This is a genomic window from Mycolicibacterium vinylchloridicum (assembly GCF_013404075.1).
Taxonomy (GTDB): Bacteria; Actinomycetota; Actinomycetes; order Mycobacteriales; family Mycobacteriaceae; genus Mycobacterium; species Mycobacterium vinylchloridicum.
On record NZ_JACBJQ010000045.1, the window covers coordinates 1 to 43,847 of the forward strand.

The window sequence follows — 43,847 nt, forward strand, 5'->3', positions numbered from 1 at the left end:
TTTTTTTTAGTGATCACCGCACCCCCCAGGTTCTCCTCAGGGGTATCGTCGCCCGGCTCCGATTTGGTTAAGGGCCAGGGCGCCAGCTGCGGGGCGGTGGTGAACGGCTGCGAGATGTCGTTGTTGAACTTCGCGCAGCCCGCCGACGCTCCGGCAACCCCTGTCACGACCGTCGTCGCACAGAACGCGGCCAGCACCCGACGGACCGACCGGCGTACCTGCATGCCCGCCAGGTTACGGATATCGCGCCGATGTTCGCCACGACGGTCCGTGCGCGGCGCAAAGTCCAGGCAATATTGCCCGCTAGAAGCGCCGCTCAAATCCCCGATTTGCGGCGAACTGCACTTACTCTGACGTTCGTGACGAGTCAAGGCCACGATCCGCACTGGCAGCGCCCGGACGACTCCTCGGTTCGACCGGCGTCGGCCCAGCTAGTCGACCCGGAAGACGATCTGCCCTCGGCCACCTACGGTGGCGATTTCGAGACCACGACAATTCCCCATTACGGCTCGGGACTGCCCGGTTCCACGCCGTCGTCGGGATATGACCTGCTGCACGATCCCGAGCCGTTGCCGTACGTGCAGCCACACATCGATCCGACCCCGTCGCAGGCCTCTCCGATGGAGATCGAGCCCATCGACGCCGAGGAACGCGCCAAGGCTGCCGGCAAGCGGGGCACCCAGGACCTCGGCCTGCTGCTATTGCGGGTGGTCGTCGGCGCGGTGTTCATCGGCCACGGACTGCAGAAGGCCTTCGGCTGGTGGGGTGGGCAGGGCCTGGACGGTTTCAAGACCGCGCTGGCCGACGCCGGCTATCAGCACGCCGGCGTGCTCACCTACGTCGGTGCGGGCGCCCAGATCCTGGTGGGTGTCCTGCTGGTGATCGGGCTGTTCACGCCGCTGGCCGCAGCCGGCGGCGTGGCCTATCTGGTCAACAGCCTGCTGACGATCCTCGCCGCGCAGCGCCAGGACGGCTACCTCGCCGTCTTCGGCCCCGACGGCATCGAATACCTGCTGGTGCTGATCGCTGCGGCCTCGGCGGTCATCCTCGTCGGACCGGGCCGCTACGGATTCGACGGCGGACGCGGCTGGGCCCGTCGTCCGTTCATCGGCTCGTTCGTCGTGCTGCTCCTCGGTATCGGCGGCGGCGTCGCGGCGTGGTTCTTCCTGCACGGCAACAACCCGCTGTCGTAGAGCCAGCTATTCGTAGGGGTTCGGCACCCGTCCGCCGCTGGCCTCGGCCAGCAGCGGCAGCACTGCGAACGTGACTGCCGGGAGCGGCATCTCGGACCCGTCGCGCAGCCGCGCCCGAGCCCACGAGCTGCGGTCGAACCGCAGACCGTCGACCTCATCCCAGCTCACTGTGCGGCTACTCAGCAGCGTGCGCGCGGTCAGCGTGTCCCGGTCGGCGATCGTGCGCAATCGCACGATCGCGTACGACGCGATGATCGGCAGGACCATGAAGATCGCGCCCCAGGTGGGAAACATCGTGATCATCACCAACAGGCAGAGTGCGAGGAAGCCCGAGGCGAAGTGCGCCATCGGCGACATCCGGATCACGAGGGGTTTCGCGGTGGCCGAGGGATCGGGTGCGCGACGGGAGGGCATGGCGCCATCTTCCCACCATCGCCGCGGCCGCTGCCGCGGCCAGGGCGGGATTTGACGCTTGACCTGTGCGGAGGCTACCGTCGCAGGTTATGAAGTCCGGCGGAATGCTCGTAGTAATTGGCCAGCGCGTTGGTGTCGCGCTTGCCCCGACACGGGCATAGCCACACGCACCAGCGCGCAACCCTCGTACAGCCGCCGAGCTGACGGGGGTTTTTTCTTGCCCGAGAGAATGATCAGCAACGAAGACGATGGAAAAGGACCAGACCGTGAGCGCACCCACGACGCGACCACCCGAGCCGACGGCATCCGCGGACAGCGCAGCTGCGGCGCACACCGCCGGTAAGAACGGCGCGACCCCCGCCAAGCGCGTCGCCCCGCAGCAGCTCACGGGCGCCCAGGCGGTAGTCCGCTCGCTGGAGGAACTCGGCGTCGACACCATCTTCGGGATCCCCGGCGGTGCGGTGCTGCCGGTCTACGACCCGTTGTTCGACTCGCAGAAGCTGCGCCACGTTCTGGTCCGCCACGAGCAGGGCGCCGGCCATGCCGCCAGCGGCTATGCGCACGCCACCGGCAAGGTGGGCGTGATGATGGCCACGTCGGGTCCCGGTGCCACCAACCTGGTGACTCCGCTGGCCGATGCGCAGATGGATTCGATCCCGGTGGTCGCCATCACCGGGCAGGTCGGTCGCACCCTGATCGGTACCGACGCCTTCCAGGAAGCGGACATCTCCGGCATCACCATGCCGATCACCAAGCACAATTTCCTGGTGCGTAACGGCGACGACATCGCGCGGGTGATCGCCGAGGCGTTCCACATCGCCTCCACCGGCCGTCCCGGCGCGGTGCTCGTCGACATCCCCAAGGACATCCTGCAGGGCCAGTGCACCTTTGCCTGGCCGCCGCAGATCGATCTGCCCGGCTACAAGCCCAACACCAAGCCGCACAGCCGCCAGATCCGGGCGGCGGCCAAGCTGATCGCCGAGGCGCGCAAGCCGGTGCTCTATGTCGGCGGCGGTGTGATCCGCGGTGAGGCCACCGAGGAGCTGCTGGATCTGGCCGAGCTGACGGGCATCCCGGTGGTCACCACGTTGATGGCGCGCGGCGCCTTCCCGGACAGCCACCCTCAGAACATGGGCATGCCGGGTATGCACGGGACCGTCGCCGCGGTGGCGGCCCTGCAGAAGAGTGATCTGCTGATCGCTCTGGGTGCCCGGTTCGACGACCGGGTGACCGGCAAGCTGGATTCCTTTGCCCCCGAGGCCAAAGTGATCCACGTCGACATCGACCCGGCGGAGATCGGCAAGAACCGCAATGCCGACGTGCCGATCGTCGGCGACGTCAAGCTGGCGATCACTGAGCTCACCGAGTCGTTGCGGAAGACGGGCGGGACGCCGAAGGCCAACCAGGACAACTGGTGGGAGTACCTGTCGGGCATCCGGGCCACCTACCCGTTGAGCTACGACCCGCAGCATGACGGCAGCCTCAGCCCGGAATACGTCATCTCCCAGCTGGGCAAGATCGCCGGGCCGGATGCCATCTACGTGGCCGGCGTCGGTCAGCACCAGATGTGGGCCGCGCAGTTCATCTCCTACGAGAAGCCGCGCACCTGGCTGAATTCCGGCGGTCTTGGCACCATGGGCTTCGCCGTCCCGGCCGCCATGGGCGCCAAGATGGCCCGGCCCGAGGCCGAGGTGTGGGCGATCGATGGTGACGGCTGCTTCCAGATGACCAATCAGGAGTTGGCCACGTGCGCGGTCGAAGGGGTACCCATCAAGGTCGCGCTGATCAACAACGGCAACCTGGGCATGGTGCGCCAATGGCAGACGCTGTTCTACGAAGAGCGATACAGCCAAACCGATCTGGCGACCCACAGCCACCGCATCCCGGACTTCGTCAAGCTGGCCGAGGCTTACGGATGCGTCGGATTGCGTTGCGAGCGTGAGGAAGACGTGATCGACGTGATCAACCAGGCCCGGGCGATCAACGACCGCCCGGTGGTCATCGACTTCATCGTCGGGGCCGACGCCCAGGTGTGGCCGATGGTGGCCGCGGGTTGCGGTAACGACGAGATCATGGCGGCGCGCAACATCCGCCCGCTGTTCGACGACAACGAGGAAGGCCGGGCCTGATGGGAAACACTGTCACCCATACCCTTTCGGTGCTTGTCGAGGACAAGCCCGGTGTGCTGGCGCGTGTCGCCGCGCTGTTTTCCCGGCGCGGCTTCAACATCGAGTCGCTGGCCGTCGGCGCCACCGAGCAGAAGGACATGTCGCGGATGACGATCGTGGTCACCGCCGAGGAGACGCCGCTCGAGCAGATCACCAAGCAGCTCAACAAGCTGATCAACGTGATCAAGATCGTCGAGCAGGACGGCGACAACTTTGTCGCGCGCGAGCTCGCGCTGATCAAGGTTCGCGCCGACGCAGGCACCCGCAGCCAGGTCATCGAGGCGGTGAACCTGTTCCGGGCCAAGGTCATCGACGTCTCGACCGAGTCGCTGACCGTCGAGGCCACCGGCACCCCGGAGAAGCTCGAGGCGCTGCTCCGGGTGCTCGAGCCCTATGGCGTCCGTGAGATCGTGCAGTCCGGCGTGGTGGCGCTGTCGCGCGGTCCCCGCGGGATGACGAACACCAAGTAAAGACCCCACCGAAGTAACCAAAGAAAGGTAAAGGCCACCGTGGCTTCAAATCCCATTGAGATGTTCTATGACGATGATGCCGACCTGTCGATCATTCAAGGTCGCAAGGTCGGGGTGATCGGTTACGGCAGCCAGGGCCACGCCCATTCGCTGAGCCTGCGTGACTCCGGTGTGCAGGTGAAGGTCGGCCTCAAAGAGGGCTCCAAGTCGCGCGAGAAGGTCACCGAGCAGGGCCTCGAGGTCGACACCCCGGCCGAGGTCGCCAAGTGGGCCGACGTCATCATGCTGCTGGCGCCCGACACCGCGCAGGCCGAGATCTTCCGCAACGACATCGAGCCCAACCTCGAAGCCGGCAACGCGCTGTTCTTCGGCCACGGTCTGAACATCCACTTCGGTCTGATCAAGCCGCCCGCCAATGTCACGATCGGCATGGTCGCCCCGAAGGGCCCCGGCCACCTGGTGCGCCGCCAGTTCGTCGACGGCAAGGGTGTGCCCTGCCTGATCGCCGTCGAGCAGGATCCGACCGGCGAGGGTCAGGCGCTCGCGCTGTCCTACGCCAAGGGCATCGGCGGCGCCCGGGCCGGCGTCATCAAGACCACCTTCAAGGACGAGACAGAGACCGACCTCTTCGGTGAGCAGGCCGTGTTGTGCGGTGGCACAGAGGAACTCGTCAAGACCGGCTTCGACGTCATGGTCGAGGCGGGCTACGCCCCCGAGCTGGCCTACTTCGAGGTGCTGCACGAGCTCAAGCTGATCGTCGACCTGATGTACGAGGGCGGCATCGCGCGGATGAACTACTCGGTGTCCGACACCGCCGAGTTCGGTGGCTACCTGTCCGGCCCGCGGGTCATCGATGCCGACACCAAGAAGCGGATGAAGGACATCCTCTCCGACATCCAGGACGGCACCTTCGTCAAGCGCCTGGTCGCCAACGTCGAGGGCGGCAACAAGGAGCTCGAGGGCCTGCGCAAGAAGAACGCCGAGCACCCGATCGAGGTCACCGGCAAGAAGCTGCGCGACCTGATGAGCTGGGTCGATCGGCCGATCACCGAAACCGCTTAGCCCACACGGATTTCGGCGCGGTTTCGAGCGCTGCTCGCTCGAAACCGCGCCGAAGTCGGTGGTTCAAGCGGGTCCGCCCGTTCCGCCGGTTCCGCCGGCCCCGCCTGAGGTTCCATTGGCAGGTCCGCCGGTTCCACCGGGGCCCCCTGCACCGCCAGAGCTCGCACCGCCGTCGCCACCGAGTCCGCCCGTTCCTCCAGCGGTTCCACCGTCGCCGCCGGTTCCGCCGGTTCCGCCGATCCCGCCGGTCCCATTCGTTCCGTTGTTCCCGCCGGTACCCCCGTAGCCGCCTTCGCCACCGCGGCCACCGACACCCCCGGTGGTGAGGCCGGTGGCGCCGTGCCCACCAGCGCCACCAGTTCCACCGGTTCCACCGTCGCCGTTCTCACCGCCGGTGCCCCCGGTGCCGCCGGTGCCGCCAATGCCGCCGCGACCGCCGACAGGCGTGTCAGGAAAGCCTTGGCCCCCTTGACCGCCGTCGCCCCCACGACCGCCGTCACCGTTTGTGCCGCCGGTTCCGCCGGTGCCGCCCGCTCCGCCGCGACCGCCGGTGGCGCCGATGGTGACCGTGGCGTCCAGCGTGAGACCGGTGCCGCCGGTGCCGCCCTGGCCCCCTTCACCACCGTTGCCGGTGACACTTCCGCCGTCGCCGCCTCTGCCGCCGGCTCCGCCCGTCCCGCTTGAAACACCGGTCGGGCTCGGTATTCCATCGCCGCCGCGGCCCCCGGTGCCCCCGTTGCCGCCGGTGCCGCCGCCGGCGCCGCCGTCTCCTCCGGTACCGCTACCGAAGCCGCCCTCGCCGCCGGTGCCGCCGTCACCATCGGTCCCGTCGGCGCCGGGGCTGCCGACGAGTCCGCTGTGTCCGCCGGTGCCGCGGGTTCCCCCGGTGCCTCCGGTTCCGCCTCTGGCGCCGAGATCACCTCCGTAGCCGCCGGTTCCGCCGCTGCCGCCGACCCCGCCGCGCCCGCCGGTTCCGACCAACGCGCCGCCGTCGCCGCCGTCGCCCCCATCGCCGCCTTGGCCGCCGGTGCCTCCGTTGCCGTTTACGGGGGCAACACCACCGGTGAGACCGGCGCCGCCCGCTCCGCCGGCGCCGCCGTTGCCGATGACCCGACCACCGTTGCCGCCGTCACCGCCATCTTGGCCGGCCGCCCCGTCAGCCCCGTTGCCGCCATTGCCGATAAGCCATCCGCCATTCCGGCCGTCGGCTCCCGGTACGGCGCCGTCAGCCCCGTTGCCGACCGCGCCCAATGTGACGATCAGTAGCAGGCTGTTGAGCGGGTCGCTTCCGGTGGCGGCGGCCAGCGCCAGGGGCGTCGGCGTGCCTAGGGTGAAGGTCGACGTGTCCGCCGCGGGGAGATCCGCGGGAGCGGTGCACGGCAGCAACGGTCCGCACAGATCGGACTCGCCGGAGGTCAGTCGTATTTGGAAATGTGCGGATTGAATGCGCGTATCGTCCACCGCCGGAACCGTCTGCGTCACCAGCGCCAAGGCGGTTCCGGCTGCGGTTAATGCGCATGTCGCGATGCGTATCGTCATGAAATTGGCCCCCCGGCTCGGTGTCACAGGGTCTGCCTGCGACGTACGCTGAGCCTTGCATCGGGCTGAACGCGGAGGTTCAGTAGTCGGCTACGCAAAAACCCCGCGGGAGCACTCAATTGGTGTTGGACGGCGGTCGTCGCGTCCGATGCGGTCGTCCTCTCGCGACCATCGCAATACTCGGTGGCTTCAGTTTCGAGGTGTCACGACACGCGTGAACGGGTGGGCTCGCCACATCCGGGCGGTCAGCAGGATCGGCACGATGATGTAGGGCAGGTTGTACGCAAGCGCCTTGGGCACGTTGGTGAACGTGTAGTCGTAGGCCGCGTTGCAGACCGCCTGGAAAAGCGGTGCGTCCCCGGCGAATCCGACCATCACCACGATGAAGGTCGTCTGCACGACCATGCCCGTGTAGATGAAGGACGGCTTGCGGATCCACTCCCGTCCCCGGATGAAGCAGTAGACGAGCAGCACGTAGAACGTTCCGAAGACGAGGGCGGACACGCTGGCGCCGACCTGGAGGAAGCGCGGGTTGGCGATCAGCAGCGGGTCGGTGCCGCCGGCGTAGACGTGATACACGACGCGAGCGAGGAAGAAGTCGGAGTCCGGGTCGGGCCGGGCCACCATGTTGACGATGTCGCCGGTGAACGAGGACCCGATGAACATGGTGAACACGACGATGAAGAACCAGTCGTAGCGACGCTCGCGCAGCGGGATCGGACGGCGCGGAACGCCCGACTCGGTGGTGGTTGCGGCCGGGGAGATAGTCATGGCCGCTGATGCTAGGAGCCTTCCGACACCCGGGAACGCACATTCCCGAAATTACAACAGTAAGGGCCTCTGTATTGGTGGGGATGAGTTCACCCGCCGACGGGGTACTCCGCCGTGTGACACGCTTCTCGGTGATTCACATCGACGGCAGAAGGAGATCAGCGATGACGTTCAGAGGTACCGCGCTTGGCGCACTGTTCACCTGCGCACTCGGCACCGCGGCCGCCGTCGCGATGCCGACCGCGACCGCCGCGCCCTGCAGCGCCAGCGGCCTGGCCACCACCTCCAGCGGGGTCTTGGCTGCCGCCGGCGGCTACCTCGCCGACCATCCCGGAGCCGACGACGTGCTGACCGCCGCGGCCAATCAGTCGCCCGAGGATGCGAAGGCTTCGGTGCGGTCGTACTTCATCGGGCACCCGGGGGAGCTGATTGATCTACAGAACATCGCCGGACCGCTGCGCGACCTGCGTAACCAGTGTGGAGTGTCGGTCTCCCCGAGCCAGTTGGCACTGCTGTTCGAGCAGGTGTCGTAGCGGCTTACGGCGCCAGCGACGGTAGCGGCAGACCGAATTCCCGCTTGAGAACCGTCCGCGCGGCGTAGTAGCCGGCCATCCCGTGCACGCCGGTGCCCGGCGGGGTGGCCGAGGAGCACAAGTAGGCCTTGGGGATCGGCGTGGTCCACGGATTCCAGCGCAGGGTGGGGCCCACCATCGCGGCGAACAGCGTGGCGCCGCCGACGATGATGTCCCCGCCGACGTAGTTGGCGTTATAGGCCGACATCTGCGCCGCGGTCACGCACCGCGATGCCAACACCAGGTCGCGGAACCCGGGGGCGGCCTTCTCGAACAGACCGATAATGGTGTCGGTCAGGTCTTCGGTCGAGTGGGCCGGGACATGGGCGTAGGTCCACAAGGGCCGCCGCCCCGCGGCGTCGATGCGTGACGGATCGGACACGTGTGGAAGCGCCGCCAGCGTCATCGGCCAATCGGCGTGCCTGCCCGAGGCGATCTCTTTCTCCGAGTACGCCATCTGGGCTCGGGTGCCACCCATGTGGACGGTGGGCGAGGCGGCGACTCTTGGGTCGCGCCACGGAATCTCGCCGGAGAGGACAAAATCCACCTTGCAGACGCCCGGGCCAAACCTATAGCGCCGCAATGACTTTGCGTACCGATCCGGTACTGCGGCGCCGTAGATGTCGAGCAGGGCGGTCGGCGCGGTGTCGTAGATCGCCACACCCGGGGGAGGGGAGGTCACCGGCTCGCCGACCACCAGCTCGCCGCCGTGGGCCACCAGATCGGCGAGCAGGGCGTCGACGATCACCTGGCTGCCGCCGACCGGCACCGGCCAGCCCGCGGTGTGCGCCACGGTGCCCAGCATGATGCCCGCTCCGCTGTTGACCGGCGAGGGCATCGGTGAAATGGCATGTGTGCCAACACCGGTGAACAACGCACGGGCGTCGTCGCCGCGCAGCACGCCCCACACCGGGCTGCCCTGGGCCAGCACCCGGATCCCGGACCGCACCGTGGTGATCAGGTCGGGTGGCAATGATCGCTTGTCGCCCAGAAAGAAGCCGAGGACGCCGTCGGGATGATCCGCCAACGGGCCGAACAAGCTGCGCCACGAACTGCCGTGCTCGAGTTCGGCACACGTGCGCTCCAGCGAGTGGTAGGCGATCGCGGCGGGCCGGCCGGGCAAGGGGTTGGCGTAGGAGATCTCCGGCACCGCCAACTGCACCCCGCGCGCGGCGAGATCGAACTCGGCGAAGAACGGCGAGGCGATCGCCAGCGGGTGCACCGCCGAGCAGACGTCGTGGCGGATATCGGGGAACTCCGGGTCCGCTGCCGTACGGGCGCCGCCGCCGAATGTCGGCTGGCCCTCCACGACGCGCACCTTCAACCCAGCTCGGGCGCAGATGACAGCAGCCGCCAACCCGTTGGGACCACTGCCGACGACGGTCACGTCCACTCAACAAGTAGACCGCACCCCGGCCGCTGGTCGTGCACCGGCCGACAACCACTAGGCTGACCGGCGTGAATCTGCCCGTTGTACTGATCGCAGACAAGCTTGCCGAATCGACCGTCGCCGCGCTGGGCGACCAGGTCGAAGTCCGCTGGGTCGACGGCCCCGACCGGCCGAAACTGCTGGCCGCCGTCGCCGACGCCGACGCCCTGCTGGTGCGCTCGGCCACCACGGTAGACGCCGAAGTGATCGCCGCCGCGCCCAAGCTGAAGATCGTCGCCCGCGCGGGGGTCGGCCTGGACAACGTCGACGTCGATGCTGCTACCGCGGCGGGGGTGCTCGTCGTCAATGCGCCCACGTCGAATATCCACAGCGCCGCCGAGCATGCGCTGGCCCTGATGCTGTCGGCCGCGCGGCAGATCCCCGCCGCCGATGCGACCCTGCGCGAGCACACCTGGAAGCGTTCGTCGTTCTCGGGTACCGAGATCTTCGGCAAGACCGTCGGCGTGGTGGGCCTTGGCCGGATCGGGCAGCTGGTGGCCGCGCGGCTGGCCGCGTTCGGCACTCACGTCGTCGCCTACGACCCCTATGTGCCGGCCGCGCGTGCCGCTCAGCTGGGCATCGAACTGCTGCCGCTCGACGAGCTGCTGGGCCGTGCCGACTTCATCTCCGTGCACCTGCCCAAGACCCCGGAGACCGCCGGTCTGCTCGGCAAGGAAGCGCTCGCCAAGACCAAGCCCGGCGTGATCATCGTCAACGCCGCCCGCGGTGGGCTGATCGACGAGCAGGCGCTGGCCGACGCGATCACCAGTGGCCATGTCGCCGCCGCGGGACTCGACGTGTTCAGCACCGAACCGTGCACCGACAGCCCGCTGTTCGACCTGCCGCAGGTTGTCGTCACGCCCCACCTCGGTGCCTCTACCGCCGAGGCCCAGGATCGGGCCGGGACCGATGTGGCGGCGAGTGTGAAACTCGCGCTGGCCGGCGAATTCGTGCCGGACGCGGTCAATGTCGGCGGCGGTGCGGTCAGCGAAGAAGTGGCGCCGTGGCTGGACCTGGCGCGCAAGCTGGGGCTGCTCGTCGGTGTGTTGTCCACCGGTGCCGCCTCGAATCTTTCAGTACGGGTGTCCGGCGAGCTGGCATCGGAAGACGTTGAGGTGCTGAAGCTTTCAGCGCTGCGCGGCTTCTTCTCGACGGTGACCGATCAGCAGGTGACGTTCGTCAACGCGCCGAACCTGGCTGCCGAACGCGGTCTGCAGAGCGAGTTGAGCACCGTCAGCGAGAGCCCCAACCACCGCAGCCTCGTCGACGTGCGGGTGGTCGGCCCCGACGGCTCGGCCACCAATGTGTCCGGGACGCTATCCGGGCCGCAGCAGGTGGAGAAGGTCGTCCAGATCAACGGCCGCAACTTCGATCTGCGCGCCGAAGGTGTGAACCTGGTGCTGCATTACTCGGATCAGCCTGGGGCGCTTGGCAAGATCGGCACTCTGCTCGGCAATGCCGACGTGAACATCCTGGCGGCTCAGCTGAGCCAGGACACCAGCGGCAAGGCCGCAACCCTCATGCTGCGGTTGGACCGGGACGTCTCCGAGGACGTTCGGTCGGCAATCCGCGCGGACGTCGGCGCGACGACGCTGGAAGTGGTGGACCTGTCATGAAATTGGCGGTAATCGCGGGCGACGGGATCGGCCCGGAGGTCATCGACCAAGCGCTGCAGGTGCTCGACGCGGTGCTGCCCAATGTGGAGCGCACCGAATATGACCTGGGTGCGCGGCGCTACCACGCGACCGGTGAGCTGCTCACCGCCGAGACCATCGAGGAGCTGAAGGGGTACGACGCCATCCTGCTCGGCGCGATCGGCGATCCGTCGGTGCCCAGCGGTGTGCTCGAGCGCGGGCTGCTGCTCAAGCTCCGCTTTGCCTTGGACCATCACGTCAACCTGCGGCCGGGCCGGCTGTATCCCGGTGTCAGCAGCCCGCTTTCCGGGGTGACGAACATCGATTTCGTCGTCGTCCGCGAGGGCACGGAGGGTCCCTACACCGGCAACGGTGGCGCGTTGCGGGTCGGCACCCCGCATGAGGTGGCCACCGAGGTCAGTGTGAACACCGCGTTCGGTGTGGAGCGGGTGGTGCGTGACGCGTTCGCCCGTGCTCAGGCACGGCGCAAGCACCTGACCCTCGTCCACAAGACCAACGTGCTGACCTTCGCGGGCAGCCTGTGGTCGCGGGTGGTCGCCGAGGTGGGCGCCGAGTACCCGGACGTCGAGGTCGCCTATCAGCACATCGATGCGGCCACCATCCACATGGTCACCGATCCGGGTCGGTTCGACGTCATCGTCACCGACAACCTGTTCGGCGACATCATCACCGACCTGGCCGCGGCGGTGTGCGGCGGGATCGGGCTGGCCGCCAGCGGCAATATCGATGCCACCCGGACCAATCCGTCGATGTTCGAACCCGTCCACGGCAGTGCGCCCGACATCGCCGGGCAGGGCATCGCCGACCCGACGGCCGCGGTGATGTCGGTGGCATTGTTGCTTCGCCACATCGGGGAGGACACGGCGGCCGCCCGCGTCGACGACGCCGTCGGTGCCCATCTGGCCAGCCGTGGCGACGCGACCTACTCGACCCGCGAGGTCGGCGAGCGCATCCGCGCCGCGCTTTAGTCCTTCCGGGGCTGATCGGTCGGCACCAAAGGCAGTGCCACCACCGGGAACAGCGCGCACACGGCGAATGCCGCCGGGTATCCCAGCACGCCGATCAGTGCGCCGAACAACGGCGGGGTGAGACCGGCGGCCAGCAGTTGGCTGGTGTTCTGAGTGCCCAGTGCGCGCCCGCTCCAGAACGGTCCGGCGATCTCGGCGATCGCGGTGAACGCCAACCCGTTGTCGACGACGGTGATCACCGAGGCGACGACCATCACGGCGATGCTCAGCGGCGAGTGCAGCGCGTCGGTCAGCGCCAGCAGCGCCATCGACGCCGCCGCAGCGGCCGCGATCATCCTGATCGGACGCAGCCGCGAGCCCATCCAGTCCGACCAGCGGCCGGCGGCGATGCGGCCCAGCGCTCCGAGTACCTGTGCGGCCATCACCAGCACGCCCGCGGATTCCGCCGACCAGCCTCGGTCGGCGATCAGCCACACCAGGGTGAACGTCCACACCACACACTGCGGCACGACCAGCAGCACCGATACCGCGTGGATGCGCCACAGGACGGCGGATCCCCGATACGGGTTGGCCAGGTGCTCGGCCGGCGCCTCGGCGCGCGGCGGTCGAGGCGGATCGACCACGACGACGGCGCACACCAGCGCTGCCACCCCGCACACGATCGCCGGGAACAACAGCGCCAGCCCGATTCCGTGCGACTGGGCCAGGCGGGGAATGACCAACGCGCCGACGGCCACTCCCAGCGGCTGGGCGGTTTGGCGAATGCCCATCACCAGTCCGCGCTGATGGGGCGGGAACCACCCGACGACCAGCCGCCCGCTGGCCGAATTGCTGCTGGCCGCCGCCATTCCGCCGAGAAACAGGAAGAGGCTCACCAGGAGCAGCGAGTGCGATGCCGCCGCTGCCAGCGCCGCCGCGGCGGTCAACGCCGAGCCGACGCTCAGCACGAAGCGCTCGCCGACGCGGTCCACCACGTAACCCCACAGGATCAGCGTCAGCACCATGCCGAAGCTCGGCATCGCCGACACCAGGCCCGCCTGGGCCAGGTCGAGGCCCATCGTGGCGTGCAGTGTGGGGATGAGGAAGGCGGCGCCGTTGATGAAGACGTTGGCGGACAACGTCGCAAACAAGGCGATCGCGAGCATCATCCAACGCCGCACGGTGCTGATCGTGTCGACGGGCATGGAGCCATGATTCCACGCGTGTCTCACGATGCTGAACACTTATCTCGCATCATGAGAAACCGCTCTGGGTGAGCGTTGGCGCAGAGCACGTGCGAGTGGTGCCGAACGTGGCTGCTCACTCAACGCCCGATCGGGGCCTTTCGTCGCAGCGTGGGCGCCCCACTAGGCTGTGAGGAATGCGCCTCGGTCGAATCGCCAGCCCCGACGGGGTCGCCTTCGTCAGCATCGAAGGGGACTCGGGCAGTGACATCGTTCGTGAGATAGCCGAGCATCCATTCGGCACGCCGACCTTCACCGGCCGCACCTGGCCGTTGGCTGACGTGCGCCTGCTGGCGCCGATCCTGGCCAGCAAGGTGGTGTGCATGGGAAAGAACTATGCCGCCCACATCGAGGAGATGGGCGGGGAGGCGCCGGAGGATCCGGTCATCTTCCTCAAGCCCAACACCGCGATCATCGGCCCGGGCGTGCCAATCCAATTGCCCGCCAATGCTTCACCGGTCCATCACGAGGGTGAGCTTGCTGTCGTGATCGGCCGTCCGTGCAAAGACGTGCCGGCCGCGCGCGCCGCCGAGAACATCCTGGGATACACCATCGCCAACGATGTGTCGGCGCGTGACCAGCAGAAGGCCGACGGGCAGTGGATGCGCGCGAAAGGTCACGACACCTTCTGCCCGACGGGCCCGTGGATCGTTACCGATCTCGACCCGTCCGACCTGGAGATCCGCACCGAGGTCAACGGCGAGGTGCGCCAACTGAGCCGGACCTCGCTGATGATTCACGACATCGGGGCCATCATCGAGTGGATCTCCGCGGTCATGACCCTGCTGCCGGGCGATCTCATCCTCACCGGCACACCGGAAGGTGTCGGGCCGATCGAGAACGGTGACACCGTCAGCGTCAGTATCGAGGGAATCGGTACGTTGACCAATCCCGTGATCCGGAAGGGTGTTTGATGACCGCGGCCACCAACGACGCAGTGCGCGTGCGGTTCTGTCCGTCGCCGACCGGCATCCCGCATGTCGGTATGGTGCGCACCGCATTGTTCAACTGGGCCTACGCCCGCCACACCGGCGGCACGTTCGTGTTTCGTATCGAGGACACCGACGCCGCGCGCGACTCCGAGGAAAGCTATTCCGCACTGCTCGACGCGTTGCGCTGGCTGGGTCTGAACTGGGACGAGGGACCGGAGGTCGGTGGCCCGCATGGGCCGTACCGGCAGTCGCTGCGCACCGAACTCTATCGCGATGTGCTGGACCGACTGCTGGAGTCCGGGGCGGCCTACCTGGCGTACTCGACCCCCGAGGAAGTGGAGGCGCGCCATCTCGCCGCCGGGCGCAATCCCAAACTGGGCTATGACAATTACGACCGGGACCTGACCGACGCGCAGCGCGCCGCTTTTTCGGCCGAGGGCCGCAACGCGGTGGTGCGGCTCCGGATGCCCGACGAGGACATCAGCTGGCACGACCTGGTCCGCGGCACAACGACTTTCGCCGCCGGAACTGTTCCCGACTTCGCGCTGACCCGCGGAACCGGAGAACCCTTGTACACCTTGGTCAATCCCGTCGACGACGCACTGATGAAGATCACCCACGTGCTGCGCGGTGAGGACCTGCTGTCATCCACGCCTCGCCAGATCGCGTTGTACCAGGCGCTCATTCGCATCGGTGTGGCCGACCGGGTACCCGAATTCGCGCACCTGCCACCGGTTCTGGGGGAGGGCACCAAGAAGCTGTCCAAACGTGACCCGGAGTCCAACCTCTTCCTGCACCGCGAGCGGGGCTTCATTCCGGAGGGTCTGCTCAACTATCTGGCGCTGCTCGGCTGGGGCATCGCCGAGGACCACGACATCTTCAGCCTCGACGAGATGGTCGCCGCCTTCGACGTCGTCGACGTCAATTCCAACCCGGCGCGCTTCGACCAGAAGAAGGCCGACGCGATCAACGCCGAGCACATCCGCCGGCTGGACGAGGCCGAGTTCGCCAAGCGATTGCGGGCCTACTTCGAGGCCCACGGCCACGACACCACGCTCGACGAAGCGGGTTTCGCCGTCGCCGCGCAGCTGACTCAGACCCGCATCGTGGTGCTGTCCGACGGCTGGGAGCTGCTGAAGTTCTTCAATGACGATGCCTACGAGCTGGATCCGAAGGCCGCCGCCAAGGAGCTCGGCCCCGATGCGGTGCCGGTGCTCGACGCGGCGATCAGCGCGCTAGCCGGGGTGACCGACTGGACGACGCCGGCCATCGAGGACGCGCTGAAGGTCGCGCTGCTGGAGCGGCTCGAGCTCAAGCCGCGCAAGGCGTTCGGTCCGATCCGGGTGGCCGCGACAGGTGCGACGATCAGCCCGCCGCTTTTCGAGTCGCTGGAACTGCTCGGTCGTGACCGCAGCCTGCAGCGACTGCGGGCGGCGCGCGATCGTGCCGGGGTGGTGGAAAAAGACGGCTGAAATATTTGATAGTCTGCTCGTCGGCCCGCAACCAACGGCACCGGCCTTCACTCCCTCGCGAGGATGGGATAAAGGCGTCTGACCTGCGGTTATAGGCAGCCCATGGGGTATGGTGTAATTGGCAACACTAGGGATTCTGATTCCCTCATTCTAGGTTCGAGTCCTGGTACCCCAGCAATTATGTCGGCAACGGCCTCTGAGCTATGCTGGCTACCCGGTGCGCCGCGAGGTGCGCCACGGATTTGGTTCTGGCCCCGTCGTCTAGCGGCCTAGGACGCCGCCCTCTCACGGCGGTAGCGTGGGTTCGAATCCCATCGGGGCTACCAAATCAAATCGCCCGGTCATCGACCGGGCGATTCGTCGTTTCGGCCCAGGCTATGCGGTGCGGCAGCAAATGTGTGCACCCGCGGCGGCCATGCCGCAACATTGGCACCGATGAAGCGATACCGGGCGGCAGGCGTGATCGCCACGGTGGTGCTCGCGGCGGCCATCGCCTCTGGGCCGGCCTCGGGGACGTCGGCGGTGCGGATCGCACATGTCGCCCCGGTCATCACCGGCCCCTACGCGTCGCTGCTGGCGGCGTCGACGAACCTGGGACCCTCGCGCGTCAGTGCTGTTCAACTCACCGTGACGTTGCGTGACGGTGCGCGTCCGACGGCGCTGATCGCCTGGGCCGGCACGCACCGATTGGCGGTGCGCTGGCGGTACGGCGATGACTTCGCCATCGTCAGCGGATCCGCAGCGGGCATCGCCGACGCGTTCGGGGTGCCCGTCCACGACTACCGGGGGCGGCAGGGGCAGATGTTCTACGCCTCGCCTCGACAGCCGATGCCGCCACGGGAACTGCGCGGCGACGTCACCGAAGTCGGACGGATCCTGAGTTATCTGCCACATCGGATGGCACGCCCGGCAGTTCCGTTGGACGTGCCCCGACCCGGATTGACGCCACAGCATCTGCTGACCGCCTACAGTGCGGCGCCGCTGGCGGCGGCCGGCTACCGGGGTGCCGGCCAAACCCTGGTGTTCTACGTGTTCGACGGCTTCGACCAGCGCGACCTGGACATGTTCGCGGACATGTGGGGGCTGCCCCGGTTCGCGCCCGTCGTGGTCGGTGGCCCGCTCGGGCCGCCCGAGGGCGAGGCGGTGATGGACCTCGAGATCGCGCACGCCATCGCCCCGGACGCCCGACTGGTGGTGGTGAACGCGCGTCCGACGCTCGAGGGCGGTGGCACCTTCGAGAAGATCGGCGCGATGTTCGACGATGCGGCGCAGCACTATCCGGGCTCGGTGTGGAGTCTGTCGATCGGCTGGGGGTGTGAGGCGCTGGTCACTGCGGCGGACGTCGCTCCGGTGCGCGCGGCGCTGGCAGCAGCGCACCGCCGGGGCATCACGGTGTTCGATGCCAGCGGCGACACCGCCGGCTTGGAATGCAAAGGCGGCAAGGACTGGTCGTCGGCACCCGGGCCCGACGACGTCGGCGTCGACACCATCGCGTCGTTGCCCGAGGTCACCTCGGTCGGCGGCACCACGCTGTCCACCGACGCCAACGGCAGGTGGTTGGACGAGTGGGCCTGGGTGGACGTGCCGATGTCGCAGGGCTCCAGCGGCGGTGTGTCCCGATTGTTCGCCCGCCCCGACTATCAACGCGCAGTGGCCGTCGACCGGGATACCGATCACCGGTTGGTTCCCGACGTGTCCGCGGTGGCCGATCCGTTCACCGGTATGCAGGTCGTGTTCGGGCAGAAGATCAGGATCGGCGGGGGCACATCGCAGGCCGCACCGATCTGGGCGGGCATGGCGGCGTTGATGAACGAGTATCTGCTCGACCACGGCGGCCGGCCGCTCGGCGATATCAATCCCCTCCTGTATCGGGTCGCGCAGGGATCGCGGCTGCCGGGATTTCACGACATCACGTTGGGCGGCAACGCCGTCGACAACCCCAAACGCGGGTATGACCTGGTGACCGGATTGGGCAGCCCGATCGCCGACAACCTCGCGCAGAACCTGCTCGACGCGCAGAAGGCCTCATCAGTGGCTGCGGGCTTCGCACCCGGTGGCGGATAGGCGTGGCCATTCTTCGCTGGTCGCTGACGAGTTCGTTGTTCCCGGGGCTGCCCACGCACTCTCGCAGTCGGTTTCGCCTCGCCTTTCTCGTATTCGTCACGGCACTGGTGGCATTCGCCGCGCTGCGCTGGCAGGCGCCGATGATTGCGACCGCGGTGTGCGGGCTCCCGCTGTTGTTCACCATCTATCTGCGTGAGATCGATGTCCGCACGGTCGGGCTGCGCGCTGTGGCCGTATCCGGCGTTCTGGGGCTGGGGTTGGCAGTCGGGTGGGCGCTGATCGCCGGTCCGATCGTTGCCGGCGCCTACGACGTGGCGCTGGGTGCGCCGGCGGATACCAGACAGGTCCTGCTCTTCGGCGTGGCAGTCCCCGTCAGCGAAGCGTGGGCGATGATCGTGCCCGCGGTGGTGGTGCGGCTGACGGACCGCTCGCCGCGCGACGCCCTCGGCGGCTTCGCGATCGGGGCTTTCGGGGCAACGGTATTCACCGGGGTCGCCACTGCGATATTGCTCATGCCGCAACTGGCTATGGGTGTCACCGCACCGGACCGCTCAGTGAGCAGTCTCCTGGTCGAGGCGTTGGTCGAGGGTGTGGCGTGGCCTCTGGTGGGCGTGGCGACCGGCGGCATCATCGGCATTGCCCTGTGGTTTACCAAGCCCGCCAACGCTTCTCGCTGGCATCGGTCGGTCGTTCCCACCGCGCTGATTCTGGTGCTGATCGTGGTGACCGCGATGGGCGTGGTAGATGTCATCCCGCTCTCGTCGGTGTGGTACGGGGTGCTGCACCTACTGATCGCCGCAGTGGCGATGCTGGTTCTGCGGTTCGTCGTCGCGGCCGCGACAGGCCACCGGGCGCCCGAAGCGATCGGTACCGCAGGGCAATCGAGCTACCCCGGTGTGCTGGGGTGGCTGGCGGCGGGCCTGGGTGTGGCGGTCGCCGCCGGGGTCATCGTGTCGGCACGGATCACCCCGGCTCCGGAACTCTTTGTCTGTCCACCGGATTGCGGCCGGCCGCCGCTCGGTATCCCGGTGGAGAACAACCCGCGGTTCAGTGGCGACGACGGCGCGTTCTCGGTGGCCTATCCCGGCGAGGGGTCCGCCTACGACGCCACCTTCGATCCACCAGGGGTGAACGGTGTCGAACTCAGGTACACCGGTGGGGATACCGGCACGCTGACGTTCTCCGGTGAGCCCGCCGGCGATCGCACGGCCAAGCAGGTCGTGCAGCAGCTCATCGAGAGCAGGTACCAGGGAGCGGTCGTCGACTACGAAATCCCCAACGCGTCGGTCGGCTACCAACCCGGCTACGGCGTTGTCGCGGACGTATTTCCGACCAGCTCGTCAGCCACCTACACCCGATTGCGGGTGATCGTCGTGGCCGCAGTCAAGCACGACTACGCCCTGATCGCGGCCGCGGTCGGCCCGTATCACCGATTCGGGCCCGACTACGGGGACGGTCACCCGTCGGGTGCCAACCTCGAATTGGCCATGGACATGGGCAAATACGTCAACAGTTTCAGGTGGCGCGGTGACCGCTACAGCCGCCCGTCCTGATTCGGCTATTCGGTGGGTGCGGTGGACCCGGCCAGCGGCATCGGCGGCATGCCGAGCTTGCCGTGATCCCATGACCTGGTGCGGTTGGCCACGATGCGCACCGCCACACGCTTGTTCATCATCATGTCGACGGCAGGTTTGAGGTCGTCGGTATAGGGGCCGTTGTAGCGCTCCCACACGCTGACGCCGACTTTGAAAATGGTGTCCGGATCTTCCACGATCTCGGCCACACCTTCGAACGCGACGCCGCGCAATGTGTCGTAGGTCATCCCGTCCTCGATGAGGAAGCTGACCCGCGGGTTACGGCGCAGGTTGACCGCCTTCTGGGACTTGGCCTTTGTCTCCACCCAGATCTCGCCGTCCAGGACGCCGTACCACATCGCGACGAGATGGGGCTGGCCGTCGAGTCCGATGGTCGCCATGGTGCCGGTGCGACTACGTGCCACGAAATCGGCGATCTCGGCATCCGACATGACGATCTGGTTGCGCTGATTGGTTCCCATCGCGTCAGTTTGTCAGGCCGTCGTGCGCGCTTGTCGCCGGGATCACAGTCGGCGCGTCAGAGCGTCGGCGGCGGCCACCAGATCGGCCGCCCAGCGCGCCCCGGGCCGACGGCCCATCCGGTCGATCGGCCCGGACACCGACACCGCTGCGATCACCGCGCCGGTGCGGTCGCGCACCGGAGCCGAGATGCTGGCCACCCCGGGTTCGCGCTCGGCGGCGCTTTGCGCCCAGCCGCGGCGGCGGACCTCGGCCAGGGTGCGTTCGGTGAATTTCGCGGTCGGCAGCACGGCCTGCTGGGTGCTGCTGTCGCTATAGGCCAGCAGCACTTTGGCGCCCGATCCGGCCGTCATCGGCAGTCGGGCGCCGACGGGCACGGTATCGCGCAGCCCGGCAGGGGGTTCCAACGCGGCCACGCAGATCCGGCTGGTGCCCTCGCGGCGGTAGAGCTGCACGCTCTCGCCGGTGATCTCGCGCAGCCTCGGCAGGACCGCCGCGCCCGCCGCCAGCAGGGGATCGTTGACCTGGGCGGCCAATTCGCTGATGGCCGGTCCGAGCCGCCAGCGCCCGGCGCTGTCCCGGGCCAACAGACGGTGGGTCTCGAGGCCGGCGGCGAGCCGGTGTGCGGTGGCGCGGGGGAGCCCGGTGCGCTCACAGAGTTCGGCCAGCCCGCAGGGTGAATCAGCGATCGAGTGCAGTACGCCCACGGCTTTGTCGAGCACGCCGATGCCGCTATCCTGTCTCATATCGAGATACTAGCGTCCCGAAATGTGAGATATCCATACTTGCGTTCCGGGAATCACTGAATGAATTGAGAACTCATGGCTCAGTCCGACAAGCCCAGGACCTTGCCCGAGAAGGTGTGGGACGACCACGTCGTCGTCGCCGGTGCCGGCAGCGGTGCAGCGCGTGAACCCGATCTGATCTACATCGATCTCCATCTCATCCACGAGGTGACCAGCCCGCAGGCCTTCGACGGGCTGCGGCTGGCCGGCCGCCCGGTGCACCGTCCCGATCTCACGATCGCCACTGAAGATCACAACGTGCCGACGGTCGACATCGACAAGCCGATCGCCGATCCGATCTCGCGCACGCAGGTCGAGACGTTGCGGCGCAACTGCGCCGAATTCGGCGTGCGGCTTCACCCGATGGGTGATGTCGAGCAGGGGATCGTCCACGTGATGGGCCCTCAGCTCGGTCTGACCCAGCCTGGGATGACGATCGTGTGTGGCGACAGCCACACCTCCACCCATGGCGCGTTCGGCGCGATCGCGATGGGTATCGGTACGTCCGAAGTGGAGCATGTGCTTGCCACCCAGACACTTCCGCTGCGGCCGTTCAAGACGATGGCGGTCAATGTCGAGGGTGCGCTGCCGCCAGGCGTGAGTGCCAAGGACATCATCCTGGCGGTGATCGCCAAGATCGGCACCGGCGGCGGCCAGGGCTACGTCATCGAATACCGTGGCAGCACCATCGAATCGCTGTCGATGGAAAGTCGGATGACCATCTGCAATATGAGCATCGAGGCCGGTGCCCGAGCAGGATTGGTGGCCCCCGACGAGACCACCTATGAATTCCTGCGCGGCCGGCCATACGCGCCGACCGGCGCGGATTGGGATGCGGCAGTGGCGTCGTGGGAGGCGCTGAAGACCGACGAGGGCGCCGAATTCGACACCGAGGTCTACATCGACGCGACAGCACTGAGCCCCTTTGTGACATGGGGCACCAACCCCGGCCAGGGTGTTCCGCTGTCGGCGGCGGTGCCCGACCCGGAATTGATGACCAGCGATGACGAGCGCCAGGCCGCCGAGAAGGCGTTGGCATATATGGACCTTCGGGCGGGCACTCCGATGCGCGACGTCGCGGTCGACGCGGTGTTCGTCGGCTCGTGCACGAACGGGCGCATCGAGGATCTACGGGTGGTCGCCGATGTGCTGCGCGGACACAAAGTCGCCGACGGGGTGCGGATGCTGATCGTGCCGGGCTCGATGCGCGTGCGTGCTCAGGCCGAATCCGAAGGACTGGGCGAGATCTTCACCGCGGCCGGCGCGGACTGGCGTCAGGCAGGCTGCTCGATGTGCCTGGGCATGAACCCCGATCAACTTGCGCCTGGCGAACGCTGCGCGTCCACCTCCAACCGGAATTTCGAAGGCCGACAGGGCAAGGGCGGCCGGACGCATCTGGTTTCGCCGGCCGTCGCCGCGGCGACGGCCGTGCGCGGAACCCTGTCCTCGCCCGCCGATCTCATCAACTAGACCTGCTAAGGAGAACCACGATGGAGGCATTTCACACTCACACCGGCATCGGCGTTCCGCTGCGGCGGTCCAATGTCGACACCGACCAGATCATTCCCGCGGTGTATTTGAAGCGAGTCACCCGAACAGGTTTCGAGGACGGATTGTTCGCCGCTTGGCGCACCGATCCCTCGTTCATTCTCAATCTGAGTCCGTTCGACCGGGGTTCGGTTTTGGTCGCTGGACCGGATTTCGGCACCGGGTCGTCACGCGAGCATGCGGTCTGGGCGCTCATGGACTTCGGATTCCGGGTCGTCATCTCGTCCCGGTTCGCCGACATCTTTCGCGGCAACGCGGGCAAGGCCGGGCTGTTGGCGGCCGAAGTCGCTCAAGATGATGTCGAACTTCTCTGGAAGCTCATCGAGCAGAATCCGGGGCTGGAAATCACTGTCAATCTTCAAGATCGAAATATCACCGCGGGAACAGCCGTGGTGCCGTTCACGATTGACGATTACACGGCTTGGAGACTGCTGGAAGGCCTCGACGATATAGGCCTTACGCTGCGGAAACTCGCTGAAATCGAAGCCTTCGAGGCGAGTCGGCCAAGCTGGAAGCCGCGCATTTCGACACCTTCCTGAACGGGGCGGGACGCCGAATTCCCGCCCCCAAAGGGGGGTTCAGGCCCCCTCGAATCACCGCCCTAGGGCGGCAACCGGATTGCTGAAATCCTCCTAAGTAGTGCCTGAAATTGGGCGTGGCTCTTGGAATTCTGCAGCTCTTGGGTTTACCGTGTTCTGCAGTCGGTCCAAAGTGGACCACTGGCTTCGGAGGAATTGAATGAACAAAGCAGAGCTCATCGACGTACTCACGGAGAAATTGGGCTCAGATCGTCGGCAGGCAACTCTGGCGGTGGAGAACGTCGTTGACACCATTGTGCGCGCGGTGCACAAGGGCGACAGCGTGACCATCACCGGCTTCGGCGTTTTCGAGCAGCGGCGGCGTGCGGCTCGTGTGGCGCGTAATCCGCGCACCGGCGAAACCGTCAAAGTCAAGCCGACTTCCGTTCCCGCTTTCCGTCCCGGCGCTCAATTCAAGGCCGTCGTCTCTGGTGCACAGAAGCTTCCGTCGGAAGGCCCCGCGGTCAAGCGCGGTGCCGTCGCCGGCCCGGTCAAGAAGGCTGCCGCCAAGAAGGCCGTCCGCAAGGCGGTCGTGAAGAAGGTTGCAGCCAAGAAGGCCGCACCGGCCAAGAAGGCTGCACCGGCCAAGAAGGCCGCGCCCGCTAAGAAGGCTCCGGCCAAGAAGGCCGCACCGGCCAAGAAGGCCGCGCCTGCTAAGAAGGCTCCGGCTAAGAAGGCTCCGGCCAAGAAGGCCGCGCCTGCTAAGAAGGCTCCGGCTAAGAAGGCTCCGGCCAAGAAGGCCGCGCCTGCCAAGAAGGCCGCGCCTGCTAAGAAGGCTCCGGCCAAGAAGGCTCCGGCCAAGAAGGGCCGTCGCTAAGTTTCACCAGTCGAATACGCCGCGGGCTCAACGCCCGCGGCGTATTTGCGTGTCAGGGCCTGGTCGCCAGTGGGCTGGCGATGTAGTCGGCAGCAATGATCCGATCGCCGTCGAGCGACAGCACCCACGTGCTGCCCTTGCGGTTGCGCGATTTGTCGGGCTTGTCGGTGCCGCGCCACCACGCCAGTAGATAGGGAATGACCTTGCCCTGTGTGCAGATCACCGGTGTCCCACCGCGGGCGGCGATCTCGGAGATACGTTTGTGCGCGGCGTCGGGGTCGGCAGCGTAAGCCTCTTCGGTGAGGTCGGGCTCCGCGGTGATCGTCACTCCGAGCTCCTGCGCCAGCGGCTCGACCGTTTGAATACAGCGGACCCGATCGGCGGCGTAGATCTCGGTGGCCCCGAACGCCATCAGCTGCCCGACCAGCGACTCCGCTTGTGCACGACCATTCTTGTCCAGGGGGCGGCTGCGGTCGTCGCCTTTGAAGCGGGACTTGATGCCGGCGGTCCCATGCCGGACGATCAGGACTGTCGAGGTATCGGCGGGCTGTTTGGTGAAGGACTTGAGCACGTCCCGGTCGTGAGGATAGGTGAGCTTTTCCACTGCGGCGTCGACCGGAAGCCACTCCAGCAGGTCGACTTCGGCTCCGGGGGTGAACTCGCCACCGAGTGCCCGGGCCGCCCAGTAGTGAACGATCTTGGAGCCCTGCACCACTTGATAGTGGGTCTGGATCAGCCGTCGGCCCAGATGGCAGCGCTGCCCGGTCTCCTCCCAGATTTCGCGTACGGCGGCAACCGGCTCATTCTCACCGGGGTCGACTTTGCCCTTCGGCAACGACCAATCGTCGTAGCGAGGCCGGTGAATCAGCGCGACCCGCAGTTCGCCGGTGGCCGGGTCGTGATGCCACAGTGCCGCGCCGGCGGCGAGGATGACGCGCTGGGGCGGCTTGCCCTTCTTGGCGGCTACCTTCTTTGTCGATTTGGACCTTGAGCTGTCACGTGACGCTCGCTTGGCCACCTCAACTCCCGCAGATCAATTCGGGTCCCTGCGTGGGACCGGACTTGGTGGGTCGCAACGGAGAAAGCACCTAATGCTGCCGGTGACGGTCCATCAGCCACACTTGATGGTCGCGGACTTGTCGGCCGTCTTGCGGCGAGGCTGTCCAGTGGCCGTCAGAGCCGAGTTCCCAGCATCGCGTGGAGGGATCCATCGCCGACTCGAAGATCTCGTCGAGATACCCGGTCAGGCGCGGATCTTTGACTTGAGCCAGCACTTCGACCCGGCGATCGAGATTGCGGTGCATCATGTCGGCGCTGCCGATGAAGACCTCGTTGATCGCATTGAAATGGAAGATCCGCGAATGTTCCAGGAATCGGCCGAGAATCGAGCGCACGACGATGTTCTCGGAAAAGCCAGCAGCGCCCGGCTTGAGTGCGCAGATGCCGCGCACGACGACCTCGACCCGCACCCCCGCTTGCGAGGCCCGGTACAGCGCGTCGATGACCTGTTCGTCGACAAGGGCATTGGCCTTGAGCCGGATCCGGCCGTTGCCGCCGTGGCGGTGTGCCTCGATCTCGCGTTCGACGCGTTCGACGATGCCTTTGCGCACGCCATGCGGAGCCACCAGCAGATTGCGATAGCTGACTTTGCGCGAGTATCCGGTCAGCGAATTGAACAGGTCGGTCAGGTCGGCGCCGATTTCGGGTGACGCGGTGATCAAGCCGACGTCCTCATACAGCCGGGCGGTTTTCGGGTTGTAGTTGCCGGTACCGATATGGCAGTAGCGGCGAATCGTCGAACCTTCGCGGCGCACCACCAGGCACGTCTTGCAGTGCGTCTTGAGTCCGATCAACCCGTAAACCACGTGCACGCCGGCATCTTCCAGTGTGCGTGCCCATTTGATGTTGGCCTGTTCGTCGAAACGCGCTTTCAGTTCGACGAGGGCGACCACCTGCTTGCCGGCCTGCGCGGCGTCGATGAGCGCGTTGACGATCGGGGAGTCACCGGAAGTCCGGTACAGCGTCTGCTTGATGGCCAACACATTCGGATCGGCGGCGGCCTGCTCGATGAAGCGCTGCACGCTCGTCGAGAACGAATCGTAGGGATGGTGTACCAGCACATCACCATCGCGGAGCGTCGAAAAAATGCTCTTGGGCGTCTCGCGCTCGGCGAAGGCCGGGTGGGTGGCGGGCACGAACGGACGATCCTTCAGCGTCGGCCGGTCGACGCCGTACACCTGCCACAGTGACGAAAGATCCAGCAGCCCTGGGACCTGCACCACATCGCCGGGGTGGACGTCGAGCTCGCGCAACAGGAGCCCGAGCATGTGCTCGGTCATGTCGTCGGCGACCTCGAGACGCACCGGAGATCCGAACCGCCGTCGCGCCAGTTCGCGCTCCAGCGCCTGCAGCAGATCTTCGTCGCGGTCCTCTTCGACCTGCATGTCGGCGTTGCGGGTGATCCGGAAGACGTGGTGCTCGACGATCTCCATGCCCGGGAACAACACCGGAAGGAACGCTGCGATGAGTTCTTCGGTCGGCAGGAACCGGACGATGTCGCTCCCGCCGTTGGCGGCCTTGAGTTCCACGAACCGGTCGACGTTGTCGGGAACCTTGATACGCGCGAAGTGTTCGCCGCCGTCGTCGGGGGACTTCACGGTGATCGCCAGGTTCAGGCTCAGGCCGCTGACGAACGGGAACGGGTGCGCGGGGTCGACGGCAAGCGGGGTGAGGACCGGAAACACTTGCTCGTGGAAATAGGTTGAGAGTTCACTGCGCTCGGCGTCGGTGAGATCGGCCCATGTGACGATGCTGATGCCCTCCTCGGCCAGTGCGGGACGCACCGACTCGATGAAGACCTGGGCTTGGCGCAATGAGATCTGCCGGGTGCGCTCGCCGATGCGGCGCAACTGTTCGCGCGGGGACAGGCCGTCGGCCGATCGCACCGAGAGCCCCATCTCGTCGCGGCGTTTGAGCCCCGCCACCCGAACCATGTAGAACTCGTCGAGATTGGATGCGAAGATCGCCAGGAATTTCGCCCGCTCCAGCAGGGGCAGTGAGGTGTCGGCCGCCAGGGCCAGCACTCGGGCATTGAAATCCAGCCAGCTCAGTTCGCGATTGAGGTATCGATCCTCGGGCAGCTCGTTGTCGACCGCGGTGTCCGTGGCCGCGGGCGGGGCCTCCGGCGCCTCACCGGGCTGCCAGTCGTCATCCGTGGATCGGGCTTCGGTTTCGGTCTCGGTCACAATTCCGATCATCCCCCATGGAGAGGGTGCTTGGACCTCGGCAGTCGAAAGTCGAAGCGCGTTCAGGTGTTGTTAACCATCAGTGATGTGCGATTGCCCTGGTTGTCGCTGCGCCGACACCGAGAAGTCGCGCGGATTGCAGGTCCTCGATGGTGTCGATATCGCAGCGAAGCCCGGGCCACGCCCCGGTCAGTTCGACCGCACCGGAGTCGCGGTGCCGCCGCGCCGAATCACGGCCGAGCAGCGGGTCGAGCGGCGCGCCGAACGCGAAAAGCGCCGCGGTGCCGCTGCCGTGGCGGTCGGCCACGAAACTGCGCCGATGTGATCGCGCCTGCGTCAGCGCCTCGGCCAGCTCGTGAGTCTGCAGGGCAGGTAAATCCCCTTGCAGTACAACAGTATTGGCGCCTTGCTCGCTTACGGCGGTCCAGGCGAATCGGACCGCCGCGTTCAGCGGGTCGGGCTCAGATGCCGGCGTGGTGTCCCTCAGCACCGCCGCGCCGAGATCACGCGCGGCCGCGGCCGCCGTCTCGTCGGGAGTCACGACGGTGATCGACCGGACGGCACTGGCCGCTCGCGCCGCGGTGATGGTGTCGATCAGCATCGCCAGCACGACTCGTTCGCGGGTGCCGGCTTCGAACACCGGGCTCAGTCTGGTCTTGGCTGCCACGAGGCGCTTGACCGCGATGATCACGCCGACATCGGCTGCGCCGCTCATGTTCACCATCCTTCCAGCGTCGTCCGGGGCCGCTGCATTCCTGGTCGGCGATCCTCGCCGCGGCGTGGGCTACGTTAATGACCATGACCAGCACGGTGGGAACTGCCGCGGTGATGGGCGCCGGCGCCTGGGGAACCGCCCTGGCCAAGGTGCTGGCTGAGGCCGGTTCCGAGGTCCGGTTGTGGGCACGCCGTGCCGAGGTGGCCGATGAAATCAACGCCACACATGCCAACACTCCTTATCTACCGGGCATCGAGCTGCCGGGCGCGATCCGTGCCACCGCCGATCCGGCCGAGGCCCTCGACGGGCTGACCACCGTGCTGCTCGCCGTGCCCTCTCAAAGCCTGCGGTCCAATCTCGAACACTGGCGCGGCCTGATCGCCGACGGTGCCACCCTGGTCAGCCTGGCCAAAGGCATCGAATTGGGCAGCCTCATGCGAATGAGTCAGGTGATCGTGCAGGTCACCGGCGTCGATTCCAATCAGGTCGCGGTCGTCTCCGGTCCCAACCTGGCTGACGAGATCGCCCACGGACAGCCTGCTGCGACGGTGGTGGCCTCGACCGATTCCGGCCGTGCAGTCGCCCTACAGCGCGCGTTGAGCACCGGATACTTCCGGCCGTACACCAACGCCGACGTGATCGGTACCGAGATCGGTGGGGCGTGCAAGAACGTCATCGCGTTGGCCTGCGGTATGGCCGCCGGGGTGGGGCTCGGGGAGAACACCGCGGCGGCGATCATCACCCGGGGGCTGGCCGAGATCATGCGGCTGGGTATCGCCGTCGGCGCCAAGCCGGCGACGCTGGCCGGGCTGGCCGGGGTCGGCGATCTGGTCGCCACCTGTACGTCACCGCATTCGCGCAATCGCAGCTTCGGTGAGCGGCTCGGCCGCGGCGGCACCATGGAGGCAGCCCAGCTGGCCGCCGGTGGCCATGTGGCCGAAGGTGTCACATCGTGCGAATCGATCCTGGCATTGGCGTCGAGCTACGACGTCGAGATGCCACTCACCGATGCGGTCTATCAGGTCTGCCACAAGGGTTTGTCGGTCGGGCAGGCGGTGGCCCTGCTGCTGGGCCGCAGCACCAAACCGGAGTGACCGGACGTGAGCGATCGTTATGGCGATTCCACTCGAGCCGTCAAAGCCGTGAGTTCTCAGCCGATTCCGGGCGAGCCGGTCGGGCCCGGCCCGGTTCTGGCTTCGGCGTTCCATCTTTCCGAAGACGAGGGCAGTGAGGCCAACACCTATGGGCGCGGCTCCAATCCGAGCTGGCACCGGCTCGAGGCGGCGCTGGCCCAGCTGGAGGATGCCGCTGCCGCGCTGACGTTCGGGTCCGGGATGGCCGCCATCACCGCAGCGCTGCGGGTGACGGCCAAACCTGGTTCGGTGCTGGTTGTTCCGGCCGACGGCTACTACCAGGTGCGCCGTTACGCCACCGAAAGCCTTGCACCACTTGGTGTCACGATTCGGGAGGTGAGCTCCGAGCAGATCTACCAGGCCGCCGAAGAAGCCGATGTGGTGCTGGCCGAGACCCCGACGAACCCCGCGCTGGACGTCGTGGATCTACACAGGCTCGGGCAGATCTGCCGTCGCCGGGGAGCCCGGCTGCTTGTCGACAACACCACCGCCACACCGCTGGGGCAGCAACCGTTGTCGCTGGGGGCCGACCTGGTAGTGGCCAGTGCCACCAAGGCGCTCTCGGGGCACAGCGACCTGCTGGCCGGCTATGCCGCGGGGAGTCACCCCGAGCTGATGGCGGCCCTGGAGCGGGAGCGGTTGCTCTCCGGCGCGATCCTCGGCTCGTTCGAGGCCTGGCTGGTGTCGCGCAGCCTGGGCAGCGTGGGGCTGCGCTTCGAGCGGCAGTGCCAGAACGCGTTGGCCCTGGCGACCGCCCTGCACCGGCACCCCAGGATCCGGTCGGTGCGCTACCCGGGATTGCCCGACGACCCGTCATATGCGGTGGCCGTCGCCCAGATGCGCCGGTTCGGGGGACTGGTCTCCGTCGAACTCGCTGACGCGGCCGCGGTGCACGACCTGGTGCGGCGCAGCGAGCTGCTGGTGGCATCGACCAGCTTCGGCGGTATCCACACCTCGGTGGACCGCCGCGCCCGCTGGGGCGACCCGGTGGCGGACGGGTTTGCCCGGATCTCGGCCGGTATCGAGGACACCGATGACGTCGTCGCTGATGTCTTGGCCGCGTTGGAGAGCTGAAATGCCTGTTCACGGCGCCGGATCGTGCCGATAACACCTGGGCTGTAGCCTCTCTAGGTTGTGACGTCCCGCCTGCCGTCGGACCGGCCTCGTGTCCGTGTCGCTGTCATCTACGGCGGCCGCAGCTCCGAACACGCCATTTCCTGCGTATCGGCGGGCAGCATCCTGAGAAACCTCGACCCGGAACGCTTCGAGGTCGTCGCCGTCGGCATCACCCCGGAGGGCTCGTGGGTGCTGACCGACGGCAGCCCCGAGACGCTGGCCATCACCGATCGGAAGCTGCCGGAGGTCACCGGGGAATCGGGGACCGCGCTGGCCTTGGCAGCCGATCCGCTGCGGCGCGGCGAGCTGGTGTCGCTGGGGCAGACCCCCGGCCAGATGCTGACGTCGGTCGACGTGGTCTTCCCGATCCTGCACGGCCCGTACGGCGAGGACGGCACCATCCAGGGTCTACTGGAGTTGGCCGGCGTGCCGTACGTGGGAGCCGGAGTGTTCGCCAGCGCGGCCGGCATGGACAAGGAGTTCACCAAGAAACTTCTTGCCGCAGCGGGCCTACCGATCGGTGATCACATCGTGCTGCGGGCACAGCAGATGGCGCCGACGCTGGATGACATCGACCGATTGGGCTTTCCGATGTTCGTCAAACCCGCGCGCGGCGGCTCGTCGATCGGCGTGAGCCGGGTGAACAATGCCGACGAGCTGCCGTTGGCGATCGCCGATGCCCGCCGTCACGACCCGAAGGTGATCATCGAGGCGGCCATCGAAGGCCGTGAACTCGAATGCGGTGTTCTCGAATTCCCGGACGGCTCAGTGCAAGCCAGTGCGATCGGTGAGATCCGGGTTGCGGGGGTCCAGGGTCGTGAGGACGGCTTCTATGACTTCGCCACCAAGTATCTCGACGACGGCGCCGAACTCGACGTGCCGGCCAAGGTCGACGACGATGTAGCAGAAGAGTTGCAGCGCTTGGCGATTCAGACATTCACTGCGCTGGACTGCCAGGGTCTGGCGCGAGTGGATTTCTTCCTCACCGAAGACGGGCCCGTGGTCAACGAGATCAACACGATGCCGGGGTTCACGACGATCTCGATGTATCCGCGGATGTGGGCGGCCAGCGGGATCGACTACCCGACACTGGTGAGCACCATGGTCGAGACCGCGCTGGCCCGCGGCACCGGGCTGCGCTGACTCAGCGTGCCGGGTTCGGATCGATTCGAACCGCGGGCATGGTGCGCGCGATCAGATCTGACAACGCCTGGATGGGCGCCGGCCCGGACTCCTTGGGCAGTGTGAGCGCGACGTAGACGGGGCGGTCCACCGTGACCCACGTGCTGCGGTCGATGCCGGGGTCGTTGATCTCGAACCACTGCACGGCGTCGACCATCTGGATGGGGGAGCCGACCACGAACTCGGCAGGCCGGTCGATGCCGCATCGCATGATGACCGGAAAGTTGTCGGCTGAGCCACGCCATGCCGCAGCTCCTGGCGGCACCGGGTCTGCCGCGGCGACGCGTTTGAACTCGCCGAGGTTGGCGGGCAGGGTGTCGAGCAGGGCCCGGCAGGTCGAGGAGTCGGCTTTGGGTGCAGGAACCGACGCGATCACCACCGGCTGGACGGGTGGCTGGCGGGTGGCCGCGATTGCCAGGACTGCGGCGATCGCGCCGACCGCGACCACCACGGCGGCGATCAGCAGGGCGCGGGGTGGGCCGTCCGGGGTGTGTTCGTCGGTAGTGACGGGGTCAGGCTCAGTCGGCATCGGCGATGGGGCAGGTCAGCGTTCGGGTGATCCCGGTGATCTGCTGAATGCTGGGCACGATGGTGGCGGCAAGCTCGTCGTCGCTGGCTGCGCCGACCCGCACGACCACGTCATACGGTCCGGTCACGGATTCCGACGAGAGCACACCGGGCACCGCTGCCACCTGCTTGGCGACCACCTCGGCGCGGCCGACCTCGGTCTGGATCAGCATGTAAGCCTCAACCACCCGTCGCCTCCTCGTCTCGATGTTCGCCCGTGTGCGGTGCCGCCCTAGACTGACGTGTCCGAAGGCCGTCTCGGAAAACCTACCGCAGGTTGCCGGACCGATCAGTGTGTGCGGCAGGAGGGGAGGCGTCGTGACCGGCTCCGGTGAACCCACCCTGCGGCAGTTGGGCGAGTTCGGAATGATCGACCGGCTGGTGTCCGATCGCCGTCAGCCCTCGGGGGTGAGTGTCGGCCCCGGGGACGACGCGGCGGTGGTGAGCACGCCCGACGGGCGGGTCGTCGTCACCACCGACATGCTGGTGGAGGGCCGGCACTTCCGGCTGGACTGGTCGGCCCCGCATGACGTGGGCCGAAAGGCCATCGCGCAGAACGCCGCCGACATCGAGTCGATGGGCGCGCGGTGCAGCGCATTCGTCGTCGGGTTCGGCGCTCCGCCGGACACTGCGGTGTCGCGGGTGCAGGCACTGGCCGACGGAATGTGGCAGGAGGCTTTGGCATTGGGCGCCGGGATCGTCGGCGGGGACCTGGTCGCCAGCCCGCAGTGGGTGGTGTCGGTGACCGCACTCGGCGATCTGGGTGGACGGGCTCCGGTGTTACGCAGCGGCGCGCGGGCTGGCTCGGTGGTCGCTGTCGCCGGAGAACTCGGCCGCTCTGCTGCGGGATATCTTTTGTGGCACAAAGGAATTAGTGGCTTCGACGAGCTGCGCCGGTGGCATGTGGTGCCGCGCCCACCCTACGGACAGGGCATCGTGGCCGCGGAAGCCGGCGCCGAGGCGATGACCGATGTGTCCGACGGGTTGCTCGCCGATCTCGGACATATCGCCGAAGGATCCGGGATGGCTATCGATCTCGGCTCCGATGGGTTGGGGCCTGATGTCGAGGCTGTCGCCGCCGCGGCGACGGCGGGCGGTGTCGACCCGCTGTCACTGGTGCTCGCCGGTGGCGAAGATCACGCGCTCGTCGCGTGCTTCCCCGCTGCGGTGCCGCCGGGCTGGCGAGTGATCGGCACGGTGGCCGACGGCGCACCCGAGGTCCGGGTTGACGGGCGGCCTTGGGCGGGCTCGGCGGGTTGGCAGTCCTTCGACTGAGTGCAGGGGTTAGGTTGGCGTTCGTGACGACCACCGCCCGGCCACTGAGCGAACTCGTCGAGGACGGCTGGGCGCGCGCGCTGGCACCGGTCAGTGATCAGGTCTCGCAGATGGGCCAGTTCCTGCGCGCCGAGATCGCCGCCGGCCGGGGCTATCTGCCCGCCGGGCCGAACGTGCTGCGCGCCTTCACCTTCCCGCTCGCCGAGGTGCGGGTGCTGATCGTCGGCCAGGATCCGTATCCGACACCGGGGCATGCGGTGGGCCTGAGTTTCTCGGTGGCCCCTGAGGTGCGGCCGCTGCCGCGCAGCCTGTCCAACATCTTCAGCGAATACCGCGCCGACCTCGGCTACCCGGAGCCGTCCAACGGCGACCTCACACCGTGGTCGCAGCGCGGCGTCATGATGCTCAACCGAGTTCTCACCGTGCGGCCCGGCGCCCCGGCGTCGCACCGCGGCAAGGGGTGGGAAGCGGTCACCGAATGTGCCATCCGCGCACTGGTCGCCCGCGACCAGCCGATGGTGGCGATTCTGTGGGGGCGTGACGCGTCGACGCTGAAGCCGATGCTGGGCGCCGATTGCATGGTGATCGAGTCGCCGCATCCGTCGCCGCTGTCGGCGTCACGGGGATTCTTCGGCTCGCGGCCGTTCAGCCGCGCGAACGAACTGCTGACCGGAATGGGCGCCGAGCCGATCGACTGGCGCCTTCCTTAATACCAACGTCGAGATCGACGTTGCGCAGGAGTTTTCTCGACCTTGTGCGGCCAAACGTCGGTTTGGCCGCAGGGGGCGAATCAGCCGCGGGTGACCTTGCCGGCCTTGATGCAGGACGTGCAGACGTTCACGCGCTGCTTGTTGCCGCCGGGACGGGTCACGGCGTGCACGGTCTGGATGTTCGGGTTCCAGCGACGGCTGGTCCGGCGATGGGAATGCGACACCGACTTGCCGAAGCCGGGGCCCTTTCCGCAGACGTCGCACACGGCAGCCATGTAGAACTCCTCTATCGAACGTGTTCCTGGGGGCCAACGACCGAAACGGGTGACCCGACAACCTGACCAGGATAGCCGTCCGGTGAACTGAACGCCAAAATGCGCCAGGGCCGGCGCTGGGCCCATCCGTTCAAACGTCGTTGACCTGCGACGATCGTAACAGCGCACCGGTGGGCGTCCCGCTGGCGTCGAACTGTCGGGTGAACTGGATAGGCTGGCGCGACACGGCCGTGTGGTGTGCCGGGATCGTGAGGAGGTGCCGATGCCGGACCGGCGGCTGGATGCATCGGCCCTGCGCGACTGGGCCCACACCGCCGTCGGCGATCTGATCACCCACACCGACGAGATCAACCGGCTCAACGTCTTCCCGGTGGCCGATTCCGACACCGGCACCAACCTGCTGTTCACCATGAGCTCGGCGCTGGAGGCCGCGAAGTCCGCCGGGTCTGGCGATGTCAGCCTGATGGCCGCGGCGCTGTCCGAGGGTGCGCTGCACGGTGCCCGCGGAAACTCCGGGGTGATCCTGTCGCAGATCCTGCGCGCCCTGGCCGACGTGACCGCATCGGCGGCCGAGGACACCGACGGCTCGCTCGCCGACATCGACGCCGTCCTGCTCGGGGCCGCGCTGCGGCACGCCGTCGGGCTGGTGGTGTCGTCGATGGGGGGTGAGCTCGTGGCCGGCACCATCGTGTCGGTCCTGCAGTCGGTCGCCGAAGCGATCCAGCAGCGCGCCGCCGAGGGTGCGGGACTGGCCGAGGCGCTGGCCGCCGGCGGCGACGCCGGCGTCGCGGCGCTGGATCGCACACCCGATCAGCTCGACGCGCTGGCCGCCGCCGGTGTGGTGGACGCCGGTGGGCGCGGGTTCCTGGTTCTCATCGACGCGCTGACCGCCACCGTCACCGGACATGCGCCCCATCGGGATACCTACGAACCGGGCCCGCCGCGCCTCGAGCACGGTCGCCACCGCACCCAGATCCAATGCCCACCCCAATTCGAGGTGATGTACCTGCTCGCCGACTGCGACGCCGCCGCTCTCGACCCGTTACGCACCCGGCTGGAGCAGCTCGGTGACTCGGTGGCCATCGCCGCCTCCCAAGAAGCAGATCGCTATTCGGTGCACGTGCACACCGACGACGCCGGTGCCGCGGTGGAAGCCGGGCTGGACGCCGGTGCGGTCAGCCGCATTCAGATCTCGGTGCTGAGCGCCGGCCCGGCCCGGGTGTCCCCCGGCAGCTGGAGCCGCGATCGCGCCGTGCTGGCCGTCGTCGACGGTGACGGCGCCGCAGAGCTTTTCGATCAGGAAGGCGCCAGCGTCCTGCGGCCGGACGCCGCACTGGCCGACCCGGCCAACGGCGTCACCGCCCGCGAGCTCGTGCGCGCGCTCGTCGACACCGGAGCAGCTCAGGTGATGGTGCTGCCCAATGGCTACGTGGCGGCCGAGGAATTGGTCGCCGGCTGCACGGCCGGAATCGGTTGGGGGATAGACGTGGTCGCGTTGCCGACCGGGTCCATGGTGCAGGGGCTGGCCGCTCTGGCCGTCCACGACTCGGGCCGCCAAGCCGTCGACGACGGCTTCTCGATGGCCAGGGCGGCGGCCGCGGCCCGGCACGGTTCGGTGCGTACAGCCGCCGAGCAGGCGCTGACCTGGGCCGGCACCTGCGAACCCGGTGACGGCCTCGGCATCGCCGGCGACGAGGTGCTGGTGGTCGCCGACGATGTGGCCGGCGCGGCCACCGGACTGATCGATCTGCTGCTGGTGGCCGGCGGTGAACTGGTGACCGTCCTGATCGGTGGCGACACCGATCCGGCTGTTGCCGAGGTGCTTTCGCAACACGTCCACCGCCGCCATCCCGGTATCGAGTTCGCGACCTATCTGACGGGGCACCGCGGCGATGCACTGCTGATCGGGGTGGAGTAGTCGTGGTCAGCCTCGGCGACCGGCTCGACGGGATCCTGGGCGGCAAGGCGGCCGGCCTACTCGACGAGGTGTTCGGCATCCGCAGTGTCGACGATCTGCTGCGGCACTACCCGCGCAAGTACATCCACGGGATGTCGGTCTGGGGCGAGGACGAGGTGCCGCCGAAGGAGGGTGAGCACATCACCCTGGTCGGCGAGATCGACAAGGCCGAGGTCCGCTGGACCAACCGCCAGCCCAAACGCGAATACCTGGTGATCACACTGGGCACCGGGCGACGCAAGGTCACCGCGACGTTCTTCAACGCGAAATACCTGAAAAAGGATCTGGTGGAAGGCGTCCGGCTGATGCTGTCGGGGGAGGTCGGTTTCTTCAAGGGCAACATGCAGCTGACCCATCCGGACTTCCTGGTGCTGAACTCCCCGAAGGGCCGGGTGTTCGGCAGCAAGTCGCTCAAGGCGATCGCGGACACCTCGACGTCGCAGAGCGGCGAACTCGCGATGTCGGCGTTCGAGCGCGATTTCTTCCCTATCTACCCGGCCAGCTCCAAGCTGCAGAGCTGGGACATCTATGCCTGTGTACAGCAGGTGCTTGCCGTGCTCGACCCGATCGCCGACCCGCTGCCGAAAACCGTTGTGGAGCAGCGTGGTTTGATCGACGAGGGTACCGCGCTGCGCGACATTCACGTGGCCGAGCGGGAGCCGGAACGCGAGGCCGCTCGCGCGCGACTGCGGTTCGACGAGGCCGTCGGCATGCAGTGGGCGCTGGCGCAACGCCGGCACGGCGAGCTCGGCGAATCCGGGCCGCCGGCGCCTTGGCGTGACGGCGGACTCGCCGCCGGGTTGATGCAGCGACTGCCATTCGAGCTGACGGCAGGGCAGCGCGAGGTGCTCGGTGTCGTATCGGGTGAATTGGCGGCGACCAAGCCGATGAACCGGTTGCTGCAGGGCGAGGTCGGCTCCGGCAAGACGATCGTGTCGGTGCTGGCGATGCTGCAGATGGTCGACGCCGGTTACCAGTGCGCGCTGCTCGCACCGACGGAAGTCCTTGCCGCCCAGCATGCCCGGTCGATCCGCGATGTGCTCGGTCCGCTGGCGATGGCCGGTCAGCTCGGCGGTGAGGAAGCCGCGACCCGGGTGGCGCTGCTGACCGGTTCGATGTCGGCGGCCCAGAAGCGGCAGGTGCGCGACGAGGTGGCGGCGGGGGAGGCGGGCATCGTGATCGGCACCCACGCGCTGCTGCAGGAGTCGGTGGAGTTTCACCGGCTGGGTTTCGTCGTCGTCGACGAGCAGCACCGGTTCGGGGTCGAGCAGCGAGACCGCTTGCGCGCCAAGGCCCCCGACGGTCTGACCCCTCATCTGCTGGTGATGACGGCGACGCCGATCCCGCGCACGGTCGCGCTCACGGTGTACGGCGACCTGGAAACCTCGACCATGCGCGAACTTCCGCGCGGCCGCCAGCCGATCACCACCAACACGATCTTCATCAAGGACAAGCCGCAATGGCTGGCCCGGGCGTGGCAGCGGATCATCGAAGAGGTTGGCGAGGGCAGGCAGGCCTATGTCGTGGCGTCCCGTATCGACGAGGACGACAAGACCGCCACGGCATCCGACGGACCGCCCGCCGAGACCGTCCTGACGTTGTTCAAGCACCTCGGTCACGGGCCGCTGTCGGGGCTGCGGCTGGGCCTCATGCACGGGCGGCTGCCCGCCGACGAAAAGGACGCGGTGATGGCCTCGTTCCGGGCCGGAGATATCGACGTCCTGGTGTGCACCACCGTGATCGAGGTCGGCGTCGACGTGCCGAACGCGACCGTGATGGTGGTGATGGACGCCGACCGGTTCGGCATCAGCCAGCTGCACCAGCTGCGCGGCCGCATCGGGCGCGGGTCGCATGCCAGCCTGTGCCTGCTGGCGACCAAGCTTCCGGCAGCATCCAAGGCGGGCGAGCGGTTGACCGCGGTGGCAGGCACCCTGGACGGCTTCGCGCTGGCCGACCTCGATCTGCAGGAGCGCCGCGAGGGAGATGTCTTGGGGCTCAACCAGTCCGGACGGCCGATCACATTGCGCTTCCTGTCGCTGGCCGAACATCTCGAGGTCATCGTGGACGCCCGGGAAGTGGCCCAGACGATCTACGCACACGATCCCGACAACCGCGGTATGGCGATCCTGGCCGGGCAGTTCACCGGTGGTGACCGCATCGACTATCTGGACAAGTCATGAGGCGGCGCACGGTCATCTGGCTTGCGGTGATCGCCGCACTGTCGGTGATCGTCGCGGTGCAGGTGAGATCCTCGGCCGGCGATGCCGATCCGGTGGTCGCGCGCGCCGACGTGCCGACCGTCGCACCCGGAACCGATGTGCTGGGCGGCATCACGATCGTCCCGCAACGGGTGCGGGGCAACGACTACCGGCGCGCGGCATTCGGCGATGCCTGGGACGACGACAACTCCGCGCCGGGCGGACACAACGGCTGCGATACCCGTAACGACATCCTCGACCGCGATCTGGTCGACAAGACCTATGTCGCGATCAAGCGTTGCCCGCAAGCGGTGGCCACCGGCGTCCTGCACGATCCGTATACGAGCGAAGCGATTCCGTTCACCCGCGGTGCGCAGGTCGGTGCCGCAGTGCAGATCGACCATCTGGTGCCGCTGGCCTACGCGTGGGACATGGGTGCGCGAGACTGGCCGGAGGACGTCAGGATTCGGTTCGCCAACGACCCGGCCAACCTGCTGGCAGTGGCGGGGCAGGTGAACCAGGACAAGGGTGATCAGCCGCCGGGCGCCTGGATGCCGCCCAACCATGCGTTCTGGTGCCAGTACGCGGTGCAGTTCGCAGCCGTGCTGCGCGGTTACTCGCTTCCGGTGGACCAGGGGTCGGCCGACGAACTGCGCGAGGCCGCGGCCACCTGTCCGAAGGGCTGATCGCGGCGGGACTTCTGCCGAGCGACGGTCGTCACCGCAGGTCAAAAAACCGCACGATTCGTAGTATTCAAGCCCACACCCGTTAAATACGCATTGGCGATGCGCAATAAACTAGCGTCGCATTCATGCAGCTCACACGCTTCACGGACCTGGGACTTCGGGCCATGATGCTGCTGGCCACCGGACAGGCACGTGAGCAGCGCGTCACCACCAGAACCGTGGCCGCCGCCGCCGGCGCTTCGGAGAACCACGTCGCCAAGGCGGTGTCCCGACTGACCGAAATGGGGCTGGTGCGCGCCCGGCGCGGCCGGGCGGGAGGGCTGGACCTCACCGACGCCGGCCGGGAGGTATCGCTGGGCTGGTTGGTGCGTCAGCTCGAAGGCGACCGGGAAGTCGTCGACTGCACCGGGCAGTCCGCGTGCCCGCTGATCGCGGGCTGTCGGTTGCGACGGGTGCTCGCCGACGCCAAAGAGGCGTTCTATGCCGAACTCGACCGCTACACCATCGCTGATCTCGTCGGCAGCACGTCGCTGCCGGTCGTTCTGCAACTGAGCACTGCAACTCACAACTGAAAGGAAACACCGATGACCACCACCGAAGCGGCCGAGGTTCAGGAACTGGAGCCCGGGCACGCCGAGATCATCAGGGCGACACTGCCGCTCGTCGGTGCACACGTCGACGAGATCACGCAAGAGTTCTATCGCCGGATGTTCGGTCGTCATCCTGAACTTCTGCGCACCCTGTTCAACCGCGGAAACCAGGCTCAGGGCTCGCAGCAGCGCGCCTTGGCAGCGTCGATCGCGACCTTCGCCACGCACCTGGTGAATCCGGATCTTCCGAACCCGAGCGAATTGCTGTCGCGCATCGGCCACAAGCATGCCTCGCTGGGGGTGACCGCCGACCAGTACTCGATCGTGCACGAGCACCTGTTCGCCGCGATCGTCGAGGTGCTGGGTTCCGACACGGTGACCGCCGAGGTCGCCGCGGCGTGGGACCGGGTGTACTGGATCATGGCCGACACCTTGATCGGCTTGGAGCATGAGCTGTACCGCGACGCCGGCGTCGACGACGGCGACGTGTTCCGCCGGCTGCGGGTCACCGCCCGCGAAGATGACCCCTCCGGCGCCGTCCTGCTGACTGTTCGCGGTGACGGGAACTCCAACACGGGTGCCGCACAGTATGTTTCGGTGGGCGTGACGCTGCCCGACGGTGCACGTCAGCTGCGCCAGTACAGCCTGCTGAATGCGCCGGGTGCCGGCGAGCTGACCTTCGCGGTCAAGCCGGTGGACGCCGACGGACCCAACCCGGCCGGCGAGGTGTCCAACTGGATCCGCAGCTGCGTGCGCGTGGGCGATCTGCTCGACGTCACGGTGCCGTTCGGCGACCTACCGAAACCGCATAGCGGGGCGCCGGTGGTCCTGATCTCCGCCGGTATCGGCATCACTCCGATGGTCGGCTTGCTGGAATATCTTGTCGCGCAGGGATACCAGGCTTCCGTGCAGGTTCTGCACGCCGACCGCAGCGAGGACAGCCATCCGTTGCGCAAGCGGCACCGGGAACTGGTCGACATCTTGCCCAACGCGACTCTGCAGCTGTGGTACGCCGAGGGGGTCGAGCCCGACAGCGCCGGCACCCGCGAGGGGCTGATGAACCTCGAGGGTGTCGAGATCGCCGACGACGCCGAGATCTACCTCTGCGGCAATGCGGGATTCGTGCAGGCGGTGCGCGCTCAGCTGACCGCCCGGGGTATCGCGCCAGGGCGCGTGCACTGCGAGCTGTTCAGCCCGAACGACTGGCTGCTTGACGGCTAGTTGGTCAGCTTGTCGGGTTCGGCCGGAACCGGGTCCCGTCGTCGAGCCCGTTGAGGGTCGCCATCTCGGCGTCGGTCAGCTCGAAGTCGAACACGTCGGCATTCTGTGTGATCTGCGCCGGCGTGGTTGAACCGGGAATGACGACGGCGCCGAGCTGCAGGCTCCAGCGGATCAGCACCTGTGCCGGTGATTTACCGTGTGCCGCAGCCACTTCGGCGATCGATGAATTCTCGGCCAGCGTGCCTTCGCTCAGCGGGATGTACGCGCCGGTGATGATCGAATGCTCGGCGTGCACCGCGCGCAGCTCGGTCTGGTTGAGCAGCGGATGCAGCTCGACCTGATTGACCACCGGCGGAAAGTAGCTCAAGTCGATGATGTCCGACAGGTTCTCGGGAGAGAAGTTCGCGACACCGATCGACTTGATCAGGCCGTCCTGGCGGGACCGCATGACGCCGCCCCAGGCGTCGATGTACTTGCCGTTCTGCTCGGCCGGCCAATCCAGCAGATAGAGGTCCACATACTCCAGGCCGAGGCGTTCGAGGCTGGCCTTGACCGCGTCCTGCGAGGACTGGAATCCCTGATCCTCGGTGGCCAGCTTCGTGGCGATGACCAGTTCGTCGCGGGGAATGCCCGATGCGGCGATGGCGCGTCCGACGGCTTGTTCATTGCCCGTGGTGGTGTCGATCAGCCGGTACCCGGCCTCCAGGGCACTGGCCACCGCGCTCTCGGCCTCCTCGGCGGACAGCTCGGCGACGCCGAGGCCAAGCACCGGGATCGTGTTGTCGTCGTTGAGCGTGACGGTGGGGATTGTGGCCGCCGGCGTCATGTCACCTGCCTGTGGAGTCGAAGTGTGTCGGGGACAGGACCCGGCCACATCGGCTCCGGGGTCAACCGACTTGGGAGACGATAGTACCCAGATCGAAATGTCGTCTGAGCAGGCCCGGCGCGCCGTGGCAGATACCGAGCCAAATTTGCGGATACGTCAGTCGGCCGGCCTGGCCTAAGGCTGCCAGACCGCTGCCGGCGCAGGTCCCGTACGCTGCGGCAATGCCGACCACACCACAAGTGAGGGGAGCAGTGATGGCAGAGAGCCGGTTTGCCACCCGGGCGCGGGCGGTCAGCAGCCGTGCCGGGGTGTTGGTCATCCCGCGTCTGCCGAGCGGCCTCAAGCGCCTGCTGTCCGGCGGCCGGGAAATCACGATCGACGGCAACACCCTGGATCCCTCGATCCAGATGATGCTCATCGCGCAGCGGGCGGTCGGCATGAGCAGTCTGGCGGTCCCCGGTGACCCGATCGCGACCCGGCGGCAGAACCGGGAAGCCACGGCCAGTCTCGACGAGCCCGACGTCCACGCCGCCGGCATCGAACCCGTCACCATCCCGGGACCGGCGGGGGACATCCCCGCGCGCCACTACCGTCCCGCCGGCGACACCGGCGCCCCGCTGCTGGTCTTCTTCCACGGCGGTGGATTCGTCTTCGGGGACCTGGAAACCCACGACTCGGCGTGCCGGCTGATCTGCCGCGATGCGGGGATCAACGTACTGGCCATCGACTATCGACTGGCCCCGGAACACAAGGCGCCCGCGGCCGTCGAGGACTGTTACGCCGCCTACCTCTGGGCGCGCGAGCATGCCACCGCGCTGGGCGCCGATCCCGACCGGGTGGCGGTCGGTGGTGACAGCGCAGGCGGCTGCCTCGCAGCGGTGGTGACCCGGCAGGCCCGCGATGCCGGTGCGCCGCTGCCCACCCTGCAATTTCTGATCTATCCGGCCACCGACCTGCGGGGAAACAGCACCTCGCGCACGTTGTTCGCCGAGGGTTTCCTGCTGACCAAGCGCAACATGGACTGGTTTCAGGATGCCTACGTAGGCGGGTCCGGCCTCGAGGTCACCGACCCGCGGGTTTCCCCGCTCCTGGCCGACGACCTCGCCGGGTTGTCGCCGGCACTGGTGGTCACTGCCGGGTTCGACCCGCTGCGCGACGAGGGCGAACAGTATGCGGAGAAGCTGCGCGCGGCGGGCGTCATGGTCGACGCGCGACGGATGGGCCCGATGACTCACGCCTTCCTCAACATGAATGTGCTGGGCGGGCAGGTCAGCCGGTGCAACGCGGAGATGATCTCGGCGTTGCGCGCCCACCTGGCGCGCGGCTGACGCGGGCTGGAGCGAAGCGACCCGGGGAATGACTTCCGGCGGGCTGGAGCGAAGCGACCGGGGGAATGACTTCCGGCGGGCTGGAGCGAAGCGACCCGGGGAATGACTTCCGGCGGGCTGGAGCGAAGCGACCCGGGGAATGACTTCCGGCGGGCTGGAGCGAAGCGACCCGGGGAATGACAAGGGCTCGGACGCGCCGCCGGTACTCTAGGAGGCGCCAACACCGAGTCATGACAGCGAGGACCAGCCGACCCGTGGCCACCAATAAGAAAAGCGCGCCCCGCTACGACCTGAAAGCCCAGGATCGCAAGCGCAACCTGTTCATCCAGCTGGGGCTGACCGCGATCGTCGTCATCTTCGCCGTCGGCCTGGTGCTTTACATCGTGATGGGTCACGACAAGAACAAGGGCAACGGCAACGCGCAGGCCGTACGGATCGCCTCCAGCCAGCTGATCAAGAAGGACGGCAGCGACGAGCCCAAGGCGGTCCTGTCGCTGTATGAGGACTTCCAGTGCCCGCACTGCCGCGAGTTCGAGAAGGTGTTCGGTCCGACCATCACCAAACTCACCGACAGCGGCGCTGTGGCCACCGACTACTACATGGTCGCCATCCTGAATTCGTCCTTCAACAAGAACTACTCCACGCGCGCCGCCAACGCGGCCTACTGCGTGGCCGACGTGGACAAGGAGGCCTTCCTGCGGTTCCACGGCGCGCTGTTCGCCCAGCAGCCCGAAGAGGGTTCGGGCAATGCCCCCGACAACACCGCGCTGATCGAAACCGCCCGCCAGGCCGGCGTGCCGACCGACAAGGTTTCGCAGTGCATCAACTCCGGTAAGAACAGCGACATGGTCGAGGGGCTGGCCGCGGCGGCCAAGATCTCCGCGACGCCGACCATTCGGCTCAACGGCCAGGACATCAGCCCCGCCTCGCCCGAGGATCTGGTCAACAAGGTCAAGGCCATCGTCGGCAATGTGCCCGGCTTGGATACCGCCTCGACCCCGGCCCCGGCTGCTCCGGCGTCGGCCCCGGCCGGCGCGGCCGCGCCCGCCCCGGCCGCGCCCTGTCTCTTATTCACCTCTGACGCTGCCGACGACACCCCCTGTCCTCAA

At 67.4% G+C, this 43,847-nt stretch carries 39 protein-coding genes, 2 tRNA genes and 2 pseudogenes; 28 read left to right on the forward strand and 15 right to left on the reverse strand.

Translation table 11 applies throughout. From position 1 onward, the window contains the following. Positions 1 to 224 (reverse strand): annotated as a pseudogene (locus tag HPC46_RS26500) (hypothetical protein); the annotation flags it as partial. Positions 225 to 359: 135 nt separating this feature from the next. Between HPC46_RS26500 and HPC46_RS26505 the strand changes: the two are divergent. Further along, the gene (locus tag HPC46_RS26505; RefSeq protein WP_325096778.1) at positions 360 to 1,193 is read left to right on the forward strand and encodes a DoxX family protein; all 834 of its coding nucleotides are present in this window, start codon (positions 360 to 362) and stop codon (positions 1,191 to 1,193) included. Between the two features lie 6 nt (positions 1,194 to 1,199). Here the strand turns inward: HPC46_RS26505 and HPC46_RS26510 are convergent, their stop codons facing one another. After that, positions 1,200 to 1,607 carry a PH domain-containing protein gene (locus tag HPC46_RS26510; protein WP_179475170.1) on the reverse strand — a complete coding sequence of 136 codons (408 nt, stop codon included), beginning with the start codon at positions 1,605 to 1,607 and terminating at the stop codon, positions 1,200 to 1,202. A gap of 266 nt (positions 1,608 to 1,873) precedes the next feature. Between HPC46_RS26510 and HPC46_RS26515 the strand changes: the two genes are divergently transcribed. From HPC46_RS26515 to ilvC, 3 genes are read left to right on the forward strand one after another with little or no spacing between them, the layout of a single operon-like run. Next, entirely contained in the window at positions 1,874 to 3,736 is a 1,863-nt protein-coding gene (locus tag HPC46_RS26515; RefSeq protein ID WP_179475171.1) for an acetolactate synthase large subunit, read from the forward strand. Beyond that, a complete protein-coding gene (gene ilvN, locus HPC46_RS26520) occupies positions 3,736 to 4,245 on the forward strand; it encodes an acetolactate synthase small subunit (protein ID WP_179475172.1) in 510 nt (169 codons plus the stop codon). The genes HPC46_RS26515 and ilvN overlap by 1 nt, the downstream gene beginning before the upstream one ends. Before the next feature lie 60 nt (positions 4,246 to 4,305). After that, a complete protein-coding gene (gene ilvC, locus HPC46_RS26525) occupies positions 4,306 to 5,307 on the forward strand; it encodes a ketol-acid reductoisomerase (protein WP_179475200.1) in 1,002 nt (333 codons plus the stop codon). A gap of 63 nt (positions 5,308 to 5,370) precedes the next feature. Here the strand turns inward: ilvC and HPC46_RS26530 are convergent. Together HPC46_RS26530 and HPC46_RS26535 are read right to left on the reverse strand one after the other, a co-directional pair. Beyond that, positions 5,371 to 6,549, reverse strand: a pseudogene (locus HPC46_RS26530) (PE family protein); the annotation flags it as partial. A gap of 486 nt (positions 6,550 to 7,035) precedes the next feature. Continuing rightward, positions 7,036 to 7,617 carry an EXPERA domain-containing protein gene (locus HPC46_RS26535; protein ID WP_179475174.1) on the reverse strand — a complete coding sequence of 194 codons (582 nt, stop codon included), beginning with the start codon at positions 7,615 to 7,617 and terminating at the stop codon, positions 7,036 to 7,038. A gap of 164 nt (positions 7,618 to 7,781) precedes the next feature. Here HPC46_RS26535 and HPC46_RS26540 point away from each other — a divergent pair, with 164 nt between their 5' ends. After that, the gene (locus HPC46_RS26540) at positions 7,782 to 8,150 is read left to right on the forward strand and encodes a heme-binding protein (RefSeq protein ID WP_179475175.1); all 369 of its coding nucleotides are present in this window, start codon (positions 7,782 to 7,784) and stop codon (positions 8,148 to 8,150) included. Between the two features lie 4 nt (positions 8,151 to 8,154). Here HPC46_RS26540 and HPC46_RS26545 read toward each other — a convergent pair whose 3' ends face one another. Beyond that, complete coding sequence (locus HPC46_RS26545; protein WP_179475176.1) at positions 8,155 to 9,582, reverse strand: phytoene desaturase family protein; 1,428 nt, start codon at positions 9,580 to 9,582, stop codon at positions 8,155 to 8,157. A 65-nt stretch (positions 9,583 to 9,647) separates the two neighbouring features. On the opposite strand from HPC46_RS26545, the gene serA reads away from it, so the two are divergent. Together serA and HPC46_RS26555 are read left to right on the forward strand one after the other, a co-directional pair. Beyond that, positions 9,648 to 11,234: a phosphoglycerate dehydrogenase gene (gene serA / locus HPC46_RS26550; RefSeq protein ID WP_179475177.1), complete on the forward strand. Its 1,587-nt coding sequence runs from the start codon at positions 9,648 to 9,650 to the stop codon at positions 11,232 to 11,234. Next, positions 11,231 to 12,241, forward strand: coding sequence for a 3-isopropylmalate dehydrogenase (locus tag HPC46_RS26555; RefSeq protein WP_179475178.1), 1,011 nt, complete (start codon positions 11,231 to 11,233; stop codon positions 12,239 to 12,241). Before serA ends, HPC46_RS26555 begins: the two co-directional genes overlap by 4 nt. Here the strand turns inward: HPC46_RS26555 and HPC46_RS26560 are convergent. Then, on the reverse strand, positions 12,238 to 13,425 hold the full coding sequence (locus HPC46_RS26560; protein WP_179475179.1) for an MFS transporter: 1,188 nt from the start codon (positions 13,423 to 13,425) through the stop codon (positions 12,238 to 12,240). The two genes, HPC46_RS26555 and HPC46_RS26560, sit on opposite strands and share 4 nt — an antisense overlap. A gap of 176 nt (positions 13,426 to 13,601) precedes the next feature. Between HPC46_RS26560 and HPC46_RS26565 the strand changes: the two genes are divergently transcribed. The 6 genes from HPC46_RS26565 (at position 13,602) to HPC46_RS35155 (ending at position 19,485) form a co-directional block, all read left to right on the forward strand. Further along, entirely contained in the window at positions 13,602 to 14,378 is a 777-nt protein-coding gene (locus tag HPC46_RS26565) for a fumarylacetoacetate hydrolase family protein (protein WP_005141731.1), read from the forward strand. Further along, complete coding sequence (gltX, locus tag HPC46_RS26570) at positions 14,378 to 15,868, forward strand: glutamate--tRNA ligase (RefSeq protein WP_179475180.1); 1,491 nt, start codon at positions 14,378 to 14,380, stop codon at positions 15,866 to 15,868. The genes HPC46_RS26565 and gltX overlap by 1 nt, the downstream gene beginning before the upstream one ends. A 103-nt stretch (positions 15,869 to 15,971) precedes the next feature. Then, a tRNA-Gln gene (locus HPC46_RS26575) sits at positions 15,972 to 16,043 on the forward strand. A gap of 75 nt (positions 16,044 to 16,118) precedes the next feature. Then, positions 16,119 to 16,194: transfer RNA gene (locus HPC46_RS26580), tRNA-Glu, on the forward strand. A 109-nt stretch (positions 16,195 to 16,303) separates the two neighbouring features. Next, complete coding sequence (locus tag HPC46_RS26585) at positions 16,304 to 17,932, forward strand: S53 family peptidase (RefSeq protein WP_179475181.1); 1,629 nt, start codon at positions 16,304 to 16,306, stop codon at positions 17,930 to 17,932. 2 nt (positions 17,933 to 17,934) lie between these two features. Beyond that, on the forward strand, positions 17,935 to 19,485 hold the full coding sequence (locus HPC46_RS35155; RefSeq protein ID WP_325096779.1) for a zinc ribbon domain-containing protein: 1,551 nt from the start codon (positions 17,935 to 17,937) through the stop codon (positions 19,483 to 19,485). A gap of 5 nt (positions 19,486 to 19,490) precedes the next feature. Here the strand turns inward: HPC46_RS35155 and HPC46_RS26595 are convergent, their stop codons facing one another. Both HPC46_RS26595 and HPC46_RS26600 read right to left on the reverse strand, forming a co-directional pair. Continuing rightward, the gene (locus HPC46_RS26595) at positions 19,491 to 19,988 is read right to left on the reverse strand and encodes a pyridoxamine 5'-phosphate oxidase family protein (RefSeq protein WP_179475182.1); all 498 of its coding nucleotides are present in this window, start codon (positions 19,986 to 19,988) and stop codon (positions 19,491 to 19,493) included. Between the two features lie 42 nt (positions 19,989 to 20,030). Further along, positions 20,031 to 20,732, reverse strand: coding sequence for an IclR family transcriptional regulator (locus HPC46_RS26600; protein ID WP_005141736.1), 702 nt, complete (start codon positions 20,730 to 20,732; stop codon positions 20,031 to 20,033). 75 nt (positions 20,733 to 20,807) lie between these two features. Between HPC46_RS26600 and leuC the strand changes: the two genes are divergently transcribed. From leuC to HPC46_RS26615, 3 genes are all read left to right on the forward strand, one after another. After that, positions 20,808 to 22,241 carry a 3-isopropylmalate dehydratase large subunit gene (gene leuC / locus HPC46_RS26605; RefSeq protein WP_179475183.1) on the forward strand — a complete coding sequence of 478 codons (1,434 nt, stop codon included), beginning with the start codon at positions 20,808 to 20,810 and terminating at the stop codon, positions 22,239 to 22,241. Between the two features lie 20 nt (positions 22,242 to 22,261). Next, a complete protein-coding gene (gene leuD / locus HPC46_RS26610) occupies positions 22,262 to 22,858 on the forward strand; it encodes a 3-isopropylmalate dehydratase small subunit (RefSeq protein WP_005141739.1) in 597 nt (198 codons plus the stop codon). Positions 22,859 to 23,057: 199 nt separating this feature from the next. Next, complete coding sequence (locus HPC46_RS26615) at positions 23,058 to 23,714, forward strand: HU family DNA-binding protein (RefSeq protein WP_179475184.1); 657 nt, start codon at positions 23,058 to 23,060, stop codon at positions 23,712 to 23,714. A 52-nt stretch (positions 23,715 to 23,766) separates the two neighbouring features. Here HPC46_RS26615 and mutT1 read toward each other — a convergent pair whose 3' ends face one another. The 3 genes from mutT1 to cofC all read right to left on the reverse strand — a co-directional run bounded on the left by mutT1 (position 23,767) and on the right by cofC (position 27,674). Then, the gene (mutT1, locus tag HPC46_RS26620; RefSeq protein ID WP_179475185.1) at positions 23,767 to 24,732 is read right to left on the reverse strand and encodes an 8-oxo-(d)GTP phosphatase MutT1; all 966 of its coding nucleotides are present in this window, start codon (positions 24,730 to 24,732) and stop codon (positions 23,767 to 23,769) included. 70 nt (positions 24,733 to 24,802) lie between these two features. Then, positions 24,803 to 26,971: an RNA degradosome polyphosphate kinase gene (locus HPC46_RS26625; RefSeq protein ID WP_179475186.1), complete on the reverse strand. Its 2,169-nt coding sequence runs from the start codon at positions 26,969 to 26,971 to the stop codon at positions 24,803 to 24,805. Positions 26,972 to 27,038: 67 nt separating this feature from the next. Then, the gene (gene cofC / locus HPC46_RS26630) at positions 27,039 to 27,674 is read right to left on the reverse strand and encodes a 2-phospho-L-lactate guanylyltransferase (RefSeq protein WP_179475187.1); all 636 of its coding nucleotides are present in this window, start codon (positions 27,672 to 27,674) and stop codon (positions 27,039 to 27,041) included. A gap of 95 nt (positions 27,675 to 27,769) precedes the next feature. On the opposite strand from cofC, the gene HPC46_RS26635 reads away from it, so the two are divergent. From HPC46_RS26635 to HPC46_RS26645, 3 genes are all read left to right on the forward strand, one after another. Next, positions 27,770 to 28,768, forward strand: a complete 999-nt coding sequence (locus tag HPC46_RS26635) for an NAD(P)H-dependent glycerol-3-phosphate dehydrogenase (RefSeq protein ID WP_179475202.1) — start codon at positions 27,770 to 27,772, stop codon at positions 28,766 to 28,768. A 6-nt stretch (positions 28,769 to 28,774) separates the two neighbouring features. Beyond that, positions 28,775 to 29,881 (forward strand): cystathionine gamma-lyase, encoded by a 1,107-nt coding sequence (locus HPC46_RS26640; protein ID WP_179475188.1) that lies wholly within the window; start codon positions 28,775 to 28,777, stop codon positions 29,879 to 29,881. A 72-nt stretch (positions 29,882 to 29,953) separates the two neighbouring features. After that, entirely contained in the window at positions 29,954 to 31,066 is a 1,113-nt protein-coding gene (locus HPC46_RS26645; RefSeq protein ID WP_179475203.1) for a D-alanine--D-alanine ligase family protein, read from the forward strand. 1 nt (position 31,067) lies between these two features. Here HPC46_RS26645 and HPC46_RS26650 read toward each other — a convergent pair whose 3' ends face one another. Both HPC46_RS26650 and HPC46_RS26655 read right to left on the reverse strand, forming a co-directional pair. Continuing rightward, entirely contained in the window at positions 31,068 to 31,634 is a 567-nt protein-coding gene (locus HPC46_RS26650) for a DUF3515 domain-containing protein (protein ID WP_179475189.1), read from the reverse strand. Beyond that, on the reverse strand, positions 31,624 to 31,860 hold the full coding sequence (locus HPC46_RS26655) for an Lrp/AsnC ligand binding domain-containing protein (protein ID WP_005141752.1): 237 nt from the start codon (positions 31,858 to 31,860) through the stop codon (positions 31,624 to 31,626). Before HPC46_RS26655 ends, HPC46_RS26650 begins: the two co-directional genes overlap by 11 nt. A 130-nt stretch (positions 31,861 to 31,990) precedes the next feature. On the opposite strand from HPC46_RS26655, the gene HPC46_RS26660 reads away from it, so the two are divergent. Both HPC46_RS26660 and HPC46_RS26665 read left to right on the forward strand, forming a co-directional pair. Continuing rightward, a complete protein-coding gene (locus HPC46_RS26660) occupies positions 31,991 to 32,947 on the forward strand; it encodes a thiamine-phosphate kinase (RefSeq protein ID WP_179475190.1) in 957 nt (318 codons plus the stop codon). A 23-nt stretch (positions 32,948 to 32,970) separates the two neighbouring features. Continuing rightward, entirely contained in the window at positions 32,971 to 33,657 is a 687-nt protein-coding gene (locus HPC46_RS26665; protein ID WP_179475191.1) for a uracil-DNA glycosylase, read from the forward strand. Positions 33,658 to 33,737: 80 nt separating this feature from the next. On the opposite strand, the gene rpmB is transcribed toward HPC46_RS26665, so the two are convergent. Beyond that, complete coding sequence (rpmB, locus tag HPC46_RS26670; RefSeq protein WP_179475192.1) at positions 33,738 to 33,932, reverse strand: 50S ribosomal protein L28; 195 nt, start codon at positions 33,930 to 33,932, stop codon at positions 33,738 to 33,740. A gap of 262 nt (positions 33,933 to 34,194) precedes the next feature. On the opposite strand from rpmB, the gene HPC46_RS26675 reads away from it, so the two are divergent. From HPC46_RS26675 to HPC46_RS26695, 5 genes are all read left to right on the forward strand, one after another. Further along, a complete protein-coding gene (locus tag HPC46_RS26675; RefSeq protein WP_179475193.1) occupies positions 34,195 to 35,850 on the forward strand; it encodes a fatty acid kinase ATP-binding subunit FakA in 1,656 nt (551 codons plus the stop codon). A 2-nt stretch (positions 35,851 to 35,852) separates the two neighbouring features. Beyond that, positions 35,853 to 38,069: an ATP-dependent DNA helicase RecG gene (gene recG / locus HPC46_RS26680; RefSeq protein WP_179475194.1), complete on the forward strand. Its 2,217-nt coding sequence runs from the start codon at positions 35,853 to 35,855 to the stop codon at positions 38,067 to 38,069. Continuing rightward, positions 38,066 to 38,773 carry an HNH endonuclease family protein gene (locus HPC46_RS26685; protein WP_179475195.1) on the forward strand — a complete coding sequence of 236 codons (708 nt, stop codon included), beginning with the start codon at positions 38,066 to 38,068 and terminating at the stop codon, positions 38,771 to 38,773. Before recG ends, HPC46_RS26685 begins: the two co-directional genes overlap by 4 nt. Before the next feature lie 125 nt (positions 38,774 to 38,898). Next, a complete protein-coding gene (locus HPC46_RS26690; RefSeq protein WP_179475196.1) occupies positions 38,899 to 39,345 on the forward strand; it encodes an RrF2 family transcriptional regulator in 447 nt (148 codons plus the stop codon). A 12-nt stretch (positions 39,346 to 39,357) separates the two neighbouring features. Then, positions 39,358 to 40,584 (forward strand): globin domain-containing protein, encoded by a 1,227-nt coding sequence (locus HPC46_RS26695; RefSeq protein WP_179475197.1) that lies wholly within the window; start codon positions 39,358 to 39,360, stop codon positions 40,582 to 40,584. Positions 40,585 to 40,588: 4 nt separating this feature from the next. Here HPC46_RS26695 and HPC46_RS26700 read toward each other — a convergent pair whose 3' ends face one another. After that, positions 40,589 to 41,410: an aldo/keto reductase gene (locus HPC46_RS26700; RefSeq protein ID WP_179475198.1), complete on the reverse strand. Its 822-nt coding sequence runs from the start codon at positions 41,408 to 41,410 to the stop codon at positions 40,589 to 40,591. A gap of 254 nt (positions 41,411 to 41,664) precedes the next feature. Here HPC46_RS26700 and HPC46_RS26705 point away from each other — a divergent pair, with 254 nt between their 5' ends. Both HPC46_RS26705 and HPC46_RS26710 read left to right on the forward strand, forming a co-directional pair. After that, positions 41,665 to 42,738, forward strand: a complete 1,074-nt coding sequence (locus tag HPC46_RS26705; RefSeq protein WP_179475199.1) for an alpha/beta hydrolase — start codon at positions 41,665 to 41,667, stop codon at positions 42,736 to 42,738. A gap of 254 nt (positions 42,739 to 42,992) precedes the next feature. Further along, on the forward strand, positions 42,993 to 43,847 hold an 855-nt coding region (locus tag HPC46_RS26710; RefSeq protein WP_325096780.1), incomplete at its 3' end, for a DsbA family protein.

Coding starts and splice junctions, on each gene's coding strand:
- HPC46_RS26510 (WP_179475170.1), bottom strand. CDS start 1,607: ATGCCCTCCCGTCGCGCACCCGATCCCTCGGCCACCGCGAAACCCCTC.
- ilvN (WP_179475172.1), top strand. CDS start 3,736: ATGGGAAACACTGTCACCCATACCCTTTCGGTGCTTGTCGAGGACAAG.
- ilvC (WP_179475200.1), top strand. CDS start 4,306: ATGTTCTATGACGATGATGCCGACCTGTCGATCATTCAAGGTCGCAAG.
- HPC46_RS26535 (WP_179475174.1), bottom strand. CDS start 7,617: ATGACTATCTCCCCGGCCGCAACCACCACCGAGTCGGGCGTTCCGCGC.
- HPC46_RS26540 (WP_179475175.1), top strand. CDS start 7,782: ATGACGTTCAGAGGTACCGCGCTTGGCGCACTGTTCACCTGCGCACTC.
- HPC46_RS26555 (WP_179475178.1), top strand. CDS start 11,231: ATGAAATTGGCGGTAATCGCGGGCGACGGGATCGGCCCGGAGGTCATC.
- HPC46_RS26560 (WP_179475179.1), bottom strand. CDS start 13,425: ATGCCCGTCGACACGATCAGCACCGTGCGGCGTTGGATGATGCTCGCG.
- HPC46_RS26565 (WP_005141731.1), top strand. CDS start 13,602: ATGCGCCTCGGTCGAATCGCCAGCCCCGACGGGGTCGCCTTCGTCAGC.
- gltX (WP_179475180.1), top strand. CDS start 14,378: ATGACCGCGGCCACCAACGACGCAGTGCGCGTGCGGTTCTGTCCGTCG.
- HPC46_RS26585 (WP_179475181.1), top strand. CDS start 16,304: ATGAAGCGATACCGGGCGGCAGGCGTGATCGCCACGGTGGTGCTCGCG.
- HPC46_RS26595 (WP_179475182.1), bottom strand. CDS start 19,988: ATGGGAACCAATCAGCGCAACCAGATCGTCATGTCGGATGCCGAGATC.
- HPC46_RS26600 (WP_005141736.1), bottom strand. CDS start 20,732: ATGAGACAGGATAGCGGCATCGGCGTGCTCGACAAAGCCGTGGGCGTA.
- leuC (WP_179475183.1), top strand. CDS start 20,808: ATGGCTCAGTCCGACAAGCCCAGGACCTTGCCCGAGAAGGTGTGGGAC.
- leuD (WP_005141739.1), top strand. CDS start 22,262: ATGGAGGCATTTCACACTCACACCGGCATCGGCGTTCCGCTGCGGCGG.
- HPC46_RS26615 (WP_179475184.1), top strand. CDS start 23,058: ATGAACAAAGCAGAGCTCATCGACGTACTCACGGAGAAATTGGGCTCA.
- HPC46_RS26625 (WP_179475186.1), bottom strand. CDS start 26,971: ATGATCGGAATTGTGACCGAGACCGAAACCGAAGCCCGATCCACGGAT.
- cofC (WP_179475187.1), bottom strand. CDS start 27,674: ATGAGCGGCGCAGCCGATGTCGGCGTGATCATCGCGGTCAAGCGCCTC.
- HPC46_RS26650 (WP_179475189.1), bottom strand. CDS start 31,634: ATGCCGACTGAGCCTGACCCCGTCACTACCGACGAACACACCCCGGAC.
- rpmB (WP_179475192.1), bottom strand. CDS start 33,932: ATGGCTGCCGTGTGCGACGTCTGCGGAAAGGGCCCCGGCTTCGGCAAG.
- HPC46_RS26675 (WP_179475193.1), top strand. CDS start 34,195: ATGCCGGACCGGCGGCTGGATGCATCGGCCCTGCGCGACTGGGCCCAC.
- HPC46_RS26685 (WP_179475195.1), top strand. CDS start 38,066: ATGAGGCGGCGCACGGTCATCTGGCTTGCGGTGATCGCCGCACTGTCG.
- HPC46_RS26690 (WP_179475196.1), top strand. CDS start 38,899: ATGCAGCTCACACGCTTCACGGACCTGGGACTTCGGGCCATGATGCTG.
- HPC46_RS26695 (WP_179475197.1), top strand. CDS start 39,358: ATGACCACCACCGAAGCGGCCGAGGTTCAGGAACTGGAGCCCGGGCAC.
- HPC46_RS26700 (WP_179475198.1), bottom strand. CDS start 41,410: ATGACGCCGGCGGCCACAATCCCCACCGTCACGCTCAACGACGACAAC.
- HPC46_RS26705 (WP_179475199.1), top strand. CDS start 41,665: ATGGCAGAGAGCCGGTTTGCCACCCGGGCGCGGGCGGTCAGCAGCCGT.